Origin of the sequence: Streptomyces sp. NPDC053048 (assembly GCF_044547045.1) — a bacterium.
In the GTDB taxonomy this organism is placed as follows: Bacteria; Actinomycetota; Actinomycetes; order Streptomycetales; family Streptomycetaceae; genus Streptomyces.
Genome location: NZ_JBITZS010000004.1, coordinates 167,829 through 225,499 on the forward strand (window position 1 = coordinate 167,829; position 57,671 = coordinate 225,499).

Below are 57,671 nucleotides of genomic sequence, written 5' to 3' on the forward strand. Positions count from 1 at the left end.
CAGTGCCTGCGCCGCGAGATGCAGCGCCACGAGCGACGACGAGCACGCCGTGTCGAGCGATACGGCGGGACCGGCCAGCCCCAGCTGATACGCGATGCGTCCCGAGCCGACGCTGGCCGCATTGCCCGTCAGCAGAAAACCCTCGGCCTGTTCCGGAGCGCGCGTGAGGAGGAGGGGATAGTCCTGGCCGTTGCCACCGATGAAGACGCCGGTCGAAGTGCCGCGCAACGCCGACGGATCGATACCGGCCCGTTCGACGACCTCCCAGGCCGTCTCCAGCAGCAACCGCTGCTGCGGATCCATCGCCAACGCCTCACGCGGCGCGATACCGAAGAATCCCGCGTCGAAATCCCCCGCGTCGTAAAGGAAGCCCCCTTCCCGCGCGTACGACGTCCCCGAACGGCCCGGATCGGGGTCGTACAACCCCTCGGCGTCCCACCCCCGGTCCACCGGAAAGTCCGAGACCGCGTCGGTGCCGTCGGCAACCAGCCGCCACAGATCCTCCGGGGATTCCACCCCACCCGGGAAACGGCACGCCATGGAGACGACGGCAATCGGTTCCGAGGCGGACGCGATGAGTTGGCGGTTCTGCTGCCGCAGGCGCTCGTTCTCCTTCAGTGACGAGCGCAGGGCTTCGACGAACTGTTCTGTCTGTCCCGTCTGTTCCGTCTGTTCCGTGGAATCAGCCACCGTATTCTCCGTCGCGAGAGCCTCGGTCAGTCGGACGAGCTTCCGGCAGCCAGCCGCAGCAGGCTCTCGGCGTCCATCGTGTCGATCGATGCGGAACCGTCCGCGGATTCCGGCTCGAGGCCGCCGCCCGTTGTCACCGGGGCCGCGTAGTCAAGGGCGGCGATGTCCAGCAACGTCTCCAGGACCCCGGCCCGGCGAATGCGGCTCAGCGGAATCGTCGACAGAATGCGGCGGACTTCCGCCTCCTCCGCGTCGGCTTCGCTCATCGCCGTCTCGTCCTGCGGGAAGAGCACCGAGAGCACATGGCCGGCGACCGCGGCCGCGGTCGGGTGGTCGAACACCAGGCTTGCCGGCAACCGGAGCCCGGTCGTCGCACCGAGCCGGTTGCGCAGCTCGACCGCGGTGAGCGAGTCGAAGCCGAGCTCCTTGAACGCCCGGTGCTGGTCGACCGTGCGCCCGTCGGCGTGGCCCAGAACCGCCGCGACCTCGGCCCGCACCAGATCCACCACCGCATGGCCGCGCTCTGCGGCGGTGAGCTCCGCGAGCCGTCGCAGGAGACCCGACGGCCCGGCCTCGGCCGCCCCCTCGCCTGTCCCGGATCCGTGGGCCGCGACGCGCCGGGTGACGACCCGGACCAGACCCCGCAGGAGAGCGGGCATGGCCTCGCCCTGGGCCCGGAGAGCCGCCGTGTCCCAGCGGACGGGGACGAGGAGAGGGTCGTCGTCGACGAGCCGGAGGGCCGAGTCGAGGAGCGCCAGTGCCTCGGCGTCGGTCATGGGGGCCAGCCCGCCGCGAGCGAGACGACGCTGGTCGTCGCCGCTCATGTGCCCGGTCATCCCGCCGCGCGCCTCGCCCCACAGCCCCCAGGCCAGGGAGACGGCGGGAAGGCCGACCGCGCGCCGGTGGTGGGCGAGCGCGTCGAGGAAGGTGTTCGCCGCCGCGTAGTTCGCCTGCCCCGCACCGCCCAGCAGCCCGGCGGCGGAGGAGTAGAGCACGAAGGCGGAGAGACCGAGGTCTCGCGTGGCCTCGTGGAGGTTCCACGCCGCGTCCACCTTGGGCCGCAGGGCCGTGGCCAGCCGCTCGGGCGTCATCGAGGCGACGATGCCGTCCGCGAGCACGCCCGCCGCGTGGACGACGGCCGTCAGCGGACGCCCCGCCGGAATGTCGGCGAGCAGCCGGTCCAGTTGGGAACGGTCGGCGAGGTCACAGGCGGCGATCGTCACCCGGGCGCCCAGCGCCGTCAGCTCGTCCTCCAGCGCCGCGGCCCCGTCGGCGCGCTCGCCACGACGGCTGACCAGCAGCAGGTTCCGCATCCCGTGGCCGGTCACCAGATGACGGGCCACGCGGGCACCCAGCGCACCGGTCGCGCCGGTGATCAGCACCGTGCCCTCGGGATCCGGCGCCACGGTGGCCGGGCCGGCCGCGACGGGGATCCTGGCCAGACGCGGTACGAGCAGCTGCCCGCCGCCGCGCGACAGCAGTTGCGGTTCACCGGTGGCGAGGGCGGAGGCCAGGTGACCGGTCGCAGGCTCCGCACCGTCGGTGTCGACGAGCACGAGGCGGCCGGGGTTCTCGGTCTGCGCGCTGCGCACCAGACCCCAGACACCCGCATGCGCGAGGTCATGGAGGCCGTCGCCGTCGTTGGCGGGAGCCACGGCACCACGCGTGAGGACCACGAGCCGCGAGGAAGCGAACCGCTCGTCCGCCAGCCAGCGCTGGACGAGCTCCAGCGCCCCGGCCGTGGCCGCGTGCGCCCGTTCGACGATCGAGCCGTCGGCGGCAGCGGGCGCGGATACGAACGGTGCCACCACCACGGGCGGCACGGCCTCGCCGTCCTCGAGTGCGCGGAGCAGGGAGTCGAGATCCGCATGGGTGCGGGCCGGTGTGGCGAGGACGGTCCCGTCGGCGTCACCGACCACGGCCCAGGAGCCCGCGTCGAAGCCCTCGGTCGGTCCGGGTCCGGGTACGGCTGCGGACGCAGGCGCGGGGACGGTCATGGGCACGGGCTTCCACTCCACGCGGAACAGCGACTCGTAGTGCTCGCGGCCGGCCGGTGCCCGCAGATCCGCAGTGGAGACGGGGCGCAGCGTCATCGCGTCCACGGTGACGACCGGCTGACCGGCGCCGTCGGTCGCCGCCAACGTCCACGTACCGGAGCCGACGGGCGACAGTCGCACCCGGAGGCTGCGGGCGCCGCTCGCGTGGACACGCACGCCGGACCACGACTGCGGGAGGGCTGCCAGGGCCTCGTCCTGGTCACCGGCATCGACGTCACCGGCATCGACGGCGTCGAGAAGAGCCGGCTGTGCAGCGGCGGCGTCGAGGAGGGCGGGGTGGAGGGTGAAGAGCCCGGCTTCGGTGGCCTGCTCGTCGGGCAGGGCCACCTCGGCGAACACTTCGTCGCCGCGCCGCCAGGCCCGGCGCAGGCCCTGGAAGGCCGGGCCGTGGCCGAACCCGAGGGCGGAGAGGGAGGAGTAGACGCTGTCGGCGTCGAGCTCTGTGGCGGCCGGTGGTGGCCACTCCTCGGCCGTGGTGCGGGTGGGGGCCGGGGCGTGGGTGAGGGTGCCGGTGGCGTGGCGGGTCCAGGGAACGTCGTCGCCGCTGCCATCGGTGGTGTCGGGGCGGGAGTGGATGCTCACTTCCCTGCGACCGGCGGCGTCCTCCTCGCTGACGACGACCTGGAGCTGCAGGGCCGACTGCTCGGGCAGGAGGAGAGGGGCGGCCAGGGTCAGGTCCTCGAGGAGGTCGCAGCCGACCTGGTCTCCGGCGCGCACGGCGAGTTCGACGAAGGCGGTGCCGGGGAGGAGGACGGTGTCCAGCACGACGTGGTCCGCCAGCCAGGGGTGTGTGCGCAGGGACAACCGTCCCGTCAGCACGACGCCTGCGCCGTCGGCCAGTTCGACGGCAGCGCCCAGCAACGGATGCTCCGCCGGCCGCAGGCCCACCGTCGTCACATCACCGTGGTCCTGCGGCACCTCGAGCCAGAACCGCTCCCGCTGGAAGGCATACGTCGGCAGGTCCACGCGGCGCGCGCCTGTGCCGTCGAAGAACGACGACCAGTTCACGTCCACGCCCCGCACCCACGCAGCCGCTACGGAGGTCAGGAATCGCTCGAGACCACCCTGGCCCCGGCGCAGCGAACCCACGACCACCGCATCGGACCCCGCAGCCTCGGCCGTCTCCTCGACCCCGAACGTCAGCACGGAGTGCGCGCTCACTTCGATGAAGGCATCGTGCCCCTGGTCGAGCAGCGCCTCGATCGCCTCGCCGAAGCGCACGGTCTGTCGCAGATTGCGGAACCAGTAGCCGGCATCCATCGCACCACGGTCCAGCCACTGGCCCGTCACCGTGGAGAACAACGGAATCCCGTACGGGCGAGGCTCGATCGAAGCCAGCTTTTCCGTCAGTTCCTCTTCGATGACGTCGACGTGCGAGGAGTGGGAGGCGTAGTCGACGGGGATGCGACGCGCCCGTACCCCTTCCGCCTCATACGCGGCGACCAGTTCAGCGATCGCTTCCGCGTCACCCGAGACGACCGTCGAGCCGGGGCCGTTCACCGCAGCAACACCCAGCCGGGCATCGGAAGCAATGCGCCCCTCGACATCGCGGACGGGCAGCGGGATCGAGGCCATACCACCCAGCCCCGCCAGCTCACGCCCGATCACCTGCGAGCGCAACGCCACCACCCGCGCCGCATCCTCCAACGACAACCCACCGGCCACCACAGCAGCAGCAATCTCACCCTGCGAATGCCCCACCACCGCCGCAGGCTCCACACCCAACGACCGCCACAGCCCCGCAAGCGACACCATCACCGCCCACGACACCGGCTGCACCACATCAACCCGATCCAACCGCTCACGACCACGTAGGACCTCGGTCAACGACCAATCGACATAAGGCGACAACGCCACCTCACACCGACCCATCCACTCGGCGAACACAGGAGACTGATCCAGCAACTCAGCCCCCATCCCCACCCACTGAGACCCCTGACCGGGAAACACGAACACCACACCGGACACAGCCGAAGCCACGACCCCACCACCCGAGGCCACCGACCCCAACCCCGACAGCAACTCCTCCCGATCCGACCCCAGCACCACCGCACGGTGCTCGAACGCCGACCGAGACGACGCCAACGACCATCCGGCATCCACCACCGACAGGTCGTTCTCGGCCACGAACGCCCGCAACCGGTCCGCCTGCGCCCGCAACGCCCCTACCGAACGCCCCGACACCACCCACGGCACCACAACCGGCAATTCGGTGGCAGGGCGGTTCTCCCGGATTTCCTCAGCAACCTCGAATTCGTCTTCCGGTGCCTGCTCGAGCACTACATGGGCATTCGTTCCGCTGATGCCGAACGACGACACCGCCGCCCGCCGAGGGCGGTCCGTCTCGGGCCATTTACGGGTCTCGCGCAACAGTTCCACGGCGCCCGACGACCAGTCCACCGCTTCCGACGGCTTGTCCACGTGGAGGGTCCGGGGCAGCACGCCCTCCCGCATCGCCATCACCATCTTGATCACACCCGCCACACCGGCCGCGGCCTGCGTGTGCCCGATGTTCGACTTCAACGACCCCAACCACAACGGACGGTCGGAATCCCGCCCCTGCCCATACGTGGCCAGCAACGCCTCGGCCTCGATCGGATCGCCGAGCCGCGTACCCGTACCATGCGCCTCGACCACATCCACGTCCGCAGCCGACAACCGCGCATTCGTCAACGCCTGACGGATCACCCGCTGCTGCGACGGACCATTCGGCGCCGTCAAACCATTCGACGCCCCATCCTGATTCACCGCAGACCCACGCACCACCGCCAACACCCGATGCCCGTTCCGCCGGGCGTCCGACAACCGCTCGACGAGCAGCATTCCGACGCCCTCGCCCCAGCCCGCCCCGTCGGCCGCGGCGGCGAAGGACTTGCAGCGGCCGTCGGGCGCGAGGCCGCGCTGGCGGCTGAACTCCACGAACAGGCCCGGCGAGGCCATGACCGTGACACCGCCCGCCAGGGCCATGTCGCACTCGCCCTGGCGCAGCGCCTGCGCCGCCAGATGCAGGGCCACCAGCGAGGACGAGCACGCCGTGTCCACCGTCACCGCGGGCCCCACCAGCCCCAGGCTGTAGGCGATGCGGCCGGAGGCGATGCTGCCGGAGCTTCCGCTGACGACGTAGCCCTCGAGGTCGGTGGGCGTACCGGTCATGCTCGGGACGTAGTTCTGGTACATGAGGCCGGCGAAGACGCCGGTCCGGCTGCCGTGGAGTGTGCCGGGGTCGATTCCCGCCCTCTCGAATGTCTCCCAGGCCGTCTCCAGCAGCAGTCGCTGCTGGGGGTCCATTCCCATGGCCTCGCGCGGGGATATGCCGAAGAAGGCGGCGTCGAAATCACCCGCGTCGTAAAGGAATCCGCCTTCCCGCGCATAGGTCCTGCCCGAGCGGTCGGGGTCGGGGTCGTAGAGGTCGTCCTCCCAGCCGCGGTCGGCGGGAAAGCCGGAGATGACATCGGCTTCGTCCCGTACCAGTCGCCACAGGTCCTCCGGGGAGGACACCCCGCCCGGATAGCGGCAGGCCATTCCGACGATGGCGACGGGCTCCTGGGACCGGGTCTCCAGTTCCTGGACCCTTCGGCGGGCGCGGCGCAGGTCGACGGTCATCCGCCGCAAATAGTCGACGAGCTTTTCCTTCTCATCTTCCGGCACGGCGTCACTTCCCTCATCGGGTGCCTGTCGCGAAACTGATCCGCACGCTACCCGTCGGTCCGAGCTCCAGGACCCCTAACTACCCCCTAGTGATTTCAGTGGACAAGTACCGGCTTGATCGTGCGCCCTGCGGCGGCGTCCTCGGCGGCCTTGTTGATCTCTTCGAACGGATATGTCGTGACGATTCTGTCCAGCGGAAAGCGGCCTGCCCCGAAGAAGCCGACGAGCCGGGGGATCAGCAGCGCCGGAACGCTGTCGCCCTCCAGCACTCCCTTCACCGTGCGTCCGAACAGCTGGACGAGGCCGAGGGAGATCTCCTGTCCGCCGCCGTTTCCCGAGCCGAGTACGGCGGCGGTGCCGCCCACGGCGAGGGCGTCGACGGCGTTCCGTACGGTCCGCGGGTGCCCGACGGCGTCGACGGTGCAGTCCGCGCCGCCCTTGGTGAGGTCGAGGATGCGACGGACCACGTCGTTGTCGCCGTTCGTGGCGTCGAAGGCGTGGGTGGCGCCCAGTTCGCGGGCGGTCTCCAGGCGGTGGGCGTGGAGGTCGACGGCGATGATCCGGTCGCAGCCGGCGATGCGCGCCGCCATCACGGCGGCCAGTCCGACGGCTCCGGCGCCGAATACGGCGATGGAGCTGCCGGGCGGCGGCTGGAGCACGTTGAGGACGCAGCCGGCGCCGGTCTGGAGTCCGCAGCCGAGCGGCCCGAGCAGTTCGAGGGGCGCGCTGTCGTCCACGACGACCGCTGAGCGCGCGTCGGCCACGACGTGGCGGCTGAAGGAGGACTGGCCGAAGAAGTGGGCGTTCAGCTCCGTGCCGTCGGGGTCGTGGTAGGCCGTGGAGCCGTCGGACCGTCGGCCACGGAGGTTGAGCGGCAGGAAGGACACGCAGTGCATGGGGTGGCCGGTGCGGCACAGCCGGCAGGTGCCGCAACTGGCCGGGGCAAGGACCACCTTGTCACCGACGGCGACGGTGTCGACGGCGGCTCCCACGGCCTCGATCACCCCGCTTCCCTCGTGGCCGAGGATGGCGGGTGGCTGCGGCGGCAGTATCCGGTCGCGTGCCAGCAGGTCGGTGTGGCAGATGCCGCTCGCGGCGAGGCGGACCAGCACTTCGCCGGGCCGCGGCTCCGCCACCGTCACGTCCTGGATGCGGAAGGGGCCGCCCTTGTCGTGGACGACCGCCGCTGTCGTGGTGCGCATCCGGATCTCTCCCGTCCTCGGTGCGGACCGGGGCCCTGGCACGCTCGAGCGTGCCAGGGCCCCGGAGTTCGGAAAACGTCAGCCGTCCATCACCGTGCGGCCGGTCAGATCGACAGCCCGTGACGGAAGACGTTGCGCGGGTCCCAGGCCTTCTTGATCTTCTTCAGCCGGGCGTAGTTGCTCGCGTAGAACAGGGTCTGCCAGCTCGTCGGCGAGGTGTTGAGCGTCGGGTCGGCGAGGTCGACGTCGGGCCAGCCGATGTAACAGCCGTCGTACTGGTCACCCGGTGCGGGGACACCGCCGGTGTCCTTGTGGAGATCGCGGTAGAAGTCCCGCTGCCAGGTGAGGTGACGGGTGTCGTCCTCGGCCTTGTCCCAGTAGTTGTAGATGGAGCCCAGCAGCACGGCACGCCGGTGGGAGGTGGCGGTCGCGTCCGTCGCCGGCGCGTTGATCTGCCCGCCGTAGGAGGACAGCGCGAACGCGGCCGGGGCGTGCCGGTAGCCGGGGTCGGTCAGGTACGCGTGCACCGTTTCCATCTGGCTGTCGGTGTAGCGCTTCTTCAGGTACGCGCCCTTGGTCTTGGACCGCAGGGGCGGCTTGGCGCCGAGGCCGATGCCGGTGTCGACGTACGACATGACGGTGGTGAGCCAGGGCAGGCGCGCGGAGGTGGTGATCGTCGGCTTGACGTTCACGTTCTCGCAGGCGGCCGCGATGTAGTCGTGCAGGATGCGCTCGTTGCCGTTCACCGTGGGGTCGACCTGTCCGGCGACCGTCACCGTGCCGAACTCGATCCGCGGGGCGATGAAGCCTCCGAAGAGTGCGTTCTCCTTCATGCCGGGCGAGCTGTAGCGCTCGTGCCAGGCGCCGATATTGCGGGCGATCTGTACGAACGCGCTCCGGTCGAGCTCGTCCCACTTCCAGACGGCCCTGGAGATCAGGGTTCCGCCGGGCGCCTTCGGCAGCATTTTGCCCGGGTCGTTGGTGGCGGCGTTCGGCGAGCGCAGCCAGAACCGCGTGACCACGCCGAAGTTGCCGCCCCCGCCGCCGGAGTGGGCCCACCACAGGTCGCGGTTGGGGTCCGTGGGCTCGCGTGTGGCCACCACGGCCCTGGCGCTGCCCCGGGCGGGCACCACGACGACCTCGACCGCGTACAGGTTGTCGGCCACCAGGCCGTACTGGCGCGACAGGGCGCCGTAGCCGCCTCCGGTGATGTGACCGCCGACGCCGACGGGCGGGCAGGCGCCGCCGGGGACGGTCACCCCCCAGCCGTAGTAGAGGGCACGGTAGACCTCGCCCAGCGTGGCTCCGGCCTCGATCGCGAACGCCCGCATCAAGGGGTCGTACGAGATGGAGCGCATCGCGGTCATGTCGATGACGCTGCGCACCCGCGGGTCGTCGACCAGCCCGTCGAGGTTGTGACCGCCGCCGCGGATGCCGAGCTGCTTGCCCTCGCGCACCGCGTCGTTGACGGCGTCGATGACCTGCCCGGTGCCGGTGACGATGCGAATGTTGTCCGGGCTGCCGGTGAAGCGCCGGTTGTAGCCCCGCAGGAGCAGGTCCTGGTAGCGGGGATCCTTCGGTGTGATGGAGACGGACTCCCGGTTGGGAGTGTCCATGAAGACGGGCGCGGCTGCTGCCGAAAGTGCCGCGTCCGAGGCCAGATCCGGAGCGATGAGCCCCAGGTCTGCAAGCATCCAGCCATCGGCCATGATGTGCTCTCCCCCGTTGCTGTGTACTTTTCGCGGGGCCTGCGGGGGTGGTGGGCACGGCTCTCGCCGCGCCCGTTCCGCCGGTGCGGGCCCCGGTTCTCGCCTTTCAGCCGAAACCCTACTGGCGCTGCGCCCCGCGCTACCCCTAACAACCCCCTATGGGCACCGGGGACATCGGGGATTTTCCTCAGCCGCAGACGCCGCGTCGGCCCCATGGGGATCAGCTCAAATCGAGCTCTTCTTCGATTATGTTCAGCAGTTCCTCCACCGGAGCCGAGTGCACGTCGTCGTCCGACGACCCGCCGCCGGCACCGGCCGCCGTCCCGGCCGTCCGCAGCATCGACAAGAGGCTTTCCAGCCGGTTCGTCACCGCCTCGCGCTCCCCGTCGTCCGCGACGCCCGACCACACGCCCGTCTCCAGCCGCTCCAGCGCGCCCAGGACGGATCCGTCACCGGCCGCACCGGCAGCCCCGGTGACCCCGCCGGCCCCGTCGAACACAAGCTCCGTGGCCAAGTGGCCGGCCAGCGCCACCGGCGTCGGGTGGTCGAAGACGAGGGTGGCGGGCAGCCTCAGGCCGCTCGTCGCGTTGAGGCGGTTGCGCAGTTCGACGGCGGCCAGCGAGTCGAAGCCGAGCTCCTTGAACGCGCGGTTGCGGTCCACCGCCTCCGGCCCGGAGTGCCCCAGTACCGTGGCCACCTCGGCACGCACCAGCTCGAGCAGCGCCCGGTCGCGTTCCGCCGGGTTCATCCCGGCCAGCCGCTGGGTGAGCGACGCCCCGCCACCGCTCTCGGCAGCGGCCGCGCGGCGGGCGGCGGTACGGACCAGGCCGCGCAGCACCGCCGGCATCCGGTCGCCCTGCGCGCGCAAAGCGGCCGTGTTCAGCCGGACGGGCGCGAGCAGCGCCGAACCGTGCCCGACCCCGGTGTCGAACAACCGCATGCCGTCCTCGGACGGCAGCGGTACGACGCCTCCGCGCGCCATGCGGCGCCGGTCGGCCTCGTCGAGGTGGGCCGTCATCCCTCCCGCCTCGCCCCACAGTCCCCAGGCCAGGGAGACGGCGGGAAGCCCGGCCGCGCGCCGGTGGTGGGCGAGCGCGTCGAGGAAGGTGTTCCCGGCGGCGTAGTTGCCCTGTCCGGGCGGGCCGATCAGGCCGGAGACGGAGGAGTACAGCACGAACGCCGACAGCCCCAGGCCCTTGGTCGCCTCGTGGAGGTTCCACGCGGCGTCCACCTTGGGCCGCAGCACGCGGTCCAGCTGGTCGGGGGTCATGGAGGCCAGTACGCCGTCGTCCAGGACGCCCGCCGTGTGCACCACCGCGACCAGCGGATGCTCCACCGGCACCGAGGCGACCAGCTCCAGCAGCGCGGCCCGGTCGGCGACGTCGCAGGCGGCGACGGTCACGGACGCACCGAGGTCCGTCAGTTCCGCCGTCAACTCGGCGGCGCCGGGCGCCTTCTCGCCCCGGCGGCTGACGAGCAGTAGGCGCCGCACACCGTGCTCGGCCACCAGGTGCCGTGCAGCGAGCACACCGAGGGCTCCGGTGGCGCCGGTGATCAGTACGGTGCCGTGCGGAGGCCAGGGTTCTGCTGGGGCTGGGGCGGTGAGGGTGGTAGTGGCTGTGGCCTTCTTGAGGCGGGGGATGCGGATCTCGCCGTTCCTGATGGCGGCCTGCGGCTCGTCGCCGGCGACCGCCACGGCGAGCGGCAGGGAGGCCAGAGAGGCCTGTTCACCGTCCAGGTCGACGAGGGCGAAGCGTCCGGGGTTCTCCGTCTGGGCCGTACGCACCAGCCCCCAGAGGCCCGCGTACCGCAGGTCCAGCGCGTCGTCACCGGCCGGCGAGGCGGCGACCGCGCCACGGGTCAGCACCACCAGCCGCGACGAAGCGAGGGCTTCCTCGGCCGACCAGCTCTGGACCAGCTCCAGCATCGACGCGGTGACGGCCCGGGTCTCGGCGGGCAGGTCGGCCGTCGCAGGCAGTCCGGACAGTCCGGAGGGAGCGTCGTCGTCCACGACGTAGAGGACGTTCTCCGGTACGGGCGCGCCCTCGCCGTTCACGGCCTGGGCCAGAGCGGCCACGGACTCGTACCGCGCCGGGGTCTGCGGCAGCGGCTCCAGCGAGTCGGTCAGCGCGGCGGCACCACGGCCCAGCACCGCCCAGGTGGGCGCCCCGGACGGCACGGGCGCGACGGGCCACTCCACGTCGTAGAGCGAATCGAGGGTGCCCTGGGCGCCGGCAGCGCGCAGCGCCTCCGCCGACACCGGGCGCCACGCCAGCGAGCCCACTGTGGCCACCGGCGCGCCGGTGCCGTCGGCGATCGTGAGAGAGACCGACTCCGCGGCCGGGTCCGTCGTCAGCCGGACCCTCAACGTTGTCGCGCCGGCCGCGTGGACGCGGACGCCGGCCCACGAGAAGGGCAGTCCGGGCTCGGACCCGTCGTCGAGTGCCTTGAGGACGGCGGAGTGGAGGGCGGCGTCGAGGAGGGCGGGGTGAAGGGTGAAGAGCCCGGCCTCCGTGACCTGGTCGTCGGGCAGGGCCACCTCGGCGAACACCTCGTCGCCGCGCCGCCAGGCCCGGCGCAGGCCCTGGAAGACGGGGCCGTAGCCATAGCCCTCGCCGGCGAGGCGCTCGTACAGCGCATCGGCCTCGATCTCCGTGGCATCGACGGGCGGCCAGGTGGTGAGGCCTGCGGTGGACGGTTCGGCCGACGTCGGCGCCGACGCCGGGGGGTCGGTTGTGAGGGTGCCGGTGGCGTGACGGGTCCAGGGAAGGTCGTCGTCACTGTCGTCCATGTCGGGGCGGGAGTGGATGGTCACCTCACGACGGCCCGCAGCGTCCTCCGGTCCGACGGCGACCTGGAGTCGTACCGCCGACTGCTCGGGCAGGAGGAGAGGGGCGGCCAGGGTCAGGTCCTCGAGGAGGTCGCAGCCGACCTGGTCTCCGGCGCGCACGGCGAGTTCGACGAAGGCGGTGCCGGGGAGGAGGACGGTGTCCAGCACGGCATGGTCCGCCAGCCAGGGGTGTGTGCGCAGGGACAACCGTCCCGTCAGTACGACGCCTGCGCCGTCGGCCAGTTCGACGGCCGCGCCCAGCAACGGATGCTCTGCCGGCCGCAGGCCCACCGTCGTCACATCACCGTGGTCCTCCGGTGCCTCGAGCCAGAACCGCTCCCGCTGGAAGGCGTAGGTGGGCAGGTCGACACGGCGGGCACCAGTGCCGTCGAAGAAGGACGACCAGTTCACGTCCACGCCCCGCACCCATGCGGCGGCCACAGAAGTCAGGAACCGCTCAAGACCACCTTGATCCCGGCGCAGCGAACCCACGACCACCGCATCGGCCCCAGCGGCCTCGACCGTCTCCTCGACGCCGAACGTCAGAACCGGGTGCGCGCTCATCTCCAGGAAGGCGTCGTGGTCGTCGTCCAGCAGGGCCTTGACGGTCTCCTCGAACCGCACGGTCTGCCGCAGGTTCCGGAACCAGTAGCCGGCGTCCAACGTGCTCGTATTGATCACGGCGCCGTCGACCGTCGAATACAAGGGCACAGAGGCGGGCCGGGGACGGACGGGGGCAAGAGCTGCCAGCAGTTCGGCCTCGATCCGTTCCACATGGAACGAGTGGGAGGCGTAGTCGACGGGGATTCGACGGGCCCGTACCTCTTCCGCCTCGTAGGCCTCCACCAGCGCAGTGATCGCTTCGGCATCACCCGAGACGACCGTCGAGGCAGGGCCGTTCACCGCAGCAACACCGAGCCGGGTGTCAGAGGCAATGCGCTCCTCGACGTCGCTGACGGGCAGCGGGATCGAGGCCATACCGCCAAGACCGGCCAGCTCCCGGCCGATCACCTGGGACCGCAACGCCACCACCCGTGCCGCGTCCTCGAGCGACAGCCCACCGGCCACCACAGCAGCGGCGATCTCGCCCTGCGAGTGTCCGACGACCGCCGCAGGCTCCACGCCCATCGACCGCCACAAGCCCGCAAGCGACACCATCACCGCCCACGACACCGGCTGCACCACATCCACCCGATCCAACCGGCCACGACCACGCAGGACCTCGGTCAGCGACCAATCGACGTAAGGCGACAACGCCACCTCACACCGACCCATCCACTCGGCGAACACGGGAGACTGATCCAGCAATTCAGCCCCCATCCCCACCCACTGAGACCCCTGACCGGGAAACACAAACACCACACCCGACCGCACACCGGCAACAGCCCCGGCCGAGTCCAGCCCCTCCAACCCCGACAACAACGCGCCCCGGTCCCCACCCAGCACCACCGCACGGTGCTCGAAAACCGAACGCGACGACGCCAACGACCAGCCGGCGTCCACCACCGACACGTCGTTCTCGACGACGAACGCCCGCAACCGGTCCGCCTGCGCCCGCAACGCCCCCGCCGAACGCCCCGACACCACCCACGGCACCACGACCGGGACACCGGCCGGGACGCCAGCTGATGGCTCGCTGACGTCCCCGGCCGCCGCGTCCTGTGGAGCGGCCTCGAGGATGACGTGGGCGTTCGTTCCGCTGATGCCGAAGGAGGACACCGCCGCGCGGCGGGGCCGGCCCGTTCGGGGCCATTCGCGGGCGTCCCGCAGCAGTTCCATGGTTCCGGAGGACCAGTCGATGAACGGTGACGGCTCGTCGGCGTGCAAGGTCGGCGGCAGTACGCCCTCGCGCATCGCCATCACCATCTTGATCACACCGGCGGCCCCCGCCGCGTGCTGGGTGTGTCCGATGTTGGATTTCACCGAGCCGAGCCAGAGCGGCCGCTCGGGGGCGCGGTCGCGGCCGTAGGTCGCCAGGAGCGCGTCGGCCTCGATCGGGTCCCCGAGCTTGGTGCCGGTGCCGTGTGCCTCGACCGCGTCGATGTCGGCGGGCGCCAGTCCGGCGGACGCCAGGGCCTGCCGGATCACCCGCTGCTGCGAGGGGCCGTTCGGTGCGGTCAGGCCGTTCGACGCGCCGTCCTGGTTCACCGCCGAGCCCCGTACGAGCGCGAGCACGGGATGTCCGTTGCGTCGCGCGTCCGACAACCGCTCCACCAGGAGCATGCCGACGCCCTCGGCCCAGCCCGCGCCGTCGGCCGCCGCCGAGAACGCCTTGGAGCGGCCGTCGGGGGCACCCGCGCGCTGCCTGCTGAACTCGACGAACAGGGTGGGTGTGGATAGCAGGATCGCGCCGCCCGCGAGCGCCATCGAGCACTCCCCCGCCCGTACGGCCTGTGCGGCCAGGTGCAGTGTGACCAGCGAGGACGAGCACGCCGTGTCCACCGTCATCGTGGGCCCCACCAGCCCCAGGGTGTAGGCGATGCGGCCCGAGGCCACGCTGCCGGCGCTGCCGGTCAGCAGGTAGCCCTCGAAGCCCGGGGTCCGCGCCAGGATGCCCCCGTGGTCCTGCCCGCTGACGCCGACGAACACGCCTGTCTGGCTGCCGCGCAACGTCTGCGGGTCGATGCCCGCTCGCTCGAAGGTCTCCCACACGGACTCCAGGAGCAGCCGCTGCTGCGGGTCCATCCCCAGCGCCTCGCGCGGCGAGATCCCGAAGAACGCGGCGTCGAAGCGGTCGATGCCGTCGACGAAGCCGCCCTCCCGGGTGTAGGACTTCCCCGGGCTGTCGGGGTCGGGGTCGTACAGCCCTTCGAGGTCCCAGCCCCGGTCGGACGGGAACGGGGTGATGGCGTCCGTTCCGTCAGCGACCAGCCGCCACAGCTCCTCGGGCGAGTTCACGCCACCGGGCAGTCGGCATGCCATGCCGACGATCGCGACGGGGTCGTCATCACCGACGGCAGAGGCGGCGACCGCCTGAGGCAGGGCGAGCGGCGCGGCGGACGTCCGGTGCGTGCCGTCGGCGGAGAGCAGTTCCGACCGGAGGTAGGCCGCGACGGCGGCGGGGGTCGGGTGATCGAAGATCAGCGCTGCGGGTAGCCGGAGGCCCGTGGCCGCACCGAGCCGGTTGCGCAGCTCGACGGCGGTGAGCGAGTCGAAACCGAGCTCCTGGAAGGCGCGGTCCGGGCCGACCGCGCTCTGATCGCCGTATCCCAGGACGGCGGCGACGTACGAACGCACCAGGCCGCCCAGTTCACGCAGCTGCTCCGCCTCCGTCAGCCCCGCCAGCCGGCCGGCCAGTGATGGGCCGTCCTCCCCGCCGGCGGCCGCGCCGCGCCGCGGGGCGCGGCGTACGAGACCGCGCAGCAGGGCGGGCACGGCGTCCGACTGGGCGCGCAGGGAGGCGAGGTCGAGGCGCATCGGCAGGAGCACGCAGTCCGCGGACTCGTCCTCGGCCTCCGAAGGGGTTGCTGCGGCAGGGCCTGCGGTAACCGCCGTGTCGAAGAGTGACAGTCCCTCGTCCCGTTCCAGCGGGAACATGCCCGCGCGGGCGATACGGGTCCTGTCGTTGTCGCTGAGGCTTTCGGTGATCCCTCCGGACCCGTCCGTCTGCGCCCACAACCCCCAGGCGAGGGACAGGGCGGGGAGACCGGCGGCCCGCCTGTGGACGGCCAGGGCATCGAGGAAGGCGTTGGCGGCGGCGTAGTTGGCCTGCCCGGGGCCACCGAAGGTGCCGGCGGAGGACGAGTAGAGGACGAAGGCCGAGAGGTCGTTCTCCCTGGTCAGCTCGTGCAGGTTCCAGGCGGCGTCGACCTTGGGGCGGAGCACTCGGTCCAGTTGCTCATGGGTGAGCGTCGCGGCGATCGCGTCGTCGAGCACGCCCGCCGTGTGGATCACCGCGGACAGCGGTCGCTCCGGCGGCACGGCCGCCAGCAGCGCGGCAAGAGCCTCCCGGTCCGCCGCGTCGCAAGCGGCGATCTCGGCGTGCGCGCCCAGGTCCGCCAGTTCCTCCTGGAGCCGCGCCGCGCCGGGGGCCTCGAGGCCGCGCCTGCTGATCAGCAGCAGGTTGCGCACGCCGTGTTCGGTCACGAGGTGGCGGGCGAGCATCGCTCCGAGGGCGCCGGTGGCGCCCGTCACCAGAACTGTGCCGTCGGCGGTCCATGGCGCGGTGGGGGCGTCGGGCTGGTCGGACCGGCCGGACCGGCCGGCCTGAACGCGGGCGAGCCGGGGTGCGGAGACCTTGCCGTCCCGGATGAGGAGCTGCGGCTCGTCGGTCGCGACGGCCGCCGGGAGCGCGTGCCAGGACCGCTCCTGGCCGTCCACGACCACCAGTACGAACCGGCCCGGGTTCTCGGTCTGCGCGCTGCGCAGCAGGCCCAAGGCGGTCGCCGTAGAAAGGTCGTCGGTGTCCGGGCCTTCGGTGACCACGACGAGACGGGAGGCGGCGAGCCGGTCGTCGGCGAGCCAGGCCTGGACCACGTCGAGAGTGCGATGCGCGAGCCGCCGGGCGCGGGACGCCGCGTCGTCTGTGTCGCTGTCCGGCCCGGAGGGGGACCACAGCACGGCGGCCGGGGCCGGGCTGCCCGCATCGAGGGCCTGGCGCAAGGCCGCCACGTCCTCGTAGCGAGTGGAAGCGACGGTGAGACCGGCGGCGAAACCCGATCGGTCCGTCCCCGACGGGGCCAGTACGGCCCAGTTGCCCGTGTCGGGGGCCGCCTGGCCCCCGGTCGGGGTGGGTACGGGCTGGAAGTCGAGCCGGAACAGCGACTCGTGGTAGGCGGCGCCGGCGCTGCGCAGGGCTTCGGGCGAGACCGGCCGTGAGAGCAGGGACTCGACGGTCACCACTGGCGCGCCCTTGCCGTCGGTGGCCGTCAGCGACACGGTGTCCTGGCCGGTGAGGGTCAGCCTCACGCGCAGCAGGGTCGCGCCCGAGGAGTGCACGCTCACCCCGGACCACGCGAACGGCAGCCCTCCCTGGCGTTCGTCGTCCGCGACGCCGCGCAGCAGCGGATGCAGGGCAGCGTCGAGCAGCGCGGGGTGCAGGACGTACCGTCCCGCATCGGATCGCTGTTCCTCGGGGAGTTCGATCTCGGCGAGGATCTCGTCGCCGAGCCGCCAGGCCCTGCTCAGGCCCTGGAACGACGGCCCGTAGCCGTGCCCCTGCTCGATGAGCCGGTCGTAGACGCCGTCCAGGCCGATCTCCACGGCCCCGGCAGGCGGCCAGTTCAACGGCTGTTCGGCAGGGGCGGCAGGGGCCGGACTGCCGACGGCCAGTAGCCCGGTGGCGTGCTCGGTCCACGGATGGTCCACCCCGTCGCCGGTGTCCGGCCGCGTGTGGACGGTGATCTGCCGGCGTCCCGACTCGTCGGCAGCAGTGACGGAGAGCTGAAGCCGGACCGCATCGTGGCCGGTCAGGACCAGGGGCGTGGCGAGAGTCAGTTCCTCGAGCTTGTCGCATCCGACGTGGTCGCCGGCGTGCAGGGCGAGTTCGACGAAGGCGGTGCCCGGGAGGAGGACGGTACCGAGGATGGCGTGGTCGGCGAGCCACGGGTGGGACTGGAGCGAAAGCCTGCCCGTCAGGACCATGCCCTCGCCGCTCGCCAGTTCCACGGCCGCCCCGAGGAGGGGGTGACCGGCGGCACTGAGACCTGCCGATGCGACGTCCGCGCTGTCGGCGGGCGGGAGCAACCAGTACCGCTCGTGCTGGAACGCGTAGGTCGGGAGATCGATGCGGCGTGCGCCGGTGCCGTCGAAGAACGACGACCAGTCGACAGCCGTGCCGCGCACGAAGGCCTGGGCCAGGGCCGCCACAGCCGTTTGCGGCTCGGGGCGGTCGCGGCGCAGGACAGGGACGGCAGCCGTTGCGGCAGGGTCAGTGACGCATTCGGGGACGAGCGCGGACAGCACACCGTCAGGGCCCAGCTCGAGAAACGTGCGGACGCCCTCGCGCTCCATGGCCTTCACCGCATCGGCGAACCGGACAGGGCGCCGCACGTGCTCGACCCAGTAGTCGACGGACGCTATTTCGCTGGTCACCGGCTCGCCCGTTACGGCGGAGACCAGCGCCATGCGCGGGGCGGAGAAGACGATGTTGCTGATGGCCGCGCGGAAGTCCTCCAGCATCGGATCCATCAACGGCGAATGGAAAGCATGACTGACAGTCAGCTTCTTCGCCTTGCGACCCTGTTCGGTCAGCGAGGCAGCAATTTCGTCAACGGTGGAGCCATCGCCCGCAATCACCACCGAACCTGGGCTGTTGACCGCCGCGATGCTCACCCGGTCCTCACGGCCGGCCAGCAACGGCAGGACTTCTTCCTCGGTGGCCTGCACGGAAACCATCGCCCCACCAGCGGGCAGGGCCTGCATCAACCGACCGCGAGCAGCCACCAACCGTGCCGCATCCTCGAGCGAGAACACCCCCGCTACGTGCGCGGCCGCGATCTCACCCACCGAATGACCGGCCACCACATCCGGCCGCACACCCCACGACTCGACCAACCGGAACAACGCCACTTCCAACGCGAACAACGCAGGCTGCGTCACACCGGTCTCATCAAGCCCCTCCCCCGACCACACCGCCTCACGAACGGAGGAGTCGAACAGCGCACACACCTCATCAAACGCCGCCGCAAACACGGGAAAAGCCTCATACAGCCCCCGCCCCATCCCCGCCCGCTGCGCACCCTGACCCGTGAACACCACACCCAGCCGACCCGACACCACCGACCCCGACACCACACCAGGCCCGGCAACCCCCGCACTCAGAGCCCCAAGGCCCTCGACAAGCTCCTCACGCCCCTCCCCCAACACCACCGCACGCCGCTCGAACACCGACCGCGACGACGCCAACGACCACCCAACATCAACAACCGAGACCCCATCACCCAACCCCTCGAGCAACCGCCCGGCCTGCCCCCTCAACGCCGCATCCGTGCGCCCGGACACCACCCACGGCACGACCACCGGCGCGATCACATCCCCCGGCTCGTTGCCATCCTCCGCAGGCGCCTCCTCGATCACCACATGCGCGTTCGTCCCGCTGATACCGAAGGAGGAAATTCCGGCGCGCCGGGGACGTCCCTCCGTCTCGGGCCAGTCCCGGGCCTCCCGCAGCAGTTCCACCGCGCCCGACGACCAGTCCACATGCGGCGACGGCTCGTCCGCGTGCAAGGTCGGCGGCAGCACACCCGCCCGCATCGCCATGACCATCTTGATCACACCCGCCACACCGGCCGCGGCCTGCGTGTGCCCGATGTTCGACTTCAACGACCCCAACCACAACGGCCGACCGCCATCCCGCCCCTGCCCATACGTCGCCAGCAGCGCCTCGGCCTCGATCGGATCGCCGAGCCGCGTACCCGTGCCATGCGCCTCGACCGCGTCGACGTCGTTCGACGACAGCCCGGCGGCCACCAGGGCCTGCCTGATCACGCGGCGCTGCGACGGGCCGTTCGGCGCGGTCAGGCCGTTCGACGCCCCGTCCTGGTTGATCGCGGAGCCGCGGACCACCGCAAGCACCGTGTGGCCGTTCTTCCGGGCGTCCGACAGCCGCTCCAGCAGCAGCATGCCCACGCCCTCGCCCCAGCCGACACCGTCGGCTCCCGCGCCGAAGGACTTGCAGCGGCCGTCAGGTGCGAGTCCGCGCTGCCGGCTGAACTCCACGAACGTGCCGGGAGTCGACATGACCGTCACCCCGCCGGCGAGGGCCATCGAGCACTCGCCGGATCGCAGGGCCTGTGCCGCCAGGTGCAGGGCCACCAGGGACGACGAACACGCCGTGTCCACCGTCACCGCGGGCCCCACCAGCCCCAGGTTGTAGGCGACGCGGCCGGAGGCGACGCTGCCCGCGCTGCCCGTCAGCAAATAGCCCTCGAATCCGTCGGGAATGTTGTGCAGGCGGATTCCGTAGTCGCCGTACATGACGCCGGAGAAGACGCCGACCGGAGTCTCCTTCACGGTTGCCGGAGCGATCCCCGCGCGTTCGAACGTCTCCCAGGCGACTTCGAGGAGCAGGCGCTGCTGTGAGTCCGTGCCGAGTGCTTCACGCGGGCTCATGTCGAAGAAGGCGGGGTCGAATTCATCGGCGTCGTGAAGGAATCCGCCTTCGCGCGCGTAGCTGTGGCCTGTGCTGTCCGGGTCCGGGTCGTACAGGTCCTCGTCCCAGCCGCGCCGGTCCGGGAACGGCGTGATGGCGTCGGTCCCACCGGCCACCAGTCGCCACAGGTCCTCCGGGGACGTGACCCCGCCCGGGTAGCGGCAGGCCATGCCGACGATCGCGATCGGCTCCTGGTTCCGGTCCTGGAGTTCCTGAAGGCGGTGCCGGGTCTCGTAGAGATCGGCGGTCACTCGCTGGAGGTATCCGAGGAGCTTGTCGTCGTTCGCCATGTCGCGGCTTCCCCCACTCGTTGTGGCTCTTCGTGTTCGGCGGGCCCGTCCGGCTGTTCATTCGAGGGCGATCCCGAATTCCTTGCCGAGGAAGTCGTAGATCTCCTCGGCGGACGCGGACTGAAGTCCTTCGGTGACATCCACGACCCGTGTCGTCTCTTCTTCGCCCTTTTCGTCGTCCCAGCGCTCCAGCAGGCTCTTCAGGCGCAATTTCGTCTGGGCCCTCGAGATGTCGTCCAGTCGGACCGCGGCCAGGGCGGATTCGAGTTGTTCGATGTGATCGAGTACGTATTTCTCCGGTGACGCGCCGGCGTCGACGAGTTCGCCCTTGAGGTGGTCGGCGAGCGCCTGCGGCGTCGGGTAGTCGAAGATCAGACTGGCCGGGAGCCGTAGTCCGGTGGCGGCGGTCAGCCTGTTGCGGAAGTCGACGGCGGTCAGCGAGTCGAAGCCGAGCTCCTTGAACGCCCGGTCGCTGTCGACGGCACTCGCGTCGGCGTGGCCGAGCACTGTGGCGGCCTGGCCGCACACCAGCTCGGTGAGGAGCCGTTCCTGGCCCTCCTGGGGCAGGGCCGCCAGCCGTTGCGTGAGCGAGTCCGGGCTCTCGGCCCCGGCGGCCGCGGCTCCGCGACGGACGGTGGTCCGCACAAGGCCGCGCAGTACCGCCGGCAGTGCCTCGCCCTGGGTGCGCAGCGCCTTGAGGTCCAGGCGCATGGGCAGCGTCCACGGCTGACCGGTGGCCACGGCGGTGTCGAAGAGCGACAGCCCCTCCTCCGTCGTCAGCGGCACCAGGCCGGCACGTGCCATGCGCTGGAAGTCCGCCTGCCCGAGGTGCCCGGTGATCCCGCTGCTCTGTGCCCACAGGCCCCACGAGAGAGTGGTCACCGGCAGCCCGTGAGCACGCCGGTGGTGGGCCAGTTCGTCGAGGAAGGCGTTGGCGGCCGCGTAGTTCGCCTGGCCCGGGGCCCCGAAGACGCCTGCCGCCGAGGAGAACAGCACGAACGCGGACAGCCCGTGGTCCCTGGTGAGCTCGTGAAGGTGCCACGCGCCGTCGGCCTTCGGCCGCAGGACCCCGTCCATCCGCTCGGGAGTCAGCGAACCGATGACCCCGTCGTCGGCCACACCCGCGGTGTGCACGACCGCGGTGAGCGGATGTTCCCGGGGAACGGCGGCCAGGAGCTCCGTCACCGCCGAACGGTCACTGATGTCGCACGCCACGAAGGTGACGTCCGCCGCCCCGAGATCGGCCAGCTCCGTCCGTAGCTCCTCGGCCCCGTCGGCGGCCGCACCCCGCCGACTGGCCAGGAGCAGACGACGTACGCCATGTGCGCTGACCAGATGCCGCGCCAGCAGCCCGCCCAGGACACCGGTGGCTCCGGTGACCAGGACCGTGCCCTCGGCGGACGCACCGGCCAGGAGCGCGCCGTCACGGTTGTCGGCACGGTCGTCCTCACGGTTGTCCCCACCGGCGGCGGGTACGCGCGCGAGCCTGGGGGCACGGAATTCGCCGTCGCGCAGCGCCAGCTGCGGATCCCCGGCAGCGAGCGCTGCGGGCAAGGCTGCTTGCCATGGCACGCACTCACCGTCCGCGTCCGCGCGCACGTCCACGTCCACGTCCACGTCCAGCAGTACGATCCGGCCGGGGCTCTCGGTCTGAGCCGTCCGCAGCAGCGCCAGTGCCGACGCGAGAGCGAGGTCGGCCCGCTCGCCCTCGTCCGTCGCGACAGCACCACGGGTGACGACGACCAGCCGCGACGAGTCGAGCCGGTCGTCGGCGAGCCATTGCTGGGCCAGGCGCAGTACGCGGTGCGTGAGCGCCCTCACCGCGTCGACGACCTGCGGCCCCTCGGCCTCGGCGACGGACGCGGCGGGCAGCGAGGTGAGGACCACGGCGGGCACCGGCTCACCGGCGTCCAGCGAGGCCAGAAGCGAGTCCACGTCCTCGTACGCGCGCGGGGCCCCGCCGAACCGCCCGGCCACGCCCAGCTCGTCACTGCCCACGAGGGCCCACGAGGCCGGCTCGCCGGTCAGCGCGGTAGTCCCGGTGGTTGCCATGGCGGTCGCCGCGACCCAGTCCAGCTGGAACAGCGCGTCGTGATACGAGGTACGCGACGTACGCATGCTCCGCAGCGCTTCGGCGGAGACCTCACGCCACAGAAGCGACTCCGCCGTCAGGACCGGAGCACCCGTACTGTCGACGGCCGTCACCGACACGGTGTCCGGGCCGGTCGGACGGAATCGCACCCGCAGCGCGGAAGCACCTGTCGCGTGGAGTCGCACACCGCTCCAGGAGAACGGCAGAGCCGGGGCCGACGCATCCTCCAGCGCCGTCAGCATGGGCGCGTGCAGGGTCGCGTCCAGCAGCGCCGGGTGGAGGGCGTAGAGGGCGGCGGCGTGGTCATCGTGCCCGCCACCGCCGCCGTCGCTCTCGGGCAGCGTCACCTCGGCGAAGACCTCGTCGTCGCGCCGCCAAGCGCGCCGCAGCCCCTGGAACGCGGGACCGTACGCGTACCCCTGGTCCGCCAGCGATCCGTAGATCTCGGCGGGCCCCGCTTCCACTTCGCTCGCACCGGGCGGGGGCCATGCGGCCGACCACTCGGGAGCGGTGAGGTCGGACGGCACGGCAGGTACGGCTGACGGCGAACCCGCCGTCATGCTGCCTGTGGCGTGCAGAGTCCACGCCTGGTCGCTCCCGTCACTTCCCTCACTTCCGTCATCGGTCGCGGGGCGCGAATACACACCGATCGCCCGGCGTCCTTCCTCGTCCGCTTCGCCGACGGTGAGCTGGACCCGTACAGCACCGTGTTCGGGGAGGACGAGGGGAGCGGTGAGGGTGAGTTCGTCGAGCCTGTCGCATCCGACGTGGTCGCCGGCGTGCAGGGCGAGTTCGACGAAGGCTGTGCCCGGGAGGAGGACGGTACCGAGGATCGCATGGTCGGCGAGCCACGGGTGAGATTGGAGGGACAGACGACCGGTCAGGACCATGCCCTCGCCGCCCGCCAGCTCCACGGCCGCCCCGAGGAGGGGATGACCGGCGGCGCTGAGACCTGCCGATGTGACGTCCGCGCTGTCGGCGGATGCCTGAAGCCAGTAGTGCTCCCGCTGGAAGGCGTAGGTGGGCAGGTCGATGCGGCGCGCGCCACTGCCGTCGAAGAACGACGACCAATTGACGGGCGTACCACGTACGAAGGCCTGGGTCATGGCTGTCACGGCGGTTCGTGGCTCGGGACGGTCACGGCGCAGGAGGGACATGGCGGCTGTTGCGGCGGGGTCGTTGACGCATTCGGGGACGAGCGCGGACAGCACCCCGTCCGGGCCCAGCTCGAGGAACGTGCGTATGCCGTCGCGCTCCATCGTCCGTACGGCGTCGGCGAACCGGACAGGACGCCGCACGTGCTCGACCCAGTAGTCGACAGACGCAATCTCGCTGGTCACCGGTTCGCCGGTTTCCGCGGAGACCATCACCAGACGCGGAGTGGAGAAGGATATGTTGCTGATGGCGGCGCGGAAGTCCTCCAGCATCGGGTCCATCAACGGCGAATGGAACGCGTGCGACACCACAAGCCGCTTCGTGCGACGGCCCTGCTCCCGCAGCGACGCCGCGACCTCCAGAACCACCGATTCGACACCGGCGATCACCACGGAGTCGGGACCGTTGATCACCGCGATGCTCGCCTGCTCCTCGCGGCCGGCCAGCAGCGGTACGACTTCTTCCTCTGCCGCCTGCACGGACACCATGGCGCCTCCGGGGGGCAGGGCCTGCATCAGCCGGCCGCGTGCGGTCACCAGTAGGGCCGCGTCCTCGAGCGAGAGAACACCCGCCACATGCGCGGCCGCGACCTCACCCACCGAATGACCGGCCACCACGTCAGGTCGTACACCCCACGACTCGACCAACCGGAACAACGCCACTTCCAACGCGAACAGCGCCGGTTGTGTCACACCGGTCTCGTCGAGCCCCTGCCCTGACCACACCGCCTCACGAAGCGAAGGGTCGAGATACGAGCACACCTCGTCGAACGCCGCCGCGAACACGGGGAAGGCCTCATACAGCTCCCGCCCCATACCGGCACGCTGCGCACCCTGACCCGTGAACACCACACCCAGCCGACCCGGCACCACCGACCCCGACACCACACCAGGCCCGGCAACCCCCGCACTCAGAGCCCCGAGGCCCTCGACAAGCTGCTCCCGTCCCTCCCCCAACACCACCGCACGCCGCTCGAACACCGACCGCGACGACGCCAACGACCACCCGACATCAACCGCCGAGAGCCCATCAGCCACCCGCTCGAGCAACTGCCCGGCCTGCCCCCGCAACGCCGCGTCCGAACGGCCCGACACCACCCACGGCACGACCACCGGAGCGACGCCATCTCCGCCTTCCTGGGCTTCTTCTTCCGCAGGCGCCTGCTCGATCACCACATGCGTGTTCGTCCCGCTCGCGCCGAAGGACGACACCGCTGCCCGGCGGGGGCGTCCCGTCTCCGGCCAGTCGCGTGCTTCGCGCAGCAACTCGACCGCACCCGAAGACCAGTCGATGAAGGGCGACGGCTCGTCGACGTGCAGCGTGCGGGGCAGCACGCCCTCTCGCATCGCCATGACCATTTTGATCACACCCGCCACACCGGCCGCGGCCTGCGTATGCCCGATGTTGGACTTCAACGAGCCCAGCCACAGCGGCCGGTCCTCATCCCGCCCCTGGCCGTACGTCGCCAGCAGCGCCTCGGCCTCGATCGGATCACCGAGCCGCGTACCCGTACCATGCGCCTCGACAGCGTCAACATCACTCGTCGACAACCCCGCCGACGCCAACGCCTGCCGGATCACCCGCTGCTGCGACGGACCATTCGGCGCCGTCAAACCATTACTCGCGCCGTCCTGATTCACCGCAGACCCACGCACCACCGCGAGCACGTCATGCCCGTTCCGCCGGGCATCCGACAACCGCTCGACCAGCAGCATCCCCACACCCTCGGACCAGCCCGTACCGTCAGCCGCCGCCGAGAACGCCTTGCACCGGCCATCAACCGCCAGACCACGCTGCCGACTGAACTCGATGAAGGTGCCGGGAGTCGACATCACCGTCACTCCCCCGACCAGTGCCATCGAGCACTCGCCCGAGCGCAGCGCCTGGCCCGCGAGGTGCAGGGCCACCAGGGACGACGAGCACGCCGTGTCCACCGTCAGTGCCGGGCCGACGAGCCCCAGGGTGTACGCGATGCGGCCCGCGACGACGCTGGCCGCGTTGCCGGTCATGAGGTAGCCGTCGATGTCCTTGGGGGTCCGCGTCATCATCGTGGCGTAGTCCTGGCCGTTGCCTCCGGCGAAGACGCCGACCTGCCCGCCGCGCACGGTCTCGGGGTCGATGCCGGCGCGCTCGAAGGCCTCCCACGCCGTCTCCAGCAGCAATCGCTGCTGCGGGTCCATCGCCAACGCCTCACGCGGCGAGATACCGAAGAAGCCGGGGTCGAACTCGCCCGCGTCGTGGAGGAATCCGCCCTCCCGCGCGTATGTCGTCCCCGAGCGATCCGGGTCCGGGTCGTAAAGTCCTTCGACGTCCCAGCCTCGGTTCACCGGGAAGCCGGACACGGCGTCGGTGCCGTCGGCGACCAGCCGCCACAGGCCCTCCGGGGAGGTGACCCCGCCCGGGAACCGGCACGCCATGCCGACGATGGCCATCGGTTCGTCGGCGGCGACGGCCGTCGAGGTAGTTCGTGGCCCCTCGGTCGTCGGCAGGGCGGTGAGCGTGCCCAGCAGTTCGTTCCGCATGTGCTCGGCGACGGCTCGAGGGGTCGGGTAGTCGAAGACGACCGATGCGGGGAGGCGCAGGCCTGTGTTCGTGGTCAGCCTGTTGCGGACCTCCATGGCGGTGAGCGAGGTGAGGCCCAGTTCGCTGAAGTTCTGCTGGGCGTCGATCGCCTCGACGTCGGCATAGCCGAGGACCGAGGCCACGGCGGTGCGCACGATCTCCAGCAGGAACCGTTCCTGTTCGGACTCAGGCAGTCCCGCGATCTCGGCGCGCAGGGACGCCGCGGCGTCTTCGGACAGTGGCTCGTCCGGACGCTCGCCGGCGTGGGGACGGTCCTGAAGTTCCGGCAGTTCCTCCAGCGTCCGGCGGACGCGTGGGGGGATGCCGAGGGCGAGGGCCCTTTCCCAGTCGACGTGGGCGACCGTGACACATGTCCGTTGCTGCTGCAGCAGCAGGCGGTCCAGCGTCGAGAACGCCTTTTCGGCGGGCAGGGGCACCAGCCCTTGGTCGGCACGATCCGCCGTGTCTGACGTGCCCGCTGTGTCCAGCGCGTCCGTGGTGGGGCCCCAGGCGACCGATGTGGCCACCAGCCCCTGAGCACGCCGGTGCTGTGCCATCGCGTCGGCGAACGCCTGGCCGGCTGCGGCGCCGCTCCTGCCCGGACCACCGATGACGGTCGCGGCCGACGAGAACAGGACGAAGGCGGACAGCTCGGCATCACGGGTGAGTTCGTGCAGATTCCGCACCGCGTCCGTGCGCGCGCCGATGACCTGCTCGTACTGCCCGGACTGCTCGTCATCGCGATCGGGGAGCCCGGCCGCATGGAAGACGGCGGTCAGCGGCCGGTCGGCTGGTACGGAGGCCAGCGCGTCGGCAAGGGCCTCACGGTCGGCCTCGTCGCACGGCACCACCGTGACGCCGACGCCCAGCTCGACGAGCTCGTGCTCGAGTTCGGCCACCTCCGGGGCGCCGGCCGCGTCGCCCCCCGTCAGGAGCAGGTGCCCGGCTCCCTGGGCCGCCAGTCGGCGGGCCAGAGCCCGACCCGTGCGGGTGGTGATGCCGGTGACCAGCGCAGTTCCGTGCGGTGCCGCCCAGGTACGTGTCGGTTGCGCATCGGCCGTCGTCGAGTCGGCGGAACGATTCAGGTGGGTCAAGCGGCGCGCGTAAGTGCCCGAACGCCTCACGGCCACCTGGTCCTCGCCGTCGGCCGGGCCGGTGATCAGCGCGGCCACGCGTGCCCAGTCCCGTGCTCCCAGGGCGGAGGCCGGGACGTCCACCACGCCGCCCCAGTTCCGTGCCCGTTCCCAGGCGAACACCCTGGCCAGTCCCCAGAGGACCGACTGCGCCGGATCGATCACGCCATCGTCCGCGTGTACAGCGACCGCGCCCTGCGTCACACACCACACCGGTACAGCGGCTTCGGATCGTTCGACCGCTTCGAGAACGGCCGACAGGGCCTCCGCGACGCGCGATCCGGACGCGTCCGCCAGCAGCGGCAGCAGCGAGACCACGCCCCTCAGCGGGGCTTCATCCGTCCCCGCGCCGGCAAGAGCGTCGGCATCCGGGCCGGCATCGTCGATGCCCACCACCGCCACGCGCGCACCACGGGAGCCGAGCGCCTTGACGATGCCCTGTGCTGCCCCGGCCTCCTCGCACACTTCGGGAACGCACACCAGCCATGTGCCTGCGGCCGTCGCCGCCACCGTCGCTGCAGCGTCGCCGATCGGCTTCCACACGACCTGGTACTGCCAGGGGTCGGGCTGCTCGGAGGTGGTGGCGGCAGGCGGGAGCAGCCAGTACCGCTCGTGCTGGAAGGCGTAGGTGGGCAGGTCGATGCGGCGTGCGCCGGTGCCGTCGAAGAACGACGACCAGTCGACGGGCGTACCGCGCACGAAGGCCTCGGCCAGGGCCGTCACGGCGGTTCGGGGCTCGGGGCGGTCGCGGCGCAGGATGGAGATGGCGGCTGTTGCGGCGGGGTCGTTGACGCATTCGGGGACGAGCACGGACAGCACCCCGTCGGGGCCGAGCTCGAGGAACGTGCGTATGCCGTCGCGCTCCATCGTCCGTACGGCGTCGGCGAACCGGACAGGCCGCCGCACATGCTCGACCCAGTAGTCGGCGGACGCGATTTCGCTGGTCACCGGCTCGCCCGTTACGGCGGAGACCAGCGCCATGCGCGGGGCGGAGAAGACGATGTTGCTGATGGCCGCGCGGAAGTCCTCCAGCATCGGATCCATCAGCGGCGAATGGAACGCATGACTAACAGTCAGCTGCTTGGTCTTGCGGCCTTGTTCGGTCAATGCGGCAGCAATTTCGTCAACGGTGGAGCCATCACCCGCAATCACCACCGAACCGGGACTGTTGACCGCCGCGATGCTCACCCGGTCCTCACAGCCGACCAGCAACGGCAGGACTTCCGCCTCGGTGGCCTGCACGGAAACCATCGCCCCACCAGCGGGCAGGGCCTGCATCAACCGACCGCGTGCAGCGACCAACCGTGCCGCATCCTCGAGCGAGAACACCCCCGCTACGTGCGCGGCCGCGATCTCACCCACCGAATGACCGGCCACCACATCCGGCCGCACACCCCACGACTCGACCAACCGGAACAACGCCACCTCAAGAGCAAACAACGCCGGTTGTGTCACACCTGTCTCGTCGAGCCCCTGCCCTGACCACACCGCTTCACGCAGCGAAGGCTCGAGATACGAGCACACCTCGTCGAACGCCGCCGCGAACACAGGAAACGCCTCATACAACTCACGGCCCATCCCCGCCCGCTGCGCACCCTGACCCGTGAACACCACACCCAGCCGACCCGACACCACCGACCCCGACACCACACCAGGACCAGCAGAACCACCAGCCAGCGCACTCAAGCCGGCGACAAGCTCCTCACGCGCCTCCCCCAACACCACCGCCCGCCGCTCGAACACCGACCGCGACGACGCCAACGACCACCCCACATCAACAACCGAGACCCCATCACCCAACCCTTCGAGCAACCGCCCGGCCTGCCCCCTCAACGCCGCATCCGAACGCCCGGACACCACCCACGGCACCACCACCGGCGCGATCACATCCCCCGGCTCGTCGCCATCCTCCGCAGGCGCCTCCTCGACCACCACATGCGCGTTCGTCCCGCTGACCCCGAACGACGAGATCCCGACCCGCCGGGGACGCCCCTCCGTCTCCGGCCAGTCCCGGGCCTCCCGCAGCAGCTCCACCGCACCCGACGACCAGTCCACATGCGGCGACGGCTCGTCCGCGTGCAAGGTCGGCGGCAGCACACCCGCCCGCATCGCCATGACCATCTTGATCACACCCGCCACACCGGCGGCGTGCTGCGTATGACCGAGGTTGGACTTGACCGATCCCAGCCACAGCGGCCGGTCCGCCTCCCGCCCCACCCCGTACGTGGCCAGCAGCGCCTCGGCCTCGATCGGATCGCCGAGCTTCGTGCCCGTACCGTGCCCCTCCACCGCGTCCACATCGGCGGCCGACAACCGGGCATTCGCCAAGGCCTGCCGGATCACCCGCTGCTGCGAAGGGCCATTGGGGGCCGTCAAGCCATTGCTCGCGCCGTCCTGATTGACCGCCGACCCGTTCACCACCGCCAGCACCCGGTGACCGTTCCGCCGGGCGTCCGACAACCGCTCGACGAGCAGCATCCCCACGCCCTCGCCCCACCCCGTACCGTCGGCCGCCGCGCCGAAGGAGGCGCAGCGGCCGTCGGCGGACAGGCCTCGCTGGCGGCTGAACTCCACGAACGTGCCGGGGGTGGACATCACCATGACGCCGCCTGCCAGTGCCATGGTGCAGTCGCCGGAGCGCAGCGACTGTGCGGCGAGGTGCAGCGAGACGAGCGACGACGAGCATGCCGTGTCGAGTGTCAGTGCGGGGCCGAGCAGGCCGAGCTGATAGGCGATGCGGCCCGACATGACGCTGGCGGTGCCGCCGGTCAGCATCAGGCCTTCGACGTTCTGCGGGGCCTCGTGCATGCGGGGGCCGTAGTCCTGGCCCGTCGCGCCGATGAAGACGCCGGTGGCGGTGCCGCGCAGCGCCGCCGGGTCGATGCCGGCCCGTTCGACGACCTCCCAGGCCGTCTCCAGCAGCAACCGCTGCTGCGGGTCCATCGCCAACGCCTCGCGCGGCGCGATGCCGAAGAACCCCGCGTCGAAGTCGCCGGCCCCGTAGAGGAATCCGCCCTCCCGCGCGTACGAGGTCCCCGAACGGCCCGGATCGGGGTCGTACAACCCCTCGACGTCCCACCCCCGGTCCACCGGAAACCCCGACACCGCGTCCACACCGCCGGACACCAGCCGCCACAGGTCCTCCGGCGACTCGACCCCACCCGGGAAACGGCATGCCATGCCGACGATGGCGACGGGCTCGTGTTCCTTGTCCTCCGCCTCGCGCAGCAGCCTGCGCGCCTCGCGAGCGTCGGAAACGGCCCGCTTGAGGTAGTCGCGGAGTTTCGCCTCGTCAGCCACGTGTTCCCCCTGGGGTAGCCGGTGTGCGGCCGTCGGGCGACCGCTGTGCTCGCGGATGTCGGTTTGTCGGTTGCCGTCGGCCGACGTATCGGTCGGTGTCGGTCGGCGTCAGCAGACGTCAGTGGGTGGCGGTCACCCGAGGTCGTCGACAAGCGCGAACAGCTCGTCGTCGCTCGCGGAATCGATGTCGGGTTCGGTGTCGGGTTCGGCGTCGGAATCGTCGGCCCTGGACCGGGCTCCGCCTCCGGCCCCGCCGCAGATGGCAAGGAGTTCCCGGAGCCCGCTCAGCAGCCGGTCCCGGCCGGTGTCGTCGTCATCGGCGGCGGCGACGGCCGCCGACAGCGACGTCCTCAGTCGTTCGAGGTCTGCCAGTGCCGGGTCCGCGGCGGAGACCTCGTCGAGGACGAGTTGTTGCCGCAGGTGGCGGGCCACCTCGGTGGTCGTCGGGTGGTCGAAGACCAGGGCGGTCGGCAGCCGGAGGCCGGTCGCAGCGCCGAGCCGGTTGCGCAGCTCGACCGCGGTGAGCGAGTCGAAGCCGAGCTCCTTGAACGCGCGGTCCTGGTCCACGCTCTCCGGGCTGCTGTGGCCGAGGACCGTGGCCACCTGTGCCCGTACCAGGTCGACCAGGACCCGGGCCCGCTCCGGCTCGGGCAGGCCCGTCAGCCGTTGCCGCAGGCTCGTCGTCGCGTCCTCGCCGCCGCCCGTCGCGTCGGTGGCCGCGGACCGACGAGCCCGCCGGTTACCGGCGCCGCCCTGGCCTCCCGAGTCACCGGCTGCCGTGCGGACCAGGTCCGCCAGCATCGCCGGCAGGGCTTCGCCCTGGGCGCGCAGTGCGGCCGTGTCGAGCCGCGTGGGTGCCACGACAGCCGTGCCGCGCCGCTGGGCGGCGTCGTACAGTGCCATGCCGTCCTCGGACGACAGCGCCAGCAGTCCGCTGCGGGCCATGCGCCGCCGGTCGGCGTCGCTCAGGTGCCCGGTCATGCCGCTGGCCTCGGCCCACAGGCCCCAGGCGAGCGAGGTGGCGGGCAGGCCCTGTGCCCGGCGGTGGCCGGCCAGGGCGTCGAGGAAGGCGTTGGCCGCGGCGTAGTTGGCCTGTCCGGGCGTGCCGAGGAGGCCGGCGAACGAGGAGTAGAGGACGAAGGCCGCGAGGTCGTGGTCCCGCGTCAGTTCGTGCAGGCGCCAGGCCGCGTCCACCTTGGGCCGCAGGACCGTGTCCAGTTGGCCGGGGGTGAGGGAGGCGACGACGCCGTCGTCCAGGACGCCGGCGGTGTGGACGACCGCGGTGAGCGGGTGCTCGGCCGGTACGGTGGCGAGCAGGGCGGCCAGGGCGTCGCGGTCGGCGACGTCGCAGGCGGCGAAGGTGACCCGCGCGCCGAGCCCGGTCAGCTCCGCCCCGAGCTCCGCGGCTCCGGCCGCCCGGTCACCGCGGCGGCTGACGAGCAGCAGGTTGCGTACCCCGTGTTCGGCGACGAGGTGCCTGGCCGTGAGAGTCCCGAGGACGCCTGTGGCACCCGTGATCAGTACGGTGCCGTCGGGGTCGAGGGGCGCGGGGACGGTGAGGACGAGCTTCCCGACCCCCCTGGCCTGGGAGAGGTGCCGGAACGCCTCGGGCGCCCGGCGCACGTCCCAGGTGGTCACGGGCAGCGGCCGCAGCACTCCCGCCTCGAACAGGGCGAGGACCTCGACCAGGATCTCCTGGAGGCGTTCCGGCACCGCGCCCGCGCTGCCCGGTTCGGTACGGGCGAGTGCCGTCAGGTCGTAGACCTGGTAGCTCACGCCGGGGTGTGCGGCCTCGACCGTTTCGGCGTCGCGGATGTCGGTCTTGCCCATTTCCAGGAAGCGGCCGCCGTCGGCCAGCAGCCGCAGCGAGGCGTCGATGTACTCGTCGGCAAGGGAGTTGAGCACTACGTCCACGCCCCTGCCGCCGGTCGCGTCGAGGAACCGGTCGTGGAAGTCGAGGGTCCGCGAGCTGGCGATATGGGCGTCGTCGAGTCCGAGCGAGCGCAGGGTTTCCCACTTGCCCGGACTGGCCGTCCCGTACACCTCCGCGCCGAGGTGGCGGGCCAGCTGGACCGCCGCGATGCCCACGCCGCCGGCCGCCGCGTGGATGAGCACGGAGTCACCCGGACCGATCTTGCCCAGGTCGACCAGCCCGTAGTAGGCGGTCAGGAAGACCACCGGCACCGAGGCCGCCTGGGCGAAGGTCCAGCCCTCGGGAACGCGGGCAAGCAGCCTGCGGTCGGCGACGGCGACGGGCCCGAACGCGCCGTCGAAGTACCCCATGACCCTGTCCCCCGGCACGAGGTCCGTCACGCCGGGCCCGGCCTCGAGCACGACACCGGCGCCTTCCGCGCCCATCAGCGCGTGCTGTTCGGGAACCATGCCCAGGGCGATGAGCACATCGCGGAAGTTCAGCCCGGCGGCACGGACGCCGATCCGGACCTGCCCGGGTCCGAGAGGCAGCGTCACTTCCGGGCACGCCACGATCTCGAGGTTCTCCAGCGAGCCCTTCTCCGACAGCACCAGACGCCACTCCGGTGCCCCGGCCGGCGGCTCGAGCGCCGCACCGGCCCGGTCCCGGGCGAGCCTGGGTACGCGGATCTCACCGTTCCTGATCGCGATCTGCGGCTCGCCGCTCTCCAGCGCGGCGGGCAGCGACGCGAGCGAGGCGCCCGCCCCGTCGACGTCGACGAGGACGAACCGACCGGGATTCTCCGTCTGTGCCGTACGGACCAGACCCCACACTCCGGCATGCGGCAGATCCGCCATATCGCCGTTGCCCGGCGAGGCGGCGACCGCGCCCCGGGTCACCACGACCAGCCGCGACGAGGCGAAGCGCTCGTCGGCCAGCCAGGACTGGACGACGTCCAGCAGGCGGTGCGCGGCTTCCCGCGCAGCGGTCGCGACGTCGCCTGCGGACGTGACCTGGCTGGCGTCCTGCGGAAGCGGTGGAGCGGCGGCGGAAATCAGGACGGTGGGGGGCACGGGGGCGCCGGCCTCCACCGCCCGCGTCAGGGCGGCCAGGTCCTCGTGGGCGGAGGGGGGCTCCCCCGACGTGCTGCTGTCGGCCAGGGCGTCGACGACCTGCAGGGGGTCGGCTCCCAGGACGGCGAAGGGGGAGGAGACGGCAGGCTCTGTGACCGTCGCCGTGACCGTCGGAAGGGCTGCCCACTCCAGGTGGAACAGCGCGTCGTGCTCGATGCCCGCTCGCGTCGGGACGAGGGCGTTCCGGGCCATCGGGCGCAGGACCAGGGCGTCCGCTGTCATCACCGGCGCGCCCGTCGCGTCCATGGCCTCCACGGACACCGAAACGCTGTCCGAGGCCGGCGCCTCACCGTTCTCCGTCGCCCGGCCGCGGTCGAACCCGGAGAGCCAGACCCGCAGCGTCGAGGCCTCAGCGGCGTGAACGCGCACGCCGGCCCAGGAGAACGGCAGGACGGTCCGCCCCGCATCGCCGCCCTCGTCGACCACGCCCGGCAGGAGGGTGTGCAGGGCGGCGTCGAGGAGTGCCGGGTGGAGGGTGAAGAGAGCAGCGTCGGTGGCCTGGTCGTCGGGCAGGGCCACCTCGGCGAGGACCTCGTCGCCGCGCCGCCAGGCCCGCCGCAGGCCCCGGAACGCGGGACCGTAGCCGTAGCCCTGTTCGGCCAGCCGCTCGTAGGCGCCTTCGAGAGGCACTTCGACGGCGCCGGGCGGAGGCCACGCGTCGCCACCGCCTACGTGCCGGGGGGCGGATTCGTCGGTCGCGTGGGTGAGGGTGATGAGGGTGCCGGTGGCGTGGCGGGTCCAGGGAAGGCCGTCGTCGCCGTCATCGCTGGTGGCGGCGGGACGGGAGTGGATGCTCACCTCCCGGCGGCCCGAGTCGTCCTCCCCGCTGACGACGACCTGGAGCTGCACGGCCGACTGCTCGGGCAGGAGGAGGGGGGCGGCCAGGGTCAGGTCCTCGAGGAGGTCACATCCGACCTGGTCTCCGGCGCGCACCGCGAGCTCGACAAACGCTGTACCGGGGAGGAGCGCTGTGCCCGCCACGGTGTGGTCCGCCAGCCACGGGTGTGCGCGCAGGGACAACCGGCCCGTCAGTACGACTCCGGCGCCATCGGCCAGTTCGACGGCCGCGCCCAGCAACGGATGCCCAGCGGAACGGAGACCGGCCGAGGCGACGTCACCGGTGCCCGAGGCCGGTACGAGCCAGAAGTTCCGGCGCTGGAAGGGGTAGGTGGGCAGGTCGACGTGGTGGGCACCGCTGTCCGCGAAGGCCTTCGTCCAGTCCACGTCCACGCCCCGCATCCAGGCCTCGGCCACAGACGTGAGGAACTGGCTCAGGTCCCCCTGATCCCGGCGCAGCGACCTGACGACCACCGCATCGGCGCCGGCGGCTTCGATGGTCTCCTCGACCCCGAACGTCAGCACGGGATGGGCGCTCACTTCGACGAAGGCGTCGTGCCCTTGCTCGAGCAGCACCTCGACCGCCTCGCCGAACCGCACGGTCTGCCGCAGATTGCGGAACCAGTAGCCGGCGTCCAACGTGCTCGTATCGATCACGGCACCGTCGACCGTCGAGTGGAACGGGATCCGGGAGGTGCGAGGTTGTAGGGGCGCCAGCAGGTCCAGCAGCTCGGACTCGATGCCGGTCACGTGTGCGGAGTGGGAGGCGTAGTCGACGGGGATGCGACGCGCCCGTACCTCTTCCGCCTCGTAGGCCTCCACCAGCGCAGTGATCGCTTCGGCATCACCCGAGACGACCGTCGAGGCAGGGCCGTTCACCGCAGCAACACCCAGCCGGGCGTCAGAGGCAATACGCTCCTCGACCTCGCTGACGGGCAGCGGGATCGAGGCCATACCGCCAAGACCGGCCAGCTCACGCCCGATCACCTGAGAGCGCAACGCCACCACCCGCGCCGCATCCTCGAGCGACAACCCACCGGCCACCACAGCAGCGGCGATCTCGCCCTGCGAGTGCCCCACGACCGCCGCAGGCTCCACGCCCATCGACCGCCACAAGCCCGCAAGCGACACCATCACCGCCCACGACACCGGCTGCACCACATCAACCCGATCCAGCCGGCCACGACCACGCAGGACCTCGGTCAACGACCAGTCGACATAAGGCGACAACGCCACCTCACACCGACCCATCCACTCGGCGAACACAGGAGACTGATCCAGCAATTCAGCCCCCATTCCCGCCCACTGAGACCCCTGACCGGGAAACACAAACACCACACCCGACCGCACACCGGCAACAGACCCGGCCGAGTCCAGCCCCTCCAACCCCGACAACAACACATCCCGGTCCCCGCCCAGCACCACCGCACGGTGCTCGAAAACCGAACGCGACGACGCCAACGACCAGCCCACGCTCACAGGGCTCAGATCGGTGCCAGAGATATGGCTGCGGAGCTGTTCGGCCTGGGCGCGCAGCGCCTCCTCCGAACGACCGGAGAGCACCCAGGGCACGACTGCCGGCGCATCGGCCTCGGTCTCCCTGGCCTCCTCTTCCGGGACCTGTTCGATCACCACATGCGCGTTGGTCCCGCTGATGCCGAAGGATGACACCGCTGCTCGGCGGGGGCGTCCCGTCTCCGGCCAGTCGCGTGCTTCGCGCAGCAGCTCCACCGCACCCGAAGACCAGTCGATGAACGGCGAGGGCTCGTCGACGTGCAGCGTGCGGGGCAGCACGCCCTCCCGCATCGCCATGACCATCTTGATCACACCCGCCACACCGGCTGCGGCCTGCGTGTGCCCGATGTTCGACTTCAACGAGCCCAGCCACAACGGCCGATCGGCCTCCCGCCCCTGGCCGTACGTCGCCAGCAGCGCCTCGGCCTCGATCGGATCACCGAGCCGCGTACCCGTACCATGCGCCTCGACAGCGTCAACATCACGCGTCGACAACCCCGCCGACACCAACGCCTGCCGGATCACCCTCTGCTGCGACGGACCATTCGGCGCCGTCAAACCATTCGACGCCCCATCCTGATTCACCGCAGAACCGCGCACCACCGCCAACACCCGATGCCCGTTCCGCCGAGCATCCGACAGTCGTTCCAGCAGCAGCATGCCCACGCCCTCGCCCCAGCCTGTGCCGTCGGCCGCCGAGGAGAAGGACTTGCAACGGCCGTCGGGGGACAAGCCGCGCTGGCGGCTGAACTCCACGAAGGTGCCGGGCGTGGACATCACCGTCGCGCCGCCGGCGAGGGCCATCGAGCACTCGCCGGAGCGCAGGGCCTGTGCCGCCAGGTGCAGGGCCACCAGGGACGACGAGCACGCCGTGTCCACCGTCACCGCGGGCCCCACGAAGCCGAAGGTGTACGCCAGTCGGCCGGAGAGGACGCTGCCGGTGTTGCCGGTGAGCAGGATGCCCTCGAGCTCCTCCGGCATCTCGTGCACGGGTGGGGCGTAGTCGTGGTACATGAGGCCGGCGAACACCCCGGTCTGGCTGCCCCGGACCGTGGCCGGGTCGATGCCCGCCCGTTCGAAGGCCTCCCAGACGGTCTCCAGCAGCAGCCGCTGCTGCGGGTCCATCGCCAACGCCTCACGCGGTGAGATCCCGAAGAATGCGGGGTCGAACTCGCCCGCTTCATGCAGGAATCCGCCCTCCCGCACGTAGCTCTTGCCCGGTCGGTCGGGGTCCGGGTCGTAAAGGTCGTCGTCCCAGCCGCGACCGGTGGGGAACGGCGAGATGGCGTCGGCGCCGTCGGCCACCAGCCGCCACAGCTCCTCCGGGGAGGACACCCCGCCCGGATAGCGGCAGGCCATACCCACGATGGCGATCGGTTCGTCGGTGGCGGCGGCGGCCGGCACCGACGGATCCGACCGATCCGCCAGATCCGACAGGTCCGTCGCGTTCGGGGCAGCTGCAGGCGTGGCCACGTACTGGTCCATGAACAGGCCGACGACCGCGTCCGGGGTCGGGTAGTCGAAGATCAACGTCGTCGGCAGGGTCAGGCCGGTCGCGGCATTGAGCCGGTTGCGGAGTTCGACGGACGTCAGGGAATCGAACCCCACCTCCTTGAACGCGCGGTCTCCCGCCACCGCGCCGGATCCCGCCAGGCCCAGCACGGCGGCCGCCTGCTCCCGTACGAGTTCACGCAGCGCCCGCCGCTGCTCGGGCCCGGTCAGCGCGGACAACCGTTCCATGAGAGTGGGAGCACCGGTCGTCGTTCCCTGGCGCTCGCGCCCGTCGCGCCGCCGTGCGCGCCTGCCCGTCGGCCCGACGAGTTCCTGGAGAAAGGCGGGGACGTCGTCCGACCCCGACCCCGACCCCGACCCGGCCCGCAGCGCCGTCGCATCGAACCGCATGGGCACCAGCAGGGACGTCGCGCCCTGCGCGCCCTCGGCGACGGCCGTGTCGAAAAGCGTCAGACCGTCAGGCTCCGGCAGGGGAGCGACGCCGGCACGGGCCATGCGTACCACGTCCTGGCGCGCGAGGCCGTCGGCCATGCCTCCGCGCCCTCCCGTCTGCTCCCACAGCCCCCACGCGAGCGACAGCGCGGGCAGGCCCTGAGCCCGCCGGTGCGCGGCGAGGGCGTCGAGGAAGGCGTTGGCGGCGGCGTAGTTGGCCTGGCCGGCAGCGCCGATGAGGCCGGAGATCGATGAGTAGACGACGAAGGCGGAGACGCTGTCCAGGCCCCGGGTGAGCTCGTGCAGGTTCCAGGCTGCGGTGGCCTTGGGGCGCAGCACCTCGTCCAGCCGCTCCGGGGTCAGGGCGGTGACGACGCCGTCGTCCAGCACTCCGGCGGTGTGCACGACGGCGGTCAGCGGATGCTCCGCGGGCACGAGAGCGAGTGCGGCGGCCAGAGCGTCCCGGTCGGCGGCATCGCAGGCCACCAGTTGGACGTCGCTTCCATGTGCGGTCAGCTCGTCGCGCAGCTCCCGCGCGCCCGGGGCCTCGGCTCCTCGGCGGCTGAGCAGCAGCAGGTGGCGTACGCCGTGTGCACGTACCAGGTGGCGGGCGAGCAGGCCACCCAGCTGTCCGGTCGCTCCGGTGATGAGGACGGTGCCGTCGGGGTCGACCGGAGGCAGGGCAAGAACCTGGCCGGCAGGGGACTCGGTGACGGGTACGCGGGTCAGTCGCGGTACGTGGAACGCGCCGGCTCGCGCCGCGATGTGCGGTTCGCCTGTTGCCAGAACGGCGGGCAGGAGTTGCTGCAGCGCTTGCGGATCGCCGGTGCCCGTTTCCGTCTTCGTGTCCTGGTCCACGTCCAGGAGCACGAATCGGCCGGGGTTTTCCGTCTGTGCCGTTCGCAGCAGGCCCCAGATCCCGGCGAGGGCCGGGTCGGCGCCTGTTCCGGGGACGGTCTCGACGGCACCCTGGGTGATCAGTACGAGCTTCGAAGCGGCGTACCTCTCGTCGGACAGCCAGGACTGCACGAGCTCGAGCGCCTGCCGTGTGAGGGTGCTTGCCGCTCCGGCGGCGTCCGTGTGTACGTCATGGACGTCGTCATGGACGTCGTAGCGGGTGGGGTCGGTCATCCTCAGCGCCAGCACAGCCGGCGGGGGCTCCGTCGCTTCGTGTTCGCTGACGTCGTTCATGAAGTACAGCAGCGATTCGGCGTCGCGGAAGACGGCGACGGAGGCCGGGTCGACGCCGCCCTCGGGCTGGGGCCGGGGGCGCGGCTTCCACTCCACGCGGAAGAGCGACTCGTGGTACCGAGTGCGCGCGTCGCGCAGTGCGTCGGCCGGGATGTCACGCCACACAAGGGATTCGACGGAAGCCACCGGTGTCCCCGCGCTGTCGGCGACGTCCAACGTCACGGTGTCGGGACCGGAACGGGCGAGGTGGACGCGCAGCATCGAGGAGCCGGTAGCCCGGACGCTCACCCCGGCCCACGAGAACGGCAGGCTCAGTGTGTTGGGAGTGGCGTCTTCGCTGTCGGCGCCGGGGAGCAGCGGGTGGAGCGCGGCGTCCAGGAGCGCCGGGTGGAGGACGTACTCCCCCACGTCCGTCCTCTGCTCCTCCGGCAGGACGACCTCGGCGAAGAGCTCGCCATCGCGCCGCCACATCCGGCGCACGCCTTGGAACGCGGGCCCATAGCCGTAACCGTGCTCGGCGAGCCGGTCGTACATGGTGTCGGTGCCGACTTCCGAAGCATCCGCAGGAGGCCAGACTGATAGCGCGGAGACGACGTCGGTGGGGTCGGTTGCGGACAGCGTGCCGTGAGCATGCTGCGCCCAGTCCGCTCCGGGATCGCTGTCGCTGTCGAGGCCCGGAGAGGCCTTGGGACCCGGCTCGGGGCGGGAGTGAATACTCAGCTCACGGCGACCCGAGTCATCCGCACCGCCGAGGACGACCTGGAGACGGACGGCGCCGTGTTCGGGGAGGACGAGGGGAGCAGTGAGGGTGAGTTCGTCGAGCTTGTCGCATCCGACGTGGTCGCCGGCGTGCAGGGCGAGTTCGACGAAGGCGGTGCCCGGAAGGAGGACGGTACCGAGGATCGCGTGGTCGGCGAGCCACGGGTGGGACTGGAGAGAAAGCCTGCCGGTCAGGACCATGCCCTCGCCGCTCGCCAGCTCCACGGCCGCCCCGAGGAGGGGATGACCGGCGGCACTGAGGCCCGCCGATGCGACGTCTGCGCTGTCGGCGGGCGGGAGCAACCAGTACCGCTCATGCTGGAAGGCATAGGTCGGGAGATCGATGCGGCGTGCGCCGGTGCCGTCGAAGAACGACGACCAGTCGACGGGCGTGCCGCGCACGAAGGCCTGGGCCAGGGCCGCCACCGCTGAATGCGGCTCGGGGCGGTCGCGGCGCAGGACGGGGACGGCGGCTGTTGCGGCGGGGTCGCTTACGCATTCGGGGACGAGCGCGGACAGCACACCGTCGGGGCCGAGCTCGAGGAACGTGCGGACGCCCTCGCGCTCCATGGCTTTTACCGCATCGGCGAACCGGACGGGACGCCGCACGTGCTCGACCCAGTAGTCGGCGGACGCTATTTCGCTGGTCACCGGCTCGCCCGTTACGGCGGAGACCATCGTCAGGCGCGGGGCGGAGAAGACGATGTTGCTGATGGCCGCGCGGAAGTCCTCCAGCATCGGATCCATCAACGGCGAATGGAACGCATGACTAACAGTCAGCTGCTTGGTCCTGCGGCCTTGTTCGGTCAATGCGGCAGCAATTTCGTCAACGGTGGAGCAATCACCCGCAATCACCACCGAACCGGGGCTGTTGACCGCAGCGATGCTCACCCGGACCTCACGGCCGGCCAGCAACGGCAGGACTTCCGCCTCGGTGGCCTGCACGGAAACCATCGCCCCACCAGCGGGCAGGGCCTGCATCAACCGACCGCGAGCAGCCACCAACCGCGCCGCATCCTCGAGCGAGAGAACACCCGCCACATGGGCGGCCGCGATCTCACCCACCGAATGACCGGCCACCACATCCGGCCGCACACCCCACGACTCGACCAACCGGAACAACGCCACTTCCAACGCGAACAACGCAGGCTGCGTCACACCAGTCTCGTCAAGTCCCTCCCCCGACCACACCGCCTCACGAACGGAGGAGTCGAACAGCGCACACACCTCATCGAATGCCGCCGCGAACACAGGAAAAGCCTCATACAGCCCCCGCCCCATCCCCGCCCGCTGCGCACCCTGACCCGTGAACACCACACCCAGCCGACCCGACACCACCGACCCCGACACCACACCAGGACCAGTCGCGTCGTCCATCAAAGCCTGCAGACCACCGGCGAGCTGCTCCCGTCCATCCCCCAGCACAACCGCCCGGCGCTCGAACACCGACCGCGACGAGACCAGCGACCACCCCACATCAACCGCCGGCGCATCACTGCCAACAGCCAACTCCCGCAACCGCTCCGCCTGCCCCCTCAACGCCACGTCCGTGCGCCCGGACAGAACCCACGGCACGACCACCGGCGCAATGTCACCCCCGGGCTCGTCACTCTCCTCAACAGGCGCCTGCTCGATCACCACATGCGCGTTCGTTCCGCTGATTCCGAACGACGACACCGCCGCCCGCCGAGGCCGATCCGACTCCGGCCACTCCTGGCTCTCCCGCAGCAATTCCATCGAGCCGGTTGACCAGTCGATGAACGGCGACGGCTCGTCCACATGCAGCGTGCGGGGCAGCACGCCCTCCCGCATCGCCATGACCATCTTGATCACACCCGCCACACCGGCCGCGGCCTGCGTATGCCCGATGTTCGACTTCAACGAGCCCAACCACAACGGACGATCAGCCTCCCGCCCCTGGCCGTACGTCGCCAGCAGCGCCTCGGCCTCGATCGGGTCACCGAGCCGCGTACCCGTGCCATGCGCCTCGACCGCGTCAACGTCGGTGGCCGACAGCCCCGCCGAGGCCAGCGCCTGCCGGATCACCCGCTGCTGCGACGGACCATTCGGCGCCGTCAAACCATTCGACGCACCATCCTGATTCACCGCAGACCCACGCACCACCGCGAGCACGTCATGCCCGTTCCGCCGAGCATCCGACAACCGCTCGACCAGCAGCACTCCCACACCCTCGGACCAGCCCGTACCATCAGCCACCGCCGAGAACGCCTTGCACCGGCCATCAACCGCCAAACCACGCTGCCGACTGAACTCGACGAACATTCCCGGCGTCGACATGACCGTCACCCCGCCGGCGAGGGCCATCGAGCACTCGCCCGAGCGCAGCGCCTGCATCGCCAGATGCAGGGCGGCCAGGGAGGACGAGCAGGCGGTGTCGATGGTGACCGCAGGGCCGACCAGGCCCAGCTGGTAGGCGATTCGACCCGACATGATGCTTGCCGTGCCGCCGGTCAGTACGTGCCCCTCGACGCCGTCCGGGGCTTCGTGCATGCGCGGCCCGTAGTCCTGTGCGGTCGCGCCGATGAAGACGCCGGTTTCGCTGCCCCTGTGGTTCTCGGGGTCGATGCCGGCGCGCTCGAAGGCCTCCCACGCCGTCTCCAGCAGCAACCGCTGCTGCGGGTCCATCGCCAACGCCTCACGCGGCGAAATACCGAAGAATTCAGCGTCGAACTGTCCTGCGGACAGGAATCCGCCCCGCGTGACATAGCTCTTTCCCGAGCGATCGGGGTCGGAGTCGTACAACGCGTCGAGGTCCCATCCCCGGTCGGCCGGAAAGTCCGACAGCGCCTCTCGTCCCTCGGCCACGAGCTGCCAGAGCTCTTCCGGAGAGGACACCCCACCAGGGAATCGGCAGGCCATGCCGACGATCGCCATCGGTTCGTCGGCAGCGACCCGGGCCGGGTTCCAGCCGGCCGTCGCGGCCCGGGAATGACCGGTCAGCTCCGAGAGGAGGTGATCCGACAGTTCAGCCGGTGTCGGGTAGTCGAACAGCAGCCCGCTCGGCAGGCGGAGGCCGGTTTCTCCCGCAAGGGCGTTCCTGAATTCGACAGCCGTCATCGAGTCGAAACCGAGGTCGGTGAAAGGTGCCCTGAGCTCGACGGGTTTCGTTCCGGGGTAGCCGAGTGCGGTGGCGATGTGCGAGGAGACGACCTCGATCACCATGCGCTTCTGCTCATCGGGAGAAAGGCCGGACAATCGCTGCGCCAAGGCAACGGGCACAGGCCGCGCACCGACCGGGTCCGGGCCGGCGGGCTGCACGACCGAGTCGATGTCGGCCCCGGTCGAGAGCGGCAGCCAGTACCGCTCGCGTTGGAAGGCGTAGGTGGGCAGATCGACGCGACGGGCGCCGCACCCGTCGAAGAGCGAGGCCCAGCCGACTTCGTTACCGCGGACGAATATCCGAGCCAGAGCTGTCATTGCCGTCCGCGGCTCGGGGCGATCCCTGCGCAGCAACGGAACGGCAGCCGCTTCGTCACGGTTGCTGACACATTCGGGAATGAGCGGCGAGAGCACGGCATCGGGGCCGAGCTCGAGGAACGTGCGTACGCCATCCCGCTCCATGGCCTTCACCGCATCGGCGAATCGTACGGGACGCCGCACGTGCTCGACCCAGTAGTCGACGGACGCGATCTCATCGGTCACCGGCTCGCCCGTTACAGCGGAGACCATCACCAGACGCGGGGCGGAGAAGGAGATGTCGCTGACGGCCGCGCGGAAGTCGGCCAGCATCGGCTCCATCAACGGCGAATGGAACGCATGCGACACCACAAGCCGCTTCGTCTTATGCCCCAGCTCCCGCAGCGACGCCGCAACCTCCAAGACCACCGATTCAACACCGGCGATCACCACAGAACCAGGACTGTTCACCGCCGCAATACTCGCCCGGTCCTCACGCCCGGCCAGCAACGGCAGGACTTCCGCCTCGGTGGCCTGCACGGAAACCATCGCCCCACCAGCGGGCAGGGCCTGCATCAACCGGCCCCGAGCAGCAACCAACCGCGCCGCATCCTCAAGCGAGAAGACGCCCGCCACGTGCGCGGCCGCGATCTCACCCACCGAATGACCGGCCACCACGTCAGGTCGTACACCCCACGACTCGACCAACCGGAACAACGCCACTTCCAACGCAAACAGCGCTGGTTGTGTCACGCCGGTCTCGTCAAGCCCCTCCCCCGACCACACCGCCTCACGGACAGAGGAGTCGAACAGCGCACACACCTCATCAAACGCCGCCGCGAACACGGGAAAAGCCTCATACAGCCCCCGCCCCATCCCCGCCCGCTGCGCACCCTGCCCCGTGAACACCACACCCAGCCGACCCGACACCACCGACCCCGACACCACACCAGGACCAGCAGAACCACCAGCCAGCGCACTCAAACCACCGACAAGCTCCTCACGCCCCTCCCCCAACACCACCGCACGCCGCTCGAACACCGACCGAGACGACGCCAACGACCACCCCACATCAACAACCGAGACCCCATCACCCAACCCCTCGAGCAACCGCCCGGCCTGCCCACGCAACGCCCCCGCCGAACGACCCGACACCACCCACGGCACCACCACCGGAACAACGCCATCCCCACCTCCGTGGGCTTCCTCCGCAGGCGCCTCGGCCACGACGACGTGGCAGTTGGTGCCGCCCATGCCGAACGAGCTGACGCCCGCGATCAGTGGGCGTTCGTCCTGCGGCCAGGGGCCGAGCTCACGCTGAACGCTCAGGTTCAGCTCGTCCAGCGGAATCCGTGGGTTGGGCGTCTCGTAGTTGAGGCTGGCGGGGAGTTCCCGGTGGCTCACGCTGAGCGCCGCCTTGATGAGGCCGGTGATGCCCGCCGCGCCTTCCAGGTGCCCCACGTTGGTCTTGACGGACCCCACTCGCAGTGCCGTGGTCCGGCCCGTCACCGCGCCCAGCGCCGCGCCCAGGGCCGTGGCCTCCACGGGGTCGCCCACCTTGGTTCCGGTGCCGTGCAGTTCCACGTACTGGACCTCTTCCGGTCCGACCCCGGCCCGTGCGCAGGCGGCTCGCAGCACGGCCTCCTGGGCGGTCGCGCTGGGGGTGGTCATGCCGGTGCCGGCGCCGTTGTTCATGGCGCTGCCGCGGATGACGCAGTAGACGCGGTCGCCGTCGGCGACCGCGCGGGAGAGGGGCTTGAGGAGGACGGCACCGCCGCCTTCTCCCCTGACGTAGCCGTCGGCGCGGGAGTCGAAGGTGAAGCAGCGGCCCTGCGGGGAGAGTCCGCCCCACTTGCTGGAGATGACGGAACTTCCCGGGAGCAGGGTCAGGTTGACCCCGCCGGCGATGGCCTGCTCCGACTCGCCCTTGCGCAGACTCTCGCAGGCCAGGTGGACCGCGACGAGGGACGAGGACTGGCCGGTGTCGACGGTCAGGCTGGGGCCTTGGGCCTTGAGGAAGTACGACAGCCGGTTGGCGATGATGCCGCGGTGAATACCGGTCATGGCGTGCTGGGCACCGGGCCCGGCCGTCGCCGCGGTTCCGTGCACCAGGCGGGCGTAGTCGTCCCAGATCGCTCCGACGAAGACGCCGAGCCCGGTGCCGCTCACGGCCCCGGGCAGGATGCCGGCGTCCTCCAGGACCTCCCACCCGAGTTCGAGTACGAGCCGCTGTTGCGGGTCCATGTACATCGCCTCGCGAGGCGGGACATGAAAGAAGTCGGCGTCGAACAGGTCGACACCGTCGAGGAAGGAGCCGTATGCAGAGTTCATGCGGCCCGGGGCCGACGGGTCCGGGTCGTAGAGTTCTTCGATGTTCCAGCGACCTTCCGGGACCTCCGTCACGGAGTGGCGGCCGTCCCGCAGCAGCTCCCAGAACTTCCGGGGCGAGGAAGCCTGCGGGTACCGGCAGGCAATGCCCACCACCGCTATTGCCTCCGCGCACTCCGGAGAATCGCTGTACCCCGCACCCGCCGTTTCGTTCATAACCCGCCCCGCCCGCAGTACCAGCAATTCCAGTGCATCAACTGCAACATGCAATTACGCGGTTCAGGCTAACAAGGGGGCGTTCCGCCCGACCCCCTAAACAACCCCTATGCTCCTGCTCATTTCACGATGCCGTGCCGTCATTGATCAGCGTTGATCAGTTTCTCTGCTCCCGGGACGGGCAGTTCGGCAAAGGGGAAAGGCGCCACCGGCCTGTCCGCCATGACGAGCCAGGCCTGCCCCGTCCGCTCGTCGCCGAGTACGGTCTCGAAGGCGTCGGCCACCTGCTCCGCGCTCGCCACGGGGATCCCGGCCTCGGCGATGGCCGACCGGCGCCCGGCGATCAGTGGGGTGTCCACCAGGCCGGGGCAGAGCGCGTCGATGGAGACGCCGTCGCGTCGGAGCACCGGTGCGAGGGAACGGACGAGGCCGATCACCGCGCTCTTGGTGGCCGAGTACAGCACCTCGATCGACGGGCGCAGCGCAGCCGCACTGGCGGTCACCACGATCGATCCACGTTCGCGCGATCCTTGTCCCCCGGGTCCTTGTCCGCGGCGCACGTGCGGCAGAGCGGCCTGGACGCCGAAGACCACGGAGTCGAGGTTGACGTTGACGATGTTCCGGTAGCTGTCGAGGTCGAATCCGTCGCCTATCGCCGTGCGGCCGGTGGTGCCCGCGTTGAGGTGTACGACGTCGAGGCGGCCGAACCTCGACACCGCTGCCTCGACCGCGGCCTCGTTGTCCGCGAGGCTCCCCACGTCGGTCCGCACGAACACGGCACCGATGCGCGCCGCGACGGCGTTCCCGCGGTCGGTGTCGATGTCCGCGATGACCACGTGGCCACCACGCGCGACCAGGCGTTCGGCCACCGCCGCGCCGATACCGCTCGCGCCACCGGTGACGAGGGCGACCCGGCCGGCGGAAAAGGTATTGTTGTTCTCGGGAATTGCCATGTGGCGTTTTCTCCTTCGCGCTACCGAATGACGAAAAAGCGCAGACTTCCGGCCGGTCGGTCTGCTGTGCCCAGCGGACCGACCGGCCGAATCGAGCCCCGTCAGCCTCAGCCCAGCTTCGCGCGCAATTCGCTGCGTCCGCCAAGCTGGAGCTTGCGGTAAATGCGCGTCAGGTGCTGCTCCACCGTGCTGACCGTGATGGACAGGTCATGGGCGATCTGCTGGTTGGTGCTTCCCTTGGCGGCGAGAACGGCCACCCGTTGTTCCGACGGGCTCAGCTTCTCCAGGAACGAGGAGTGCCGGTCGTAGATCTTGTAGCGGGCGACTTCCGGCTTCTTCTGCTTCGCGGCCTCGCCGGTGCGGAAGCTCTCGAGCAGGGCGAACAGGCCAGGAGTACCTGCCGATTCGCGCAGTTCCTCGAAGACGCGCTCCCCGAACTTGGCCCGGTCGCCCGGTGTGCGGGTACGGGCATGGAGGTCGCCCCATTTCGTACCGCCCCGCAGCGCCTCCGCATGGATCCGGTCGAGGGTTTCGTCGATCAGGTCGACGGCCTTTCCGTACTCGTTCATGGTCACGTAGGCGGCGGCCGCCGCCAGCCGCCAGGGAATGAGGCTGTGCCGGTCCATGCCCCATCCGCCCATCAGCCCGCCGCAGCGGAGGAAGTCGGCCAGGCCCGCCAGGGACTCCCCGGCCACGAGCCGGTAGAGCCCGCGGGCGTAGAGGTAGTCGAGTCCGTACCGCGTGTCGAAGAGGGAGTCGGGCACGTTGTGCGACAGCAGGACGGCCGCCGCGGCGGAGTTGCCTGCGGCGACGTGCGCGAGGATCGCGCAGGCCAGCGGCTCGGCCATGCGGATGCCCCACAGCCGGGCGGGCAGCAGGCCGAGGGCCTGTTCGGCCTCCGTGGCCGCCGTCGCCGGATCCCCTCCGCGCAGCGCTATCTCGGCACGGACGACCCGGAGCCGGGCCTGCCGGCAGGCCAGCCGTCCGTCCGTGGCACGGGCGAAGCGCTCGAACCAGAACGAGGCCTGCCCGGGGTTGTCGTGGCGGACCACGACGGCCAGCGCCGCCATGATGGCGTGCAGGTTCTCGTCTGTGGCATCACAGCCGTACAGGGCGCGCTTGGCCGCCCGCATGACGTCCTGGCCGTCCGGCCCGCCCTCGGTGAGCGCGCTCGAGAGCGCCCAGGCCGCCGCGTAGTGCGGGGAGCGGGTGAGGCGTTCCTCCAGGGTCCGTCGTGTCAGCTGCTCCTTGCGGCCGACCTCCCGGAGCAGAGCCGGGAAGTCGCAGGCGAGGAGCAGTCGACGCGCCACGAGCGCCAGGTGTTCGGGACTCTCGCGGCGGCCGATGGCGGCGACACGGCGGTCCAGCAGGGCCAGTTCGTCCTTGGCGAGCCACAGCGAGTGATGGTCCTCCTGCATCCCGGGCGGACCCGACCCGGGCAGACCGAGCGTCGTCGGCGAGATGCAGGGCGACGCCTCGGAGGGGGGCGGATCCGACGGCAACGCATCGGACGGCAACGCATCGGACGGCGACGGGCCGGCAGGCGACGGCCCGCCCGACAACGCTCCCGAGAACGGTGGTCCCGCCTCCGGGTGGCGCCGTTGCGACGGAACCCTTCCCTCCGCCCGTTCCTGCTCCGGCTCCTGCCCCAGCTCCTGCCCCAGCTCCTGACCCGACACCGTGCCCCCGGTCGCAGGGCTGGCGACCAGCGTCCCGTTCAGGGTCGGCCGGCCCACCCCCCCGCCGTCGTTCCCGTGGCCCGCCGCGCCCCAGTCGGCCCGGGGCAGGGCGCGCGGTGCGCGGGTTCCGGCGCGGCCGGTGTCGTCCATGGCGCTCAGCCACCGTGCGACGTGCTCCATGGGCGCTCCGGCGGCCCTGAGGACCGTGGCCGTCCGGGTGCTCAGCTCCGAGCGGCGGCCGCGTGGCATGTCACCGAGGATGACCTCGCGGATGGCGGGATGACGGAACTCGCCGGAGCGCAGCAGCCCGCAGGCGCTGAGCTCTTGCGTCGATTCCTCGACGACCCGCAGGTCGAGGCGGGTGAGTTCGGCGATGACCTCCAGGGCGCTGAACCCGTCCGCCATCGCCAGTGCTTCCGCTATGTCGCGCGTGTCCGGGTCGAGCCGGTGGAGGCAGTCGAGGACGGCCTGCCGGTAGGCGGGGCCGATGACCGGGGTACGGATGCCTTCCAGTTCGCCCCGGCAGCCGCAGCGGGTGGCGTGGTCGCGCAGAAGTGCCTTGGTGAGGAGTGCGCTGCCGCCGGTGAGCCGCCTCAGCCGCTCGGCGAAGCGGTCCGCGCAGCGCAGCGAGAATTCGGTGCGGGCGAGCTCGGCGACGTCGGATGTCGACAGGGGCGCGACCTCGAGGCGGCGCACATGCCCTCCTCCGCCCTGTGCTCCACCCCGTCCGCCCCGTCCCGCGTGCTCTTCTCCACCCCGCCCCTGGCCCCGCCCCTCGCCCCGTTCCTCGATCAGGCGGCGGAGCCGGATCGAGCTGTGGGAGGCGTCGGTCCGGTCGGTGACGACGAGCAGGACGGGATGGTGGCGGATGCTCGCCGCGAGGGCTTCCACGAAGCGCGCCGAGGCCGGGTCCGCGTGGCGGACGTCGTCGACGCAGACGATCAGGAGGCGGCCTGCGGCGAGCCGCAGGATGTCGCCGACCGCGGTCTCCACGGCCTGGGCGACCGAGAAGGTCCCGGACGCGTCGGCGGGGTGTTCCCGCGAGGTGGTCCGCCGCCGGTCGCGCAGCAGTTGCCTCGGGACTCCGAGGGGTTCGGACCGGCTGAACCTCGAGCAGGTGGCGCTCAGTACGCGCACGCCCCGGATCTGGGAGGTGCGCGCGAAGTCGTTGATGAGTGTGGTCTTCCCCGACAGTACGGGACCGGTCACCAGAACGAATCGACCGGTCTCCGCCTGTACTTCTGCCAGATGGCCGAGCAGCGCTTGGCGCGCGGCTGTACCTGACACGTGACGTGTCATTCTCTGTCCCCCGTATGAGCGTTGCCGAGGCCGCACCGCTGCCCCCGCACGTGTGGGCAGATCGGTCCCCGTCCCCCTGGGCCCGCACGCGGTGCCGGCGACGTCGTCGTCGCCCTCGCGTGCACGGCGGCTGCTGAGGAGCCGGCGTCGGTGCCGGCTCGAGAGCTGAATGTGCGTTGCGTGGAAGCGTGATTCCCGTTCGCGCCGCCGCGGTGGACCGCGGCCGCCTAACCTCCTCACTCCTCCGCCGGAGCAACGGTCACGCGGAAGTCGCCGGTGTCGCGGCCGGTTCGGCGGTGAGCGCCGATCGGCCCGTGCTGCTGTTCGCCGGGCGGTACGACTCCCCGGCCGCACTCCTGTTGGCCCCTTCCGCACGACCAGGAAACCAGGGTAAAGGCCGCCTGCACGAAGTTCACAGTGCTCCTGCGGCCAACCGGCGTGGCCGACTCCCTTTGATGAAGGCGCAGTTCATGTCGCGCGCAGCGGGGCGCCACCGCCCCCGCTCCAGCCGATCCTCCTGGCCGAAAAAATCCCGTTGCGCATCCGCCTGTTCTCCTTGCACCCGCCTCGACAGGTTGCCAGTGGGGCGAGTGGTGCGCAAGGCGACGAGGACCATCAATGTCCGTGCTCCGCCAAGGAGTTGACCGGCCAACCTCGGCCGCTGCCGCCCGGTATCGACCGGCACCGACCGATGTCGCACGGGCCCCGCAGGGAGGGGGTCAGGGACCGGACACCGGCCGGTTCAGGTCGGCGCCGGTGATGGCCCGGCCCGGGAGCACGGAGCCGGGCTGGACCCTCAGGGCGTCCAGCAGCAGCTCCAGGAGCCGCGCCGGCACGGTGTCGGCGACGTCGGCGGGTGCGCCGGTCTCCTGGACGAGCCGGTCCATGAACATCACGATGTCGCCGCATCCGATGTCGCGCCGCAGCACACCGTCGTCCTGCGCCTCGCGGACCATGCGCTCGAAGAGCTCGAGCCAGACGTCGCGGGCGTCGCGCAGCTGCCGGTTTCCCTTGAGCGCCTCGCGCATGGGGTGGCACAGCGGGGAGTTGGCCAGCCCGAAGCGGAAGGCGGCCCATTCGCGCAGGAAGCCGTTCAGCGAGCTCCAGGCGTCCGGGCCCCGCTCCCAGGCCCGCCGCGCCATGACGGTCAGGCGCTCGTAGATGTCGAGGGCCACGGCCTCCAGCAGGAGGTCACGGTCGGGGAAGCGGCGGTAGAGCGTGCCCTTGCCGACCCCGGCCCGGCGGGCCACCTCGTCCATCGACACGTCGACGCCCTGCGTCATGAACAGCTCACGGGCCGCCAGCACGATGCGTTCCCTGTTGCGGCGGGCGTCCGCCCGCAACGCCCCGGGCTCCGCGCCTGCGGCGCGCTCCCCCGTCCGCTCCACCACGAGCACCACCCCTCGATCCCTCGGCACCCACGTCGATCGAACCGGTCACGTCGATCCGCGTCGATCCGCGTCGATCAATCTGGACGTTTTTCGTCCACTCACTGTATCGTAGCCGATGAAGTGGACAAATTTCGTCCAGATACGGGGGTCTCAATGACGGAGACAGCCTCAAGCAACTCGAGCAACGCTCCCTCGGACGCCCCGGAGGCGCATCCTCCGGGAGCCGGCCGGCGCTGGTGGGCACTGGCCATGCTCAGCGGCGCACAGCTGATGGTGGCGCTGGACATGACGATCGTCTCGATCGCGCTGCCCACCGCGCAGGCCGAAGTGCACCTGAGCGACACCTCCCGGGGATGGGTCGTCACCGCCTATACCCTCGCCTTCGGCGGGCTGCTGATGCTCGGCGGCCGGCTCGGCGACGTGCTGGGGCGCCGGCGCGCGGTACTCATCGGAGTGGCCGGCTTCGCCGTGGCCTCCGCCCTCGGCGGGGCGGCGAACGGCGCGGCCATGCTCATCGCCGCGCGCGCCCTGCAGGGCGTCTTCGCCGCCCTCCTCACGCCGTCCACCCTCGCCCTGTTGACCAGTGTGTTCCCCGAAGGCCGGGACCGCGCCAAGGCGCTCGGCATCTACGGGGCCGCGCTGATGTCCGGTGGCGCGGTGGGGCTGGTGCTCGGCGGCGCCATCACCCAGTACCTCGACTGGCGGTGGACCCTCTACGTCAACGTCCCCATCTCCCTGGCGGTCATCGCCGGCGGTCTGCGACTCTTCCCGGACCCGCCGAAGCCGCCGCGGGTACCGCTCGATGTCGTCGGCGCGGCTCTCGGCTGCGCGGGGATCGTCGCCTGCATCTACGCCTTCGGCGAGGCGGGTGCCCTCGGATGGGACTCCGGCGTGATCATCGGATCGCTGGTGGCGGGCGTGGTCCTGCTCGGCGTGTTCGGCGTGGTGCAGTCCAGGACGGCCCATCCCCTGCTGCCGCCCCGGGTCCTGGCCGACCGCAACCGGGCCGGTGCCTTCCTCACGATCGTGATCTCCACCTTCGCGATGCTGGGCATGTTCCTCTTCATGACGTTCCAGTTCCAGGACGTCATGGGCTACTCGTCCCTCAAGGCCGGGCTGGCGTTCCTGCCGTACGTGGTCGTCGCGGCGGCCATATCCACCCGGGTGACCGGCCGGCTCATGCCGCATGTGCGGCCGCGCGTGCTGCTGGTGACCGGGCTCCTCGTCCAGACCTGCGGCCTGCTCTTCCTCAACAGGCTCACACCCGACAGCGGTTACGCGACGTCCATCCTGCCCGCGCTGCTGCTGTTCGGCATCGGCGTGGGGCTCCTCGTCGCGCCCATCATGAGCACCGCGACCACCGTCCAGGACCCCCGTGACACCGGGATCGCCTCGGCGTTCGTGAACACCTCGCAGCAGATCGGCGGCTCGATCGGCACCGCGCTCCTCAACAGCGTGGCGGCAGGCGCCTCGGCCGCCTATCTCGCCTCCCATTCCGGCGCCGCGCCCGACAGGGCCACGGTGCACGGAATGGCGGTCGCCTGCGGCTGGGCCGCCGGAGTCCTGGCGGTCGGCGCCGTCGTGGTGGGCGTGCTCGTCACGGCCGACCCGCGCAACGCGGCAAAGGCGGCCGCGCCCGGCGCGTCGCGATGACGGGTCCAGCCGAAGGCGCGGGTCCGCCCCCCGTGTGAAGCCTCGCGTCCGCCCGACGCGTGGGGCCCGGCTGGACGACGGGCCGCGCCCCCTCAGTCGTGCGGCACCAACGCGACCGGGCACGGCGCGTGGTGCACGCACGCCTGCGCCACCGAACTCAGCTTCGGCACCAGCGCCGGCCGGTGCCGCCGCCGTCCGACCACCAGCAGGTCGGCGCCCTCCGCCGCCCGGACGACCGTCCTCGCCGGGCTCTCCAGGCCGACGGCGTCGATCACGGTGACGTCCGGATACCGCTCGCGCCACGGCCGCAACGTCTCCCTCACCTCCAGCTCCGCGTGCTCGGTGATCTCCTTGGCCACGTCGGGGTCGACGCCCCAGGGCGCGTACGCCTGCACGGGCAGCGGCCGGCCGTGCAGCACGCGCAGCGGCACCCCTCGCGCGGCCGCCGCGCCGAACGCGAAGTCGAGCAGGTCGTGGGCCGGGCGGCGCAGGCCCAGGCCCAGCACCACGCCGCCCTCGTGGGCCGGGGACGGGTGCTCGGCGCGCATTCCGGCCCGTACGAGGACCACGGGCCGCTCGGCCCGGCCCGCGACGTGCAGGCCGACGTCGCCGAGGAAGAAGCTCTGAAGCCGGTCCAGGCCGCGCGAACCGAGCACCACCATCGCCGACTCCTCCGCGGCCCGCAGCAGAGCCGCGTCCGGTTCGGCGGCGACCAGGTCCTCGGTGACGGTCAGGGCCGGGAACCGGGCGCTGACCTCCGTGTGCGCGGCGTGGACGATGCGCTTCGCCCAGTAGTCCCGGTCCTTGTCGGGCGGGACGCCGGGCGGCTGGGGGACATAGAGGATCCACGCGTGGAGCAGGCGCAGGCCGAGTCCGCGCCGGTCCGCCTCGGCGGCGGCCCAGTGTGCGGCGGCCAGGCTCTCGGGTGATCCGTCGAGTCCTACGGTGACGGGTGCCTGCTCCATGGCGACCGCCTCCTGCGTTCCGAAGGTGCGGAAGGTCCTGTTCGGACGGTCCTGTCTCCAGTGTCGGTCCGCCGCGACGAACCAAGGCGTGTCCGATGGGGACGAACCAGGGCGTGTCCGATGGGTCGGCGGACACGCCCTGGGCACCGCCGCCATCCGGCGAGGCCGCCGGGGCCGGCCATCGGCGTTCCGGCCCCGGCGGACCCCGGCGGAAGCCCGGCGCGGGGGACGGGCGCGGGACGGGTGTCCGACCGGGCTGCTCCCAGCGTGGCGGGGCGCGCCGCCACGCGGAATAGGCCGTCCGGGGTCCGGTGACGGGACACCCGGCCCCTTCCGGTCACCCTGGTCACCGGCCGCCGTCCCGTCGACGGGCCCCGCTTCCCGCTCCCCGCCCCCAGCCCCCTCACCGCCCCCGACCGTCGCCGGGCCCCTCTCGTTGCCGAGCGCGCGCCCCCGGCGCACGGTGGAAGGAGCGAGCGGAGGTGAGCGCGATGTCCACGCACGCGGCCGGCACGGCATGGGTGGTCGACCACCCGGCTCCGGCCGCCGAGCACCCGCTGCGCCGCGTCGCGCGGGCACCGGCCGCGACCGGGCCGAACGGGCTGCTGGTCGAGGTGCGCGCGTGCGGGGTGTGCCGTACGGACCTGCACCTGGCCGAGGGCGACCTGCCCCCGCACCTGCCGCACTGCACGCCCGGCCACGAGATCGTGGGCAGGGTGCTGGCCGTCGGTCCAGGGACGCAGGACTTCGCGCCGGGCGACCGGGTCGGTGTCGCCTGGCTCGCGCACACGTGCGGCGCGTGCCGGTACTGCCTGTCCGGGCGCGAGAACCTGTGCCTGTCGTCCCGCTACACCGGCTGGGACGTCCACGGCGGCTACGCGGAGCACACAGTGGTCGACGCCCGCTACGCCTACCGGTTGCCGGAGGGCCCCGCCGACGAGGAGCTGGCGCCGCTGCTGTGCGCGGGCATCATCGGCTACCGGGCACTGGAACGGGCCGAACTGCCGCCAGGGGGCAGGCTCGGCCTCTACGGTTTCGGCGCCTCCGCCCATCTGACCGCGCAGTTGGCGATCTCGCGGGGTGCCACTGTCCATGTGCTCACGCGGGGCGAGCGGGCCCGGCGGCTGGCCCTCGAGCTCGGCGCGGCCTCGGCGGGCGGCGCCCGGGACGCCCCGCCCGAACCACTGGACGCGGCCATCCTCTTCGCCCCCGTCGGCGACCTCGTACCGCCCGCGCTCGAGGCGCTCGACCGCGGCGGCACCCTCGCGATCGCCGGCATCCATCTCACCGGCATCCCCGGCCTGACGTACCGGAGCCATCTCTTCCAGGAGCGCACGCTGCGCAGCGTCACCGCCAACACGCGCGCGGACGGCCGCGCCTATCTCGCCGAGGCGGCCCGCCACCCGCCGGTCGTGCGTGCGCGCCCGTACCGGATGAGCCGGGCCGACGAGGCCCTCGCGGACCTGGCGGCGGGCCGGGTCACCGGGGCGGCGGTGCTGCTGGTCGATCACTGATGCGCCGACGCGACCGTGGAAGCCCCCGAGGCCGTGAGGACATGAAGCCGTGAGGACATGAGGGCATGGGGCTCCAGAGGCCCTCGAGGTCCCTGGGGCCCTGGAGAGAGGAGCACCGGATGCGTGAGGCCGGGCCCGCCATCGAGATCAGCTCGCTGACCAAGCTGTACGGACGGACCGTGGGCGTCGAGGGGCTCGACATCACGGTCGGTGCGGGCGAGGTGTTCGGTTTCCTGGGCCCCAACGGAGCGGGCAAGACCACCACGCTGCGGTGTCTGGTCGGGCTGCTCAAGCCCACCGCGGGGAGCGTGCGGCTGCTGGGCCTCGACCCGGTCGCCGACCATCGCGCCCTCGCCCCCGCGCTGGGCTACCTGCCGGGCGAACTGCGCCTGTACCCCGAGCTCACCGGGGCCCGGACGCTGGACCTGCTGGCCGGCCTGCAGTGCGCCCCGACCCCGCGGCGCGCCGAACTGTGCGAGCGTCTGGGGCTGTCGGCCGCGGACCTCGGGCGGGTCGTCGGGGGGTACTCGCGCGGGATGAAGCAGAAGCTGGGCCTGGTCCAGGCCCTGCAGCACGATCCGGAGCTGGTGGTGCTGGACGAGCCGACCGAGGGCCTGGACCCGCTGGTGCAGGAGACCTTCTTCGAGCTGCTGGCCGAGGCGGCAACGGCCGGCCGTACCGTGCTGCTCTCCAGTCACATCCTCCCCGAGGTCCAGCGCACCTGCGAACGGGTGGCGATCGTGCGTCAGGGGCGGCTGGTGACCGTGCGGTCCGTGGCGGCGCTGCGCGAGGCGCGCGCCCGCAAGGTGCGGCTGGCGTTCGCCGACGGGCGGGGGCACAGGCCGCTGCCCGGTGCCGAGCGGTGGTCGCCGCGCTGGCGGGGCGACCATGTGGAGCTGCTGATCCCGCCGCACGAGGTGGTCGCCGCGCTGCGCGGGCTGCTGGAGCTGCCGGTGGCCGACCTGGCGGTCGAGGAGGCCGGGCTGGACGAGGCGTTCCTGGACCTCTACCGGGACGGGCCGGGAAAGGACCCGCCGTGACCGCCCCGCACGGCACGGAAAACACCGCCGCGATCGCCGGCGGCGGCCGGGCCGGCGGCCGGTTCCCGCTGTTCCGGCTGGCGTTGCTGCGCCGCCGCCGGATGCTGGCGGCGCTGCTGCTGGGCATGGCCGTCTTCGAGACCCTGATCGTGGTGATCGCCAACACTGTGCCGCCCGAGACGCTCTTCGCGGCGGGCGGCCGTCAGCCGCCGCGGGCGTTGCGGGCGTTCAGCGGGACGAGCGGCGACGTCGCGGTCGCCAGCTACCCCGGGCTGCTGGGCGGCGGGCTGACTCATCCGTTCTGGATCGCGCTGCAGCTCACCGCGATCGGCTCGCTGGCCGCGGCGGCGGTCGCCGCCGACGTGGAGTCCGGGACGATGGAGCTGCTGATGGTCCGACCGCTGTCGCGGGCCCGGCTGCTGGCCGAGCGGACGGCCGCGCTGATCGTGGTGTCCGTGCTGCTCAACGTCGTGGCCACGCTGACCGTGGCCGCCGGGGTCGCGCTCTCGCCCCGGTTGCACGACACGGTGCCGCTGGGCGGGGTGTTCGCCGCCGGGCTGCTGGGCTGGGGCTTCGCGCTGTGCGTGACGGGCCCGGCCCTGGCCGTCTCCGCCGCGGGCCGGCGCCGGGCGCGGGTGGTGGGGACGACGATCGCGTTCGGCGCGGTGGGGTTCGCGGTGAACTTCGTCGCGCTGGCGTGGTCGAGAGCGGCGCCACTGCGGTGGATCAGCCCGTTCCACTACTACACGCCGGGCGACGCGCTGGCCCTCGGCACGGTGGAGTGGGAGTCGTTCGGCGTCCTGGCCGGGGTCGGGGTGCTGGGGATCGCGCTGGCGTTCGCCCTGCTGGCCCGCCGCGATCTCGCGCCGTGAACCGCCCCGGTCCCGAGCGACAGGCCATGAGCCGCTCCCGTCCCGAGCAAGAGGTCGGGGCCGTTCGGCCCATGGCGTGATCCCGCGCCCGTCATTCATGATCGAATCAGCGTGGCAGTGTGCGCGTGGACCGTCGACAGGGAGCGGGTAGTGGACCAGTCAAGGACGTTCTCCCAGGAACGGCCGATCCGGGTGTTCCTCCTGGACGACCACGAGGTCGTCCGGCGGGGCATCCATGACCTGCTGGACAGCGAGGACGACATCACGGTGGTCGGGGAGGCCGGCACGATCGG

Annotated in this window: 16 protein-coding genes (2 of these 16 cut by a window edge); 5 read left to right on the forward strand and 11 right to left on the reverse strand. The window is 71.4% G+C overall.

All coding sequences use genetic code 11. The features are described 5' to 3' along the window. The 10 genes from ACIG36_RS11900 to ACIG36_RS11945 all read right to left on the reverse strand — a co-directional run. Positions 1 to 690, reverse strand: the start of a protein-coding gene (locus ACIG36_RS11900; protein WP_399925706.1) for a type I polyketide synthase. It extends 3,339 nt beyond the left edge of the window; 690 of the gene's 4,029 nt are visible here — the first part of the coding sequence; the start codon lies at positions 688 to 690; its stop codon lies beyond the left edge, outside the window. 26 nt (positions 691 to 716) lie between these two features. Next, a complete protein-coding gene (locus ACIG36_RS11905) occupies positions 717 to 6,395 on the reverse strand; it encodes a type I polyketide synthase (protein ID WP_399925708.1) in 5,679 nt (1,892 codons plus the stop codon). A gap of 95 nt (positions 6,396 to 6,490) precedes the next feature. Continuing rightward, entirely contained in the window at positions 6,491 to 7,597 is a 1,107-nt protein-coding gene (locus ACIG36_RS11910) for an NAD(P)-dependent alcohol dehydrogenase (protein WP_399925710.1), read from the reverse strand. Positions 7,598 to 7,701: 104 nt separating this feature from the next. Continuing rightward, positions 7,702 to 9,291, reverse strand: coding sequence for an FAD-dependent oxidoreductase (locus ACIG36_RS11915; protein ID WP_399925712.1), 1,590 nt, complete (start codon positions 9,289 to 9,291; stop codon positions 7,702 to 7,704). A gap of 235 nt (positions 9,292 to 9,526) precedes the next feature. Beyond that, positions 9,527 to 20,479: a type I polyketide synthase gene (locus ACIG36_RS11920; protein ID WP_399926435.1), complete on the reverse strand. Its 10,953-nt coding sequence runs from the start codon at positions 20,477 to 20,479 to the stop codon at positions 9,527 to 9,529. Between the two features lie 96 nt (positions 20,480 to 20,575). Then, positions 20,576 to 30,817 carry an SDR family NAD(P)-dependent oxidoreductase gene (locus ACIG36_RS11925; protein ID WP_399926436.1) on the reverse strand — a complete coding sequence of 3,414 codons (10,242 nt, stop codon included), beginning with the start codon at positions 30,815 to 30,817 and terminating at the stop codon, positions 20,576 to 20,578. Positions 30,818 to 30,892: 75 nt separating this feature from the next. After that, on the reverse strand, positions 30,893 to 45,952 hold the full coding sequence (locus ACIG36_RS11930) for an SDR family NAD(P)-dependent oxidoreductase (RefSeq protein WP_399925714.1): 15,060 nt from the start codon (positions 45,950 to 45,952) through the stop codon (positions 30,893 to 30,895). A gap of 200 nt (positions 45,953 to 46,152) precedes the next feature. After that, complete coding sequence (locus ACIG36_RS11935; RefSeq protein WP_399925716.1) at positions 46,153 to 46,965, reverse strand: SDR family NAD(P)-dependent oxidoreductase; 813 nt, start codon at positions 46,963 to 46,965, stop codon at positions 46,153 to 46,155. Between the two features lie 107 nt (positions 46,966 to 47,072). Further along, entirely contained in the window at positions 47,073 to 49,943 is a 2,871-nt protein-coding gene (locus ACIG36_RS11940; protein WP_399925717.1) for an AAA family ATPase, read from the reverse strand. A 719-nt stretch (positions 49,944 to 50,662) separates the two neighbouring features. Next, positions 50,663 to 51,343: a TetR/AcrR family transcriptional regulator gene (locus ACIG36_RS11945; protein WP_399925719.1), complete on the reverse strand. Its 681-nt coding sequence runs from the start codon at positions 51,341 to 51,343 to the stop codon at positions 50,663 to 50,665. A 144-nt stretch (positions 51,344 to 51,487) separates the two neighbouring features. Here ACIG36_RS11945 and ACIG36_RS11950 point away from each other — a divergent pair, with 144 nt between their 5' ends. After that, positions 51,488 to 52,987 carry an MFS transporter gene (locus ACIG36_RS11950; protein WP_399925721.1) on the forward strand — a complete coding sequence of 500 codons (1,500 nt, stop codon included), beginning with the start codon at positions 51,488 to 51,490 and terminating at the stop codon, positions 52,985 to 52,987. A 92-nt stretch (positions 52,988 to 53,079) separates the two neighbouring features. Here the strand turns inward: ACIG36_RS11950 and ACIG36_RS11955 are convergent, their stop codons facing one another. Further along, positions 53,080 to 53,952 carry a universal stress protein gene (locus ACIG36_RS11955; RefSeq protein WP_399925722.1) on the reverse strand — a complete coding sequence of 291 codons (873 nt, stop codon included), beginning with the start codon at positions 53,950 to 53,952 and terminating at the stop codon, positions 53,080 to 53,082. Between the two features lie 491 nt (positions 53,953 to 54,443). Between ACIG36_RS11955 and ACIG36_RS11960 the strand changes: the two genes are divergently transcribed. The 4 genes from ACIG36_RS11960 to ACIG36_RS11975 all read left to right on the forward strand — a co-directional run. Further along, complete coding sequence (locus tag ACIG36_RS11960; protein WP_399926438.1) at positions 54,444 to 55,466, forward strand: zinc-dependent alcohol dehydrogenase family protein; 1,023 nt, start codon at positions 54,444 to 54,446, stop codon at positions 55,464 to 55,466. A 119-nt stretch (positions 55,467 to 55,585) separates the two neighbouring features. Next, positions 55,586 to 56,506, forward strand: a complete 921-nt coding sequence (locus ACIG36_RS11965; RefSeq protein ID WP_399925724.1) for an ABC transporter ATP-binding protein — start codon at positions 55,586 to 55,588, stop codon at positions 56,504 to 56,506. After that, the gene (locus ACIG36_RS11970; RefSeq protein WP_399925725.1) at positions 56,503 to 57,378 is read left to right on the forward strand and encodes an ABC transporter permease subunit; all 876 of its coding nucleotides are present in this window, start codon (positions 56,503 to 56,505) and stop codon (positions 57,376 to 57,378) included. The genes ACIG36_RS11965 and ACIG36_RS11970 overlap by 4 nt, the downstream gene beginning before the upstream one ends. 150 nt (positions 57,379 to 57,528) lie before the next feature. After that, positions 57,529 to 57,671: the beginning of a response regulator gene (locus tag ACIG36_RS11975; RefSeq protein WP_399925727.1), read on the forward strand. Its footprint extends 556 nt past the window's final position; 143 of the gene's 699 nt are visible here — the first part of the coding sequence; it begins with the start codon at positions 57,529 to 57,531; its stop codon lies off the right edge, out of view.

Bases quoted from the DNA above. Each gene is read 5' to 3' on its own strand.
- ACIG36_RS11910 (WP_399925710.1), bottom strand. From the start codon at position 7,597: ATGCGCACCACGACAGCGGCGGTCGTCCACGACAAGGGCGGCCCCTTC.
- ACIG36_RS11915 (WP_399925712.1), bottom strand. From the start codon at position 9,291: ATGCTTGCAGACCTGGGGCTCATCGCTCCGGATCTGGCCTCGGACGCG.
- ACIG36_RS11935 (WP_399925716.1), bottom strand. From the start codon at position 46,965: ATGGCAATTCCCGAGAACAACAATACCTTTTCCGCCGGCCGGGTCGCC.
- ACIG36_RS11940 (WP_399925717.1), bottom strand. From the start codon at position 49,943: ATGACACGTCACGTGTCAGGTACAGCCGCGCGCCAAGCGCTGCTCGGC.
- ACIG36_RS11950 (WP_399925721.1), top strand. From the start codon at position 51,488: ATGACGGAGACAGCCTCAAGCAACTCGAGCAACGCTCCCTCGGACGCC.
- ACIG36_RS11955 (WP_399925722.1), bottom strand. From the start codon at position 53,952: ATGGAGCAGGCACCCGTCACCGTAGGACTCGACGGATCACCCGAGAGC.
- ACIG36_RS11960 (WP_399926438.1), top strand. From the start codon at position 54,444: ATGTCCACGCACGCGGCCGGCACGGCATGGGTGGTCGACCACCCGGCT.
- ACIG36_RS11965 (WP_399925724.1), top strand. From the start codon at position 55,586: ATGCGTGAGGCCGGGCCCGCCATCGAGATCAGCTCGCTGACCAAGCTG.